The organism is Streptomyces sp. CNP082 (assembly GCF_059570535.1).
In genome coordinates this window covers 1-57671 of the sequence record NZ_JCANSZ010000046.1, presented here as the reverse complement: position 1 = coordinate 57671, position 57671 = coordinate 1, and the positions used below count along the sequence as shown (strand labels likewise).

Here is a 57671-nt window from a genome sequence, read left to right as displayed (position 1 = left end):
CGCACGTACTACGCCGACGACGGCCGACCGGTCGAGACTGCCGACATCGTCATCCCCGCCGCCCGCGCGGAGATCGTGTACGAATTGGAGATAAACCCCGAGGGGTGAGGGGCGGGAGAGAGCGTATCCGCAAGAGCCGTCCGCGGTGCGGCGCCGGGGGCTGGCATCCGGGCTCGCCGTAGGTCATCCTGCGATGCCGGGCAGGTGGGCGTTCACCTCGCGAGCGTCCAGGGACAGTTGAGACAGCTCAACGACTGACACCCCGGCGCTGCGCAGGGTCTCGACTCCGTCGATGTCGGTGGCGAACAGGTCCGGTTCTCGCCAGGCGATGACGACTCGGGGAATGCCGGCAGCCAGAATCAGCTCGGTGCATGTCCGCGGTCGTGAGCGTCGTTTGGCGCAGGGTTCCAAGGTGCTGTAGATCGTCGCCGAGTGAAGGCGCGCGTCATCGGTCGCGAGCTTGGCGAGCGCCGACTCTTCGGCATGAATGTGCGGATCCGTCTCGCGGGAGTAGCCGTTCGCGATCTCGATGCCGTCCGCGTCCACAATGACCGCGCCGACCGAGAACGCTGTCTCGCTCGGCGGGCACAGGCGGGAGAGGTCGATGGCTCGGCGCATCCAGGTGTCGTCGGCAGCGGATGGCTCCGCGGTCATGTGCGGCTCTCCTGCTTGGGCAGGTAGCGCATGAGCACGACATCGCCGATCGTTCGGGCCTCGGCGAGTGCCATGCGCCGAGTGGACGCCCAGGGGTAGTCGGCGGGGTGCAGGAAGCGCGGAGCGCTGGACTGGCCGACGACGAGCGGGGCTACGGCCAAGTGGATCTCGTCAACGAGGTCTTGTGAGAGGAACGCGGTGTGGACGTGTCCACCGCCCTCGACCATGAGGCGCTGAATGCCGCGCTCGCCGAGGTCGTCCAGGAGGGCGCCGAAGTCCAGCTCTTCGCCGGTCGAGACGACATCGGCGAGGCCCTTCAAGCGCTCGCGTAGCTTGTTCTCGGCCGCGTCCGTTGTGTACGCGACCTTCTCTCCGCCGTGGTGCCAGAACTTCAGCTCGCGCTCAAGGTCGCCGGTCTTCGTCACGGTGACCTTGAGCGGGTAGGCGGGCTTGCCGGCTGATTCGCGTGCTGCGCGCCGCTCCTCGCTGTTCACCAGCAGCCGCGGGTTGTCGGCCCGCATCGTCCCGGCCCCGATCAGGATGGCGTCGGAGTCGGCCCGGACCTGATCGACGCGGTCGAAGTCGTCCGCGTTGCTCAGCAGCAGGCGTGACGGGCTGGTGTCGTCGATGTACCCGTCTATCGAGGTCGCAACGCTGAGAGTGACGTACGGGCGGGGCACGGAATCTCCTCGGTGGCTGAGCTGGCTGGGACAGACTGCGGCAGATGGTACGAGGGTCAGGCTTGCTTGAGTACGGCGTCCCTCATAGCGTCCTTGAACTCGTTCACGGTGATGACGCTATGCCATTTGCCCAGGTCTTCGTCCAGGCGGGCCAGCTCTCGCGTGATGCGCCCGGAACCGGTCTCCACACCGATACGGAGCGCTTGTATGCCGATGCGCCCGGCTTCCTCTGCTTCTCCCGCGCCTGCGAGGGCGACAGCCTGGCGTGCCAGGTAGACGCCTCGGTCGCGGTGGAACTCGGCCGGAAGGTGGATGATGGCGTGGCCGAAGCTCTCGGCGGCTGCCTGGTGGTCGCCGAGGACGTTGAGGCTCTGTGCGCGGTGCACCTCGATGTAAGCGGAGTCGAGCCAGACGCCCCATGGAGACGCTGGGTCGGGGTCCATGGCCTCACGCAGCTCGTGCGCGTGGTCATAGGCGCGCTTGCAGGCATCCGTGTCGCCCTGGAGCGCGTACCCGTGGGCGCCGAACGTCGCAGCTACGGCGGCGAGGCGGCTGCCTGGCTCCGTGCGGTCCTCGGCTGCCTCGGCGAGGTCCAGGACCTCGATGGGGTCACGCATGTCGCCGGCGAGTTGGCTGCGGCGCGCGAGAATGTAGGTGGTGAGTTCAGGGTCCCCGGCCAGATGGGACAGCTCCAGCGCTTCGCGTGTCCAGTGCTGGGCTGCGCGGAAGTTGCCCGCGTCCTGGTGGAACCAACTGGCCAGCTCGGCGTACTGCGTCTGTAGCTGGAGGAGCTGTCGTCGGTCCTCGCCCTTAAGCTCTCGCCGTAGTGATCGCATGGCTGCTAGCTGACGTTCAACGATCGGGATGCTCTGGTACGGCCCGAACATGTTGTCGTTGTCGATCAGTACGTGACGAGTGGCCGTTAGGTGCTCAATCGGATTCATCGCGGAGAACGTCCCTGGTGTCGGTGGCTTGGCGACAGCCGGAGCATCCGAGAGCGCGGCGAATGCCGCCGCGGTTCCGAGGGTGCCGAGCAGCGCACGACGCGATATCGACACGAAGATGATCCTTCCGTCATCGGTACGAGCGGGGATGGAGATCCCTGCCGATGACGTTGCCTCATCCTCTGCGTTGTCCTCCAGAAGCACAGAGCCGTTGGACACATCGGGGTGTTGATTGGACACATGGACACGTGGCTGCTCACGTGTCTGGGGGCTTGCCGATGCCGCGGCCTGGATGCGCCTGTACTTGCGGACCAGCGCCCCCTCCGCGCGTAACTCGTGGTCGTAGGCCGTCACCAGGTCGGCGGACGCGGGCTGGTCCCCGCGCTCAACTCGGGCCATGTAGCTGGGGCTGTAGTTGATGCGCGCGCTCAACTTGCCCAGCGAGCGGCCCCGGCGGGTACGCCACTCCCGCATCTCTGCGCCCAGCTCGTGGTGAGGCCCCGCCTCCGGCGTGAGCAACTTGGGCTTCTGTCCCACGCGACCTCCACCGCTGTGTCCTTTGTGGCCGGTCCATCGAGGCCACATGGACAGTCTTTTGACGGCCTGCCCGCGGCCGTACAACAGATGCACAGGCCGAAACACAGCCTATCGACGCTGAGTCGGCATCGCAGCGAGGAGAGAGGAGGAGAGGGGGTGAAAATGCTACGAGTCGGTGCGGTCTGGAAGCTTCTCCTCGATGAGCCGCAAGCGGTCGGCCAACGCGGCGATCTGGGCCTGAAGTTCTGCGAACTCAGCCGCGGTTACGGGTGCGGCCGACGGCCCACGCGGCGAGTCGGGGTCACGGACGAAGCTCCCGCGACTGGTGGTGAAGATCCAACCTTCGTTTCGCAGGGCAGTGAGCGACTTCTGGACCGTCGCCGACACGAAGCCGTACTGCTCGATGAGCTGCCGCACAGAAGGCAGCTTCTGGCCGGGTTCAAGGGCACCGCTCTTGATCCCTTCGCGCAAGTCATCAGCTAGCTGTTCAAAGGCGGGCCGGGGGTCGTTATCAGCTCTGCTCACGCCTCCGAGCGTACCCACGCCTGACACGTCCTAGCACGCTCGCAGCTCCAAGGGGCTTGCGTGATGATACGTACTGCTACATAGTGCTACGTAGTCCGTCTGGAGGGTCCCGCGAAACGGGCCCGAATGAAGCGGCTGTTCTTTGACAACTCCACAGAGCGCCAAGCCGAGTGATTTTGGTCCGCGATGCCGCCTGAGCTGCGGCGTCGCGGGTCATGACCACTCGTCTGAGACGAGCGGTCCGTGGCCAGGAGGCTCCTGGCTCCCCGACTCGGAAGGAGAACGATCATGTTGCTCGCCCTTGGTGACGTCGTCCGAGACTGCCGGGACGACGCCGTGGGCACGGTCGCCGGCATGGCCTCGGGGGTGGTGCTGTTACAGCTCGCCTACGCGGTTCGCCCGGTGCCCACGGCGGACATCGAGATGGTGGCGCGTGCGGTCAAGCCGCGGACTCCGTCCACGGATGTCGCACACCTCTGCTTCATCGCGCTCGGGCTGATCACCGGCATCGTCATGGGCACCGCTGTCGCTCAGCTCGGCGGGGGAGCGGTCCTTGTCTTCTCGGTCACCTTCACCTTCACCGTGGCCGTGACCTCCGGTCTGAAGGGGGTCTTTCTGCGCCCTCGGCGTATCCGCGTCTGATCGCCAGGCATCCAGCAGCCGACGACGGCACTCCCGACCAAGAAACGCCCGTCGTCGCTGCCTTCCCTATCCCAACCAGGAAGCAGGAGTTCGGATCGTGACTATGAAGTCCTTCATCGCCGGCCATGAGGTCGTCACCGAGAACGACGCCTTGGAGCTGGCGCTTGGCACCCCGCTGGAACTGTGGCTCGGCGTGGACGGGGAGAGCGCCGAGGAGCGCGCGGCTCGCCGGGATGCGGCACGGGACATCCTCGCCGAAGAGCCCGAGCTGTACGACCGGGTCGCCGCTCTCCTGACCGAGGCACTGCCCAGCCCACTCACCTCACTGATCTCGGGTTCCTCGGTCGTCCTTGCCGCCCGCCCGCTGCTGGGCGGTGAGGCGGCTTGAGCCCGGCCCCGGGGCCGCATCGGGTCGGCACGGGCGGGCGGCTCTCCGCCCTGGACGCGAGGCAGATCCGTTCCGCCGAGCGAACGCTCTCGGTCGGAACATGGAGCGTCATCTTCGGCGCCATCCTCTTCTCCGTTCTGACCGTCACCCCGCTCGTCCGCAGTGTGACGCCGGAGGGGTGGGAACTGACGGCGCCAGTACTGCCGTTGGTGGTCGACGCGGCCGTCGTGATCGTCGTGCGTCTCGACTCGACCATCGCTCGTCTCGGCGGCTCGGCGGGACCATGGCCGGCAGTGCTGCGCTGGTTGACCGGCGCCATGACCCTCGCCCTCAACATCGGTGACTCGGCGCTCCAGGGCGACCTGGTCGGCGTCGCTGTTCACGCCGTCGCACCCATCCTGTTGATCGTCACAGCAGAGGCGGGACTGGCCTACCGGCGCGCAATCGCCGCGGCGCTTGAACACATCGAGCGTGAACGGCGTGAACAGGCCGAGCACGAACAGGCCAAGCGCGACGAACGGGCGCGTCTGGCTCGCGTGGAGCGTGAACAGGAACGCGAAGTTGCTGAGCGCCGTGAGCGGGAAGCGCGCGAGCACGCCGCCCAACTGGAACAGCAGCGTGCCGAACGAGAAGCAGCCGAGCGCCGGGAGCAGCGTGAGCACGAAGAGCGGCTGCGCCGCTTGGACGCGGAGGCCAAGGAGCGCGAGCGGCGTGAACAGCGAGAGTTCGAGCTGGCTCGTGAGGCGCGCGAACGGGCCGACCGCGAGCGCCGTGAACAGCAGCGTGAACAGCCCGAGCAGCAACGCTCCGTTCATGAACACTCAGCGCACGTCGCTCCCCACCGCCGGCCGCAGCCCAGCACAACGGGCCAGGAGCCGTCGCCGAGGGCAAGCGCCGCGTCCGCGAAGCTGAGCGAAGAGGAGGCCCTGGAGGCCATCCGTACCGCTGATCCCGATCGCACCGTGCGACAGCTCGCCGAGCGAACCGGCTGGTCGGTCGGCTGGGTCAGCGCGCGCATGCGCGAACTCCAAAGCGTGGCCCGAGAGCCGGCCACAGCACCTCACTAGGCCGCGGGGCCCGGTCTCAACCGACCAAAGCAGTGGCCGGACCCCGCTCGTTCCTCCCAGAGGAAGGACAGTTGGAAGTGAACCACGAGAACAATGAGCGCGAGCTGTTCAACAGGCTCGAAGCCGAAGTATTCGGCGCCCCACCGGCCGATCACAGCGGCGACGTAGTCGACTTCGACAAGGCCGGGCCGACCCGATCGGGCACGAGCGGATCGCCCGATCGGAGGGCTGCCGACTCGGCGGGCGGATCGGACGACGACGATGAGGGCGATCGGCCGCGGCCGGTCGACGGCCCGCAGCCGAAGAACCCGGGGCTGATGGGGCAGGCACGGGAGGCCGGGCGGCGGGAGTTGGTCCCGTCCTGGCTAAAGTCGCGTGTCGAACTGGCGACGGCGGCGCGCTGGCTGGCCGCTTACCTGGGGCACATCGCGGCCTTTCACGCGCTGCGCTCGCCGGTCTACGCCGGCCGACTGCTCAGGCACACCCCGCGCGGTATCGGCCGCAGCATGCGCGGCTGGCGCCGGTGGGCCTCGGATGCCGAGGGGGCGGGGCTGCGGTCCGCGGAGGCGTTCAAGGAGCACACCGGCGAGTATCTGAAGCTGTGCCGGCAGCGGGATCGTCGGGTGCGCTGGCGCGGTGCGGTGACGGTGGTCATGGTGCCGATCCTGATCACGGTCGCGCTGCTGCTGGCCTTCGTTGCGCCGTGGTGGATGCAGGCGCTCGCCGTCGCCGCGGCGATCGGGGCCTTCGGCGTGGTCGGGGCACCGGCCGATTCGCCGATCTCGCAGCATGCGGTGGTCAAGACCGAGGCGCCGAAGCTCACCGCCTCGATGGTGACCACCGCGCTGGGAGCGCTGGGCATTGCAGAGCTGAACGCGGCCATCAAGAAGGGCGTGGGGCTGCGCTTCACCTCGGAGATCCACCGCGACGGACCGGGCTGGCGGGCGGACATCGAACTGCCGCCGGGGGTGACGCCGGATGACGTCATCGACAAGCGCAAGGAACTCGCCTCAGGGCTGCGCCGGAAGCTGGGGTGCGTGTGGCCGATGCCCAACCCGGACGACCACGAGGGCACGCTGATTCTGTGGGTGGGGGACCGGCCGATGCATGAGGCGAAGGCGCCGGCCTGGCCGCTGGCGAAGTCGGGCACGGTGGATCTGTTCAAGCCGGTGCCGTTCGCGAACAACCAGCAGATGCGCTGGGTGAACGTCACGCTGATGTTCGTCGCGTGCGTCATCGGGTCCATCCCGCGCATGGGCAAGACGTTCCTGATGCGCCTGTTGCTGCTGATCGCCGCGCTGGATCCGCGCGCTGAGCTGCACGCCTACGACTTCAAGGGCACCGGCGACTTCCGCCCGCTCAAGCCGGTATGCCACCGCTATCGCTCCGGCGAGGAAGACGAGGACATCAAGTACTGCCTCGATGACCTGCGCGAACTCAAGGCCGAGCTGCGCAGGCGTGCGAAGGTCATCAGCTCGCTGCCGCTGTCGCGCTGTCCGGAGTCCAAGGTCACGTCCGAGCTGGCCTCGGACAAGCGGCTTCGGCTGCACCCGGTGATGGTGGCGATGGATGAGTGTCAGAAGGCGTTCGAGCACGAGAAGTACGGCAAGGAGATTCAGGAGATCGTCACGGACTTCGTCAAGCGCGGTCCGGCGCTGGGCTTCATCACCGTGCTGGCCACACAGCGGGTTGACAAGAACTCCATCCCCACGCCCATCAGCGCGAACGCGGTGCTGCGGTTCTGCCTGAAGGTCACCGGCCAGACCGAGAATGACATGATCCTGGGCACGTCGATGTACAAGGCCGGCTACCGCGCCACGATCTTCTCGTTCAAGCGGGACAAGGGCATGGCCTGGATGTCTGGCGAGGAAGACGAACCGATCATCATCCGCGGCACCGAGGTCGACGCCCTCATGGCGGATCCGATCGTGGCCCGCGCCCGCCAACTGCGCGAGGACTACGGCAACATCACCGGCATCGCCGCCGATGAGGACCTGACCACCGACCCGGCCGCCGGCTACGACCTGCTTGCCGATATCCGCACCGTGACCACTGCGGATGAAGAGCGCGTCTGGAACGAGCGGATCGCCGCCCGCCTGGCCGAGCTGCGCCCGGAGGTCTACGGCGGGTGGAAGACCGAGAACGTCACCACCGCGCTCAAGCCGTACGGGATCAAGACCACCGGTGTCGCCGGCACGACGGACGCCGGGGAGCGCACCACCCGCCGCGGTATCGTCCGCGCCCACATCCTCAAAGCGATTGCGGAGCGTGACGACGAGCGGGACGCGGCCTGACGGCCGGACGGTGCTACCGGTAGCACCACAACCTGCTACCGGTAGCACCCCCGCTAGCACTTCAAAGCCGCTCTCAGCAGCAACGTAGCGCATAGCGCCCTACCTGCGGCAACCCTACACAACCTCGCGAAACAAGACCTGGAGACCCCCATGCTCATTACTACCGCCATCCCATTCGCTGCTACTCTCTGTTACGTCTTGCTGTGTGTAGCCAGCCCGTATGGCACCTGCCGCAGGTGCCGCGGCTTCGGCTTCAAGACCAAGACCACCCGCCGCGGACGCATCAAGCGCGGCCGTGACTGCCGCCGCTGCCGCGGCTACGGCCGCCGCATCCGCATAGGCCGCTGGATCTACAACCGCGCCGCCCACCTCTACCGCGACGCCCACACCACCACCCCCGGCAACCACGCACGCGCCCGGAACACCGAGAGGACACCCCGCTGATGAACCTGACCATCTCTGTCGTGCTGCTCGCCGGCATCGCCCTGGCGGTGGTGCTGCGCCTGAAGTCGGCCACCCTCACCGGCGCCGTCATCGCCGCGCTGTTCGGCTTCTACCTCGCCGACACCGACGCCGCCCCCACCGTCAACGAACTCGTCATCGCCGTCGCCGACGCCGTCCGCGGCATCGGCAACTGATCAGAACCGGAGAACTCATTGAACGCCACCTCACCCCCTCCCCAACACATCTCGCTCATGGCCGCCGGTGAGCTACGTGAAGCCTTCAACGCTCTCGAACGCGGTGATCGGGCCACCGCCGTCGCCGGCCTCATGGCCATCGACGCCGAGTCATGGCAGGCCATCGAGCGGCGGCTGACCCTCATCGGCGGCAGCATCGCCGACCTTCTCAGCGCCCTCGAAATCGAGCAGTGAGCCCCATCCGAGCAAGCCAGGGAGAAGAAGTGACCCCCGACCCCAACGCCACACGATGCCCGTCACCCGAGGTCGCCTACGCGAACGCGCCCCGCATCATCCCGGAAATCTCGTGGGTGGCCGGCGCGGCAGCCGACAAGGAATTCGGCGTACCGATGGGGCGCGAATTCTGGCTCCGCAAGGCCGCCTTGCTCGACCGCATCGCACTCGCCGAAGTCCAGACATACGCCCCTGAAGTCGCTGCCGCAGCGGTCGAGAGGGCAGAAGACGCGGCCGGCCGACTCGCCGACTTCGACCACACCCACTACACGACGCGCGGCCCCTTCAAGCCGCTGCTGAACCCGCCCGGCCGGTCCTACCGGCCCTACGTCCGCCAGGAATACCTGACCTGGCTCACGGCTCGCACCGACTCCTAGCTGCGCCCGGAGGCGGCGGCACTCCCGACCAAGGTCGCCCGCCGCCTCCGGTCTCCCTATCCCAACCAGGAATCAGGAGGGCACCAGCATGCCATCCGAGTCCACGGACGCGCCGTACAGCAATGTGCGCACGCTGTTCGATCAGTCCGGAAGCAGCGCTCCGCCGAACGACCTGGGAGCCGAACAGGCCGTACTCGGCGCCATGATGCTCCGCGCCGAGGCCATCGCCGAGGTGACCGAGGCCCTGAGCCCGGAGGACTACTACCGGCCCGCCCACGAGACGATTCACCGCGCCATCCTCGCGCTGCGCGAAGAGGGTCAACCGGTCGACCCGATCACCCTCACACACCACCTGGACCGTCTCGGCGACCTGCGCCGCGTCGGTGGCCACAGCTACGTCCACACTCTCGTTCAGGCCGTGCCCACCGCCGCGAACGCCGGGTACTACGCCGAGATCGTTCACGAACTGTCCGAGCGTCGCCGCCTCATCGAAGCGGGAACACGTCTCGTACAGGCCGCATCGACTCCGGAGGCTTCTGCGGCCGAGGTGCGTGAAGCGCTCGCCCTCAGCGACGAGAAGCTTCCGGACACCTGGCAGGAGCCCGTCCCCCTCAACACCCGTCCAACGCTCCCGCCCTTCCCTCTGCACACCTTCCCCGGCTGGCTACGTGAGTTCGCTGCCGGCATCGCCGAGGAGACGCAGACACCCGTCGACCTGGCAGGCTCGCTGGCCATGGCTGTCCTGGCGACGGCTGCCGGCGGTCGCTGCGTCGTGCAGGTACGCGGCCGGTGGCGTGAGCCGACCAACCTGTACGTGGTGGTCGCCCTTCCGCCCGCCAACCGCAAGAGCGCCGTCTTCACTGCGATGACCGGCCCGCTCTACGAAGCGGAAAAGTCGCTCGCGGAAGAAATGGCCGGGCGCATTGTGGAAGCCGACCTGACGTGCAAGATGGCGCAGGAAGCAGCCGACAAGACCGCCGCACGCGCGGCAGCGGCTGAGGGCCCTGAGCGTGACTCGCTCGTCGCCGAGGCGATTGGCCTGGCACAGCAAGCCGAAGGGCTCACCGTGCCCGCGCGCCCCCGGCTGCTGGCCGATGACTCCACACCGGAGACCGTCACCTCCCTCATGGCCGAACAGGGTGGGCGCCTGGCGGTCATGTCCGCTGAGGGCGGCATCTTCGACATCATCGCCGGGCGCTACTCCGGAGCCCCCAACATGGAAGTCTTCCTCAAAGGACACTCCGGAGACCGCCTGCGCATCGACCGCCGCTCCCGAGAAGAGTCCATCGAGGCCCCCGCTCTCACCATGGGGCTGGCCGTGCAGCCGACCGTTCTGGAGGACATCGGCAAGCACCGCGGATTCGACGGGCGCGGCCTGCTGGCCCGGATCCTCTACTCCATGCCGGAGTCCCTGGTGGGATACCGGAACAGCGCCCCCGACCCGGTGACGGATGCTGTCGCTGCTCGCTACGAGCGCAATGTCATCGCGCTCACTCTCTCCCTGGCGGACTGGACGGATCCGGCCGTACTCCAGCTCACGCCAGCCGCCGACAACACGCTGATGAGCTACCAGGAGGAGTTGGAAATCCAGCTCCGTCCCAAAGGCGGCAAGCTGGGCCACCTTCAGAAGTGGGCGGGCAAGCTGGTGGGCGCCGTCGCGCGCATCGCCGGGCTGCTGCACCTTGCCGCCCACCTGCATGACGGCTACGGCAAGGCCATCGACGACAGCACCATGCTGGGCGCCATCGAACTCGGCGAGTACTTCGCCGGCCACGCTCTGAACGTCTTCGACCTCATGGGCGCCGACGCCGTCCAGTCCCGGGCCAGGACGCTGCTGGAGGTGCTGGCCGCGAACGGCTGGGAGACGGTCAGCCGACGCGACCTGTTCACCAAGCTGTCCCGCGCCGAGTTCCCCACGGTCGCCGACATGGAGCCGGCCGTCTCCCTCCTTGAGGAACACGGCTACCTCCGCACCCACACACCACCCCGGAACGGCAAGCGCGGCCGTCCGCCAGCCCCGCGCTACCTCATCCACCCGCAGGTACGGGAGGGGCTGGCATGACCGCACGCACCCCCCTGCGCGGCACCGTCCGGCCGCACAAACCGCAGAAGCCGCAGAAACCCCACGCCCCACATGCTGACCAGCAGCGCGGCACCCTCGGCCACGTGCCGCCCCAACCACCGCAGAAATCGACAGAAGCGCCGCACAAATCCCCGCACTCCACCGCCCACAGCCAGGAGGGGCTGGCCGACCGTATTTCTGCGGCACATCCTGTGCTTTCTGCGGCAGCCACCCCGTGGGCCGCAAAACCCCAGGTCAGGGTCCAAGCTCGCAGGTTTCTGCGGTTTCTGCGGTTTGTGCGGTGACCTTTCCCCGCTACCCCTCCCCGCTACCTCCATCACGCCCCTGACCGGTGTGGTGGCGGGGGCGGCGGACTTCAGCGCATCCCCCGGACACCTTGCCCGAGAAGGAGTCATCACCTTGGCCAGCACCAAGATGCTCAAGCTCCCCGAAGTCCTCGAAGAGATCGGTATGAGTCGCGCTGCCTTCTACCGCATGCGCGCCCGCGGCAGGGCTCCGCAGCTCGTCAAGCTCCCGAACGGTCAACTGCGCTGCCGGCGTAGCGACCTTGACGACTGGTGGAACGGGCTCGACACGCCCGCGTACTGACCGCCCCGGGGCCCGGCGAACAGCCGGGTCCCTTCTGCAAGAAAGGTTCCCCATGGGGATGACGTACGACGTGCGCGTTTGGGGGGTCCGGCAGCGCAAGGACCGGGGCCAGACCTCAGCAGAGGTGCGCTGGAAGACCGGCGACACTGCGCACTCTCAGACGTTCAGAACCAAGACGCTCGCCGACGGCCGCCGGGCAGAACTGCTCAGGGCGCTTCACGCAGGTGAGCCCTTCGACGTGACGACCGGGCTGCCGGCCAGTGAGCTGCGGCGGCAGAAGGACGTGAGTTGGTATCAGCACTCTCGCGACTACATCGCCATGAAATGGCCTCACGCGCCCGGGTCGACCAGGCGCACACTCGCTGAGGCCATGGCCACGGTCATGCCCGCGCTCGTGAAGGACACCAAGGGCATGGCTGACACCAGAGTCGTACGCGCGGCCCTGTACGGCTGGGCCTTCAACAAGAACCGGTGGCGGGAGGAGCCTCCATCCGACGTGGCGAAGGTTCTCGACTGGTTCGAGCGCCATTCGCTGCCTGTCTCGGCGCTGGCTGATCGGATGCACGCCCGTGACGCGCTCGATGCGCTGACGAAGAAGCTCGACGGAACGACGGCGGCTGGAAGCACCATCCGGCGGAAGCGGGCCATCTTCTACAACGCACTCGGCTATGCGGTCGACGCTGAGCGGTTGGTGAGCAATCCGCTTGACCTGATTCAGTGGACCCCTCCGGAGCAGGTCACGGAAGAAGTCGATCCGGCGTGCGTACCGAATCCGCGGCTCGCCGTAACTCTGCTGGATGCGGTGCGGGCGCAGAGTCCGCGGGGCCGGCGGCTGGTGGCCTTCTTCGGCTGCATGTACTACGCGGCGGCTCGCCCGGCTGAGGTCATCGGGCTGCGCCGTGAGGACTGTGACCTTCCCCGGCGCGGCTGGGGTGTCCTGCGGCTGCGGGAGACACGCCCGCGCTCCGGGTCGGCCTGGACCGACACCGGGCGCCCGCACGACGAACGCGGACTCAAGCACCGGCCCCGGAAGGCGGTACGGCTCGTGCCCATCCCGCCCGAGCTGGTCGCGCTCCTGCGCTGGCACATCACCGCCTACGGCATCGCGTCGGACGGTCGGCTGTTCCGTACGCAGCGCGGTGGACTCATCCAGGACACCGGATACGGCGAGGTGTGGGCGGAAGCCCGCAGTCGTGCACTCACGCCCGCACAGTGCGCGTCTCTGCTGGCCAAGCGTCCGTACGACCTCCGGCACGCCGCCGTGTCGACGTGGCTCAGCTCCGGCGTGGAGCCGCAGGAGGTGGCGCAGCGTGCCGGCCACAGCGTCGCCGTGCTGTTCCGCGTCTATGCGAAGTGCCTGGAAGGAGCGGCAGCCACGGCGAACGCCAGGATCGAAGCCACGCTGCGAGCCGCGCGGTAGGTCTGTGGGGCTGCCCCACAGATGCCCCACAACTGCTGGTCAGGATGCGAAACAGGGTGAGACACACTGGGGCAATCCGGGTGAATCAACGCCACCCGGGGGAGTGGATACGCGAAAGGGCCCGTGGCAGCGTTCATGCTGGTCACGGGCCCTTTTCGTGGTGGTGGCGGCGCCAGGATTCGAACCTGGGAAGGCTGAGCCGGCAGATTTACAGTCTGCTCCCTTTGGCCACTCGGGCACACCGCCTGGGGATGTCGCCCGGACCGGCCGCTGGGGCCGCCCGGCAACGTCGTAAACCATACCCGATGGCCGGGGGTGGTCCGCCACCCGGTTGTGGGGCTCGTGGGGCGGGTGGGGTGGCTAGGCTGGGCGGCGGCCCCGGGGATCGGGGTGCGGTATCAGGGAACCAGTGCACGAGGAGCGCACCGAAGATGGCCGACTCCAGTTTCGACATCGTTTCGAAGGTCGATCGGCAGGAGGTCGACAACGCTCTCAACCAGGCCGCCAAGGAGATCTCGCAGCGCTACGATTTCAAGGGCGTCGGCGCCGCCATCGCCTGGTCCGGGGAGCGGATCGAGATCCGGGCCAACGCCGAGGAGCGGGCTAAGGCCGTGCTGGACATCTTCCAGTCCAAGCTGGTCAAGCGGGGGATCTCGCTGAAGGCCCTGGAGTCGGGGGAGCCGCAGTCGTCCGGGAAGGAGTACAAGCTGTACTCCACCATCAAGGAGGGCATCTCCCAGGAGGACGCCAAGAAGCTCGCGAAGATCGTCCGCGACGAGGGGCCCAAGGGGGTCAAGGCGCAGGTGCAGGGGGACGAGTTGCGGGTGACCTCCAAGAGCCGGGACTCGTTGCAGGAGGTCATCTCCCTCCTCAAGGGCAAGGACCTCGACTTCGCCGTCCAGTTCGTGAACTACCGCTAGGTTGCCTGGCTGGCCTGCGGCGATTCCGTTTCGTGCGGCTCGTGGCCGGCCGGTTCAGCCGTCCGCTGCCGGCAGGCCCAGTTCGTGTGCGGAGATGAAGTGTGAGCCCGTGGCGTCCAGCCCGGTGGCGGAGCCTGGGAGCAGCCACAGGCCGCGGAGGTCGCGCCCGCGCTGGGTCTGCGCGATGACGTCCAGGTGGCCGTCGCCGTTGGCGTCGAGCAGCGGCGGGCGGGACTGGAAGCGGACGCGGGAGTAGTAGCGGGGGGACTCGCCCTGGATGCCGGGGGTGTCCAGGCCGACGGACTGGGGGCGGGTCGCGGAGGTGGCGTGGGCGATGTCGGGGACGAGGTGGACCAGGCCCTGCTGTACGTCGGCGTAGGGGGAGGAGACGACGAGGTCGGGCCTGCCGTCGCCGGTGACGTCGCCGACCGCGCGCCCTTCCGCGTCGCCGCCCTCGACGCCCGTGAGCACCTCGGCCGGCTGTGCCCGGTGGCCGGGGTGCTGGTTCACGGACACGGTCAGCGTTCGCTCGGCCCCGTCCATGGCGACGCTGACGAGCTCGTCGTCGCCGTCCCCGTCGGCGTCACCGGGTATGCCTTCGTACCCCTCCTCGCTCCCCGTACGCCGCGCCAGGGAGAGACCCCCGGGCCCGCCGCGGAAGTGGTGTACGGCCATGAGGGACGTGAGGCCGTCGCCCTCTCCCTCGGGGTCGGTCCACCGGAACCGGACCGTCAACTCGTCGCGCCCGTCACCGTTGTAGTCGCCCGCGACCGCCTTGTACGGGGCGGAGTCCGCGGGCCGGCTCTCGTCCAGCCGCTGCGTGCGGGCGGGCTTCCCGTCGCGGCCGAAGGGCCCGTACCAGACGGTGCCTCCCGACGGTGTCCCGGTGCCGTCGTACGCGGCAAGGCGGTACACGTCCGTCGTGCCGTCGCCGTCGAAGTCGCCGGCGTGGCCCGCTTCCCAGTCGGAGGTCTCCCTGCCCTGTACGACGGCTGTGCCGGTGGGGAGCCGGGCCGGCCCGGTCACGCCGTGCGGGCCGCCCCACAGCGCGTGCTGCTGCCCGGTCGCCAGCGTGACCAGCAGGTCGGTGAAGCCGTCCCCGTCGAGGTCGCCGCGCGCGAGCTGCGCCCACGGCACGCCGGGGACACGTGGCCCGGACAGCGCGGCCCGCAACGTGCTCCGGGTGCGCGGGTCGAGCCCGTGCGCGGAGCCGTACACGACGGCGATGCGGTCCTCGCCGACAGTGACCGCGGCGTCGTCGTAGCCGTCGCCGTTGAGGTCGCCGGGACGCGGCTGCCGCGCGGGCTTCCCGGCGGCCGGCCGTGCGCCCTGCGCGGCCATGCCCAGCTCCCCGGCTGCCGCCTTCGGCGAAGGGTCTGCAGTCGCACGGGAGCTGCCGCTCCCGCCGCCGCTGCTGCAGGAGGTCAGTAACGAGGCCAGTAACAACGTGACCGCGATGGCCGCTCGTGTCCCGGGTCTGCGTGAGCGCATCAACCGATAGTAGGGAATCGGCGGTCACGTTCCGGCTTGGCATACCAGACCGCACCGGCCCGGTACGGGCCGCGGTCGGGTAGGGCAACACGCCGCCCCGCCCCCGACGGCGTCAGTCGTGGGCTTCCGGCCGGTGCGTCGCGGCCCGGGTCAGTGCCTCCTCGGCCTGGGCGGCCAGGGTGGCGACGAGGTCGGCCGCGGGCGGCAGATCGGTGATGAGATCGACCGCCTCGCCGGCCCAGACGGGCAGCGGCGGAATCGCCCCTCGCGCGACGTCCGCCTGGTAAGCCCGACGGGCCTGCGCGTCGCCGGCGAGTTCGGTCTCCCGGCCGCGCCATCGGTCGAGATAGGGGTGGCCGAGGGTACGGGCCGTGTACTTCTGTGCCGGCCAGCCCGAGCCGCGGGCGATGTCCAGCACGCTGCTGCGCTCGGTGTCCTCCCCGCGCCCCTCGACGATCGCCTTGGCCGTCTCAGCGTCGACCAGGGCCTCGGCGGTGGCCTGGAAGCGGGTGCCGATGACTGCTCCGGCCGCGCCCAGGGCCAGCGCCGCGGCCACGCCGCGGCCGTCGGCGATCCCGCCGGCCGCCAGCACCGGCACCGTACCCGCGAGGTCCACGACGAGCGGGACGAACGGCAACGTGGACCGCCCGCGCCGCGCCCCGTGCCCACCGGCCTCGGTCCCCTGCGCCACGATGACGTCGGCGCCCACCTCCAGGGCCCGTCTGGCCTCGTCCAGATCCGTGACCTGGATGATCAGCGCCGCGTCCGACCGGCGAATCCGGGCGGCGAACGGGCCGGGGTCGCCGAAGGACAGCATCACCGCCGCGGGGTGGAAGTCCAGCGCCTGCTCCACCGCACCGGCATCGACCCCCCAGGTCAGAAATCCGACCCCCCACGGTTCCCCGGTGCCCTCCGCGGCGATCGCCAACTCGCGCTCCAGCCACGCCCGCTCCCCGTGCCCGCCCCCCACAAGGCCGAGGCCGCCCGCCCCGGAGACGGCCGCGGCCAGGGTGCCCCCGGCCGATCCGCCCATCGGTGCCTGCACGATCGGATGCCGTACGCCCAGCAGCCGGGTCAACTCCGTCGCCAACGCCATGGAGCCATCATCGCCTCACGGGCGCCCCGCCTCACGGGCGCCCCGCCTCAGGGGCCCCCGCCTCACCCCGCCGGAGGGGTGCCCCCGCGAGAGCGCCTCACGGCTCCAGGTAGCGCAGGATGGCCAGCACCCTGCGGCTGTAGCCCTCCGTCTGGCCCAGGTCGAGCTTGTCGAAGATCGCGTTGACGTGCTTCTCCACCGCGCTCTGCGACACGTGCAGCCGGGCGGCAATGGCCGCGTTGGTGTGGCCCTGGGCCATGCGGTCCAGGACCTCGCGTTCGCGCGGGGTGAGACGGTCCAGCGGGTCCGAGCGGGTGCTGTGCGCCAGGAGGCGGCGTACGACCTCGGGGTCGAGGGCCGTGCCGCCCGCGGCCACCCGGTCCAGGGCGTCGAGGAACTCGTCGACCTCGACCACGCGGTCCTTCAGCAGGTACCCGACGCCGCCCGTGCTGCCGGTGACCAACTCCGCCGCGTAGCGCCGCTCCACGTACTGCGACAGCACCAGCACCCCCGTCCGCGGCCACCGTTCGCGGATCTCCAGCGCCGCGCGCAGCCCGTCGTCGGAGTGGCCCGGGGGCATGCGCACGTCGACGACCGCGACGTCCGGGGGGTCGGCGGCGACCGCCGCGAGCAGGGCCGGGGCGTCGCCGACGGCGGCGGTGACGTCGTGGCCCTCGTCGGCCAGGAGGCGGGCGAGGCCCTCGCGCAGCAGCGTCGAGTCGTCGGCCAGGACTACGCGCACGGCAGCTCCGCGGTGACGGTCGTGGGCCCGCCGGGCGGGCTGGTGACGGTGAGGCGGCCGTCGAGGGCGGCGACGCGGCGGGCGAGGCCGAGCAGGCCGCCGCCGGAGGGGTTCGCGCCGCCTTTGCCGTCGTCCTCGATGCTCACGCGCGCCATCGTCGCATCCCGCGTCAGCCGTACGGTCACCAGCGTGGCGGACGAGTGTTTGATCGCGTTCGTGACGGCCTCGGAGACCGTGAAGTACGCGACCGTGCGCACCGCTTCCGGCAGCGGCTCGGCGAGCGTGTAGTCGATGCGTACGGGCAGCTCCGAGCGCTCCGCCAGCGCCTCCAGCGCCGCGCGCAGGCCGGCGTCGTCCAGTGCCGCCGGGTAGACGTGCCAGGCGACCTCCCGCAGGTCGGTGAGCGCCAGTTGGGCCTGTTCGTGGGCCTGGCGGAGCAGTTCCCCCGACTTGTCCGGGTCGGCGGTCGCGGTGCGCCGGGCGCGGCCGAGGAGCAGGCCGAGGACGACGAGGCGCTGCTGTACGCCGTCGTGGAGGTCGCGTTCGATGCGGCGGCGCTCGTCGTGTACGGCGGCCACGATGCCGGCGCGGGTGGCGGCGAGTTCGCCGATGCGGCGCTGGAGGAGGTCGGCGGGGCTGGGGCCGAGGAAGCGGTGGGCGAGGTGGTTGTCGAGCGCGGCGACGCCGTCCACGCCCTGGATGGACAGGAACAGCAGGAACAGGCCGGCCAGGGCCGCGCTGACGATCGGGACCGCGTCCGCCTCCGTGGCGACGAACCAGATCCACAGCAGCGTCGAGCCGTACGCCGCGCCGATCAGCGCGGTCACGAGCACCGCGCCCCCGAGCGCGCCGACGCCCCAGCGGAGCGCGAGGTACGAGAGCGCGCGCGGGGTGGCGCGGGGCGGGGCGGGTTCGCTGCCGTAGAAGTACGTCATGCGCCTGCGCTCGGCGGCGGCGAGGCGGGCGGCGGCCTCGTACGGGAAGCGGGCGGCGCGCGGCCCGCGGGCGGTGCCGCCGGCGGCTGCCTGCCACGGCCAGGTGGCGAGGAGCCACAGGCCGCACAGGACGACCAGCGGGAGTTCGGCGAGGGCGGTGAGGCCACCGGTGAGGACCCCGGCCGCGGTGCGCAGGCGGCGGAGCAGTATCGGACGCATGATGCGGCCACGCTAGCCGCGGCCGGGAGCGCGGCGCACTGCGGGTTTCCGCAGAACAGGGGGCCTGCCGCGGTGCGGTTCCGCGCAGCTTGGGGGGTGCGGTTTTCCGTACGGGCTTGGGTGGGACCCCGGATTCCGGTTGCCGGCCCCGCCCCGTAACGTCGTCGCCATGATCGAAATCGCTGCCGGAGAGGCACCCAGCGGTGGCGTCGCGGGGTGGGCCGCCGGGCTCATGGAGGATCTCGGGGCGCCGGGGGCCGGGCTGGCCATCGCGCTGGAGAACCTGTTCCCGCCGCTGCCCAGCGAGGTCATCCTCCCGCTCGCCGGCTTCTCGGCTAACCAGGGCGGGCTGAACCTGGCGGCGGTGCTCGTCTGGACCACCGTCGGCTCCGTCGTCGGCGCCCTCGCGCTGTACTGGGTCGGCGCGCTCCTCGGCCGCGACCGGACCGTGGCGCTGGCGGCGCGGCTGCCGCTGCTCAAGGTGCGGGATATCGAGCGTACGGAGGCGTGGTTCGCCCGGCACGGCACGAAGGCGGTGTTCTTCGGCCGGATGATCCCGATCTTCCGCAGCCTCATATCCGTGCCCGCGGGCATCGAACGGATGCGGGTGCCGGTCTTCCTCGGCCTGACGGCCGCGGGCAGCGCCCTGTGGAACACGGTGTTCGTGCTCGCCGGCTACTGGCTCGGCTCCCGCTGGCACGAGATCAGCGACCTGGTCGGCGTGTACTCCAAGGCGGTCCTCGGGGTCGTGGCCCTGGCGGTGGTGGCGTTCTTCGCCGTACGGGCGGTGGCCGCCGGCCGCGGACGGCACCGGGCGCCGCGCCGGGGCGCGTAGCCGCCGCTACGCGGGGGTGCCCTCCCCGCCTACGGCGGGCCGCCTCCCCGCGGTACGCCGGGCCGCCTCCCCGCCTACGCCGGGCCGCGTCCCTGCCTACGCCGGGCCGCCTCCCCGCCTACGCCCCGCCGCCCAGGTGCCGCTCGTACGCCGCCAGCGTCTCCACGAACGTCCGCCGCTCGCCCGCCGTCAGCGGCTCCAGCGCCGCCCGCCACGCCTGCGCACCCTGCCCCAGCCAGGCGTCGATCGCCGGCCGGCGGGCCGCCGTGATGCTGACCAGCTTCCGCCGCCGGTCCGCCGGGTCCTCGCGCCGCTCCAGCACGCCCTTGCGGCTCAGCTCGCCGACCATGAGGCTCACGGTCGTCGGGGCCACGTCCAGCCGCCCGGCCAGTTCGTTGACGCTCAGCTCGCCGTCGAAGAGCAGGTAGGCGAGGAGGGAGAGGTGCCGCGGGGCGAGCGCGAGGGAGCGCAGCTCCTCCGGGACGGGCAGCCGCTTCGCGCGCCCCACCATGCGCGGCATGAGCAGCAGCAGCGTACGGATGGCGTCGTCGACGCCCGGCCCGGCGGTTGACATCGCGGCGCTCCCTTCCTTAGCTTTGCAGTCAAAGATTCTTTGCTTGCAAAGCAAATCTTCCGCGGCGCGAGCGCGATGCTACGCGCCCACGCGGACCCGTGAGCACGCGAGAGGCGGCCCCCGTGACGACCGAGCAGCAGCAGCCCAGCCCGCACGACTTCAACCGGGCGGTCATCGAGGAGTTCCGGGCGAACGGCGGCCGGGTCGGCGGCATGTTCGAGGGCGCCCCGCTCGCGCTGCTCACCACCACCGGCGCCCGCAGCGGCACCCGCCGCACCACCCCCGTCGTCTACCACCGCGACGGCGCCCGCCTGCTCGTCTTCGGCTCCAACGGCGGCGCCGACCACCACCCCGCCTGGTACCGCAACCTCCTCGCCCACCCCCGCGTCACCGTCGAGATCCGCGACCCGGACGCCCCCGACGGGATCGCGGCGTACGAGGCCGACGCCATCCCCCTCCCCGCCGCCGAACGCGACCGGGCGTACGCCCAGCAGGCCGAGCGCGACCCCGCCTTCGCCGCGTACGAGCGCAGAACCGCCCGCACCATCCCCGTCATCGCCCTGCACCGCAACCTCTTCGCCGACCCGCGGCGCAGCCGGGCCGCCGGGAAGCAACTGCTCAGCGCACACGACGAACTGCGCCGCGAGCTGGCCGCGGTGCTTGCCGCCGCCGAGGGCCGCCCCGCGGAACCCGGCCCGGCCCCGGCCCCCGCGCTCCGCGACCTGCGCGCCCACTGCCTCGCCTACTGCGCCTCCGTCGCCGAGCACCACGGCGCCGAGGACGGCGCGCTGGGCGCCATGGAGCGGCAGTTCCCCCACCTCGCCCCCGCCGTCGCCCGGATCCGCGAGGAGCACCACGCCGTCACCGCGATGCTGGCGCGCGTACGCGAGCTGGCCGCGGCCCCGCCACCCGAAGCCCCGCCCCACGCCACCCTGGAACCGGCCCCGGAACCGGCCCCGGAGCCGGCCCCGGAACCCGCCCCCGCCCCCGCCCCCGTCCGCGCCGAGCTGCGCGCCCTCGCCGCCCGCCTCGACGCCCACTTCGCCTACGAAGAGCGCGAGCTGCTCCCCGCCCTCGGCGTCCCGGCACCGGCTACGCGCGCTGTCACCCCCGGCCCGTAACCTTGGCGTCGTGCAGGTACGCCACGACGCCCCCCTCGCCCCGCTGACCACCCTCCGCCTCGGCGGCCCCGCCGCCCGGCTCGTCACCGCCACGACCGACGCCGAGGTGGCCGACGCCGTGCGCGCGGCCGACACCGCCGGGACCCCGCTGCTCATCGTCGGCGGCGGCAGCAACCTCGTCGTCGCCGACGCCGGCTTCCCCGGCACCGTCCTGCGCATCGCCACCACCGGCTTCGCCCTCGACGGCACCGCGCTCGAACTGGCCGCCGGCGAGGACTGGTCGGCCGCCGTCGCCCGCACCGTCGAGGCCGGCCTGGCCGGCGTCGAGTGCCTGGCCGGCATCCCCGGCTCGGCCGGCGCGACGCCGATCCAGAACGTCGGCGCGTACGGCCAGGAGGTCGCGGAGACGATCACCGAGGTCGTCGCGTACGACCGCACCACCGGCGAGACCGTCACCATCCCCGCCGCCGACTGTTCCTTCGCGTACCGGCACAGCCGCTTCAAAGCCGACCCGGACCGCTTCGTCGTCCTGCGCGTCCGCTTCCGCCTCGCCGACGAAGGCGGCCTGTCCGCGCCCGTGCGGTACGGGGAGACGGCGCGCCTGCTCGGCGTCGCCGTCGGCGAGCGGGTGCCGGCCGCCCGGGCGCGCGAGGTCGTGCTGAAGCTGCGCGCCGGCAAGGGCATGGTGCTCGACCCGGAGGACCACGACACGTGGTCGGCCGGCTCCTTCTTCACCAACCCGATCCTCGACGAGCAGGCCCACGCCGCCTTCCTCGACCGCGTCGCCCGCCGCCTCGGCCCCGACGCCCGCCCGCCGGCGTTCCCGGCGGGCCAGGGGCTGACGAAGACGTCCGCGGCGTGGCTCATCGACCGCGCCGGCTTCACCCGCGGGTACGGCACCGGACCGGCCCGCATCTCCACCAAGCACACCCTGGCCCTCACCAACCGCGGCTCGGCGACCACCGAGGACCTGCTCGCGCTCGCCCGCGAGGTGCGCGACGGGGTGCGGGACGCCTTCGGCGTCACCCTGGTCAACGAGCCGGTGACGGTCGGCGTGCACCTGTGACAGGCGGGCGCCGGTAAGCAGCGGTACGCGCCCCACGGCGGCGTACACGCCCGGAGGCACACAGCGCTACGCCCCCCAAGGCACCTCACCCCCGCGCCGGCCCCAGCCCCACCGTCCGCCCCCGCACCGCCGGGTCGTCCACCAGATCGAGCACCGCCCGCGCCAGGTCCGCCCGCGCCAGCGTCCCCGTGCCGGGGACGTTGCCGCCGACCCGGCGCCGGTAGCGCCCCTTGCCCCGCCGGTTCGTCAGCTTGCCCGGCCGCAGCACCGTCCAGTCGAGCCCGCTGTGCGCCAGCTCCGACTCCATCGCGGCGGCCTCCGCGTACACGTCCTTGAACACCGTCCGCAGCACCGGCGACACCGCCCGGCCTAACACCCCCTCGTCCGGCGGCACCGGCCCGACCGGCGCCGTGCTGACGACCAGCAGCCGCCGCACGCCCGCCGCCCGCGCGGCCCGTACCAGCGCGTGCGCCGCCGCGCCGAGACGGCCCGGGGGCCGGCCGACGTACTCAAGACCGGGGCAGAACAGCAGCGCGTCGCGGCCCCCGACGACGCCGCCCAGGGCGGCGGGGTCCGTCGCGTCCCCGACCGTCGTGACCGCCAGCCGCCCGCGTCCGCCGAAGTACCCGGCCCAGCCCGAGCCGCCCGCCGAGCCGCCGCGCCCCCTCCCGGCCCACGCCGCCCCGGCCCCGGCCACCGCACCCGGCCCTGCGGCCCCGCTCCGCGCCTCCTTGCGCACCACCGCGGTCACCTCGTGCCCGGCGGCCAGCGCCTGCCGGACCACCTCCCGGCCGGTGCCGCCGCACGCGCCGAAGACCGTGAGCCTCATCGTCCCTCCCGTAAGTGGGTACTCACCCACCCCTGTTAGGGTGAGTGTATGCCCACCTCGCCGTCAAGACCGGCCCCGGAGCGCATCATCGACGCCGCGGAGCGGCTCGTGCGCACCTCCGGTTTCGTGCACGCCACCACCAAGGAGATCGCGCGCGCCGCGGGCTGCTCGGAGGCCCTGCTCTACAAGCACTTCGTCAACAAGGAGGAGATCTTCCTCCGCGTCCTCTACGAGCGCCTGCCGTACCTCGGCGCGCTGCTCACCGAGCTGGCCGACGACCCGGGCGCCCGCGGCGTCGAGGAGTGCCTGCGGTCCGTCGCCCTGAAGGCCACGGACTTCTACGAGGACATCCTGCCCATGGTGGGCGCGCTGATCGTCGAGCCGGCGCTGCTCGCGCGGTTCGCCGAGGGGCTCGCCGCGGTCGGCAGCAAGGGGCCGTACGAGGCTGGGGACGCGCTCACGAAGTACCTGGCACGGGAGCGCGGGCGCGGCACCATCCGCGCCGACGCGGACCCCCGGGCCGCGGCGGTGATGCTGCTCGGCCCCTGCTTCCAGCGGGCGTTCTTCGTGGCCTTCGGCGGTCCCGCGGCGGCTCAGCCGGTGGAGGACTTCGCCGCGGCACTGGCCCGTACGGTCTGGGCCGCGCTCGACCCCTCGCCCGCCGAGCCGCCCGCCGGGCCGCCCGCCCCGCCACCCGCGGCGCCCCCGCGCGCCCCCTGAGGACCGCCCGCCGGCCCTCCCGACAGCCAGTCGTCCACCTGCGCCAGCAGGTCCCGCCGGACCTCCTCCGGCGCCACCGAGCCCCGTACCGACTGCCGCGCCAGCTCCGCCAGCTCCTCGTCCGTGAACCCGTGGTACGTACGCGCCAGCTCGTACTGCGCCGCCAGCCGCGACCCGAACAGCAGCGGGTCGTCCGCCCCCAGCGCCATCGGCACCCCCGCGTCCCACAGCGCCCGCAGCGGCACGTCCTCCGGCCGCTCGTACACCCCCAGGGCGACGTTCGACGACGGGCACACCTCGCAGGTCACCCCCGCCGCCGCCAGCCGCGACAGCAGCCGCGGGTCCTCGGCGGCGCGGATGCCGTGCCCGATGCGGCGCGCGTCCAGGTCGTCCAGGCAGTCGCGGATGCTCGCGGGCCCGGCCAGCTCGCCGCCGTGCGGGGCGGCCAGCAGGCCGCCCTCGCGGGCGATGGCGAAGGCGCGGTCGAAGTCGCGGGCGAAGCCGCGGCGCTCGTCGTTGGACAGCCCGAAGCCGACGACGCCGCGGTCGGCGTAGCGCACGGCGAGCCGGGCGAGGGTACGGGCGTCGAGCGGGTGCTTCATGCGGTTCGCGGCGACGAGCACCCGCATCCCGAGGCCCGTGTCCCGGGCCGTGGTCTCGACCGCGTCGAGGATGATCTCCAGCGCCGGGATGAGACCGCCGAGGCGCGGCGCGTACGAGGTGGGGTCGACCTGGATCTCCAGCCACCGCGAGCCGTCCGCGAGGTCCTCCTCGGCGGCCTCGCGCACGAGCCGCTGGATGTCGTCGGCCGAGCGCAGACAGGAGCGGGCGAGGTCGTACAGCCGCTGGAAGCGGAACCAGCCGCGCTCGTCGGTCGCGCGCAGCTTGGGGGGCTCGCCGCTGCTCAGCGCCTCGGGCAGGTGGACGCCGTACTTCGCGGCCAGCTCGATCAGCGTGCCGGAGCGCATGGAGCCGGTGAAGTGCAGGTGCAGATGCGCCTTGGGCAGGCGGCGGACGTCTCGGCGGTGCTCCGTGGTCACCTTGCGCCCCCTTCCGGTGGTATTGTCGCACCGTCCCGTAAGGGGCCGGTTCGGGCTGGACCGCAGCCCTCGGGCTGGAAGCTCCCTCGGAGCGGAATCACGGACCGATCTTGCCGTATCGTGCGTGACGGCACGTGCGCCGTGCGGTAGCGAAGATCTGAAAGGGTGCGTGCGCGAAGAAATATTCGCACGCCCGACGCGAGCGGGCCCCGACTGCGCAGTCGGGGCCCGCTCGCGTCGCCGCTCAGTCCGCGGCCTCCGCCAGGAGCTTCTGCATCCGCGAGACGCCCTCGGCCAGGTCCTCGTCCCCCAGCGCGTACGACAGCCGCAGATACCCCGGCGTCCCGAACGCCTCGCCCGGCACCACCGCCACCTCGGCCTCCTCCAGGATCACCTCGGCCAGCGCCACGGAATCCGCCGGCCGCCGGCCGCGGATCTCCTTGCCGAGCAGCCCCTTCACCGAGGGGTACGCGTAGAACGCGCCCTCGGGCTCGGGGCACTCCACGCCTTCGATCTCGTTCAGCATCCGCACGATCGTCTTGCGCCGCCGGTCGAACGCCTCGCGCATCTTCGCCACCGCGTCCAGGTCGCCGGAGACGGCCGCCAGCGCGGCGGCCTGCGCGACGTTGGAGACGTTGGACGTGGCGTGCGACTGCAGGTTCGCCGCGGCCTTGATCACGTCCTTCGGGCCGATGGCCCAGCCGACCCGCCAGCCGGTCATCGCGTAGGTCTTGGCCACGCCGTTGACCACGACGCACTTGTCGCGAAGCTCCGGCACGACCACCGGCAGCGAGTGGAACTCGGCGGTCCCGTACACCAGGTGCTCGTAGATCTCGTCGGTCAGCACCCACAGCCCGTGCTCCGCGGCCCAGCGGCCGATCGCCTCGACCTGTTCGCGGGTGTAGACCGCGCCGGTCGGGTTGGACGGGGAGACGAAGAGCAGCACCTTCGTGCGCGGGGTGCGCGCGGCTTCGAGCTGCTCGACGGAGACCCGGTAGCCGGTGGTCTCGTCGGCGACGACGTCGACGGGCACGCCGCCGGCCAGCCGGATCGACTCGGGGTAGGTGGTCCAGTAGGGCGTCGGGACGATGACCTCGTCGCCCGGGTCGAGCAGGGCGGCGAACGACTCGTAGATCGCCTGCTTCCCGCCGTTGGTGACGAGCACCTGGGCCGGCTCCACCTCGTAGCCCGAGTCGCGCGCGGTCTTCGCGGCGATGGCGGCCTTCAGCTCGGGCAGCCCGCCGGCGGGCGTGTAGCGGTGGTACGCCGGGTTGGTGCACGCTGCGATCGCGGCCTCGACGATGTAGTCGGGCGTCGGGAAGTCGGGCTCGCCGGCGCCGAAGCCGATCACCGGCCGGCCGGCCGCCTTGAGGGCCTTGGCCTTGGCGTCCACGGCGAGGGTCGCGGACTCGGAGATGGCGCCGACGCGGGCCGACACCCGTCGTTCGGCCGGGGACTGGGACGGGGTGTGTGCAGCGGTCATGACGCCCATCGTTCCAGACGGGCGGGGGGCCGGGCACATGGGTTGCACGGCTCGTAAGCGGGGCGCGCGGCGTACTCGTTCGACGGCAGGGCGTGAAGCACGTACACTCAACCACCGTGCCAGCCCCGGTGCAGATCTTGCACGCGCTCGTGAAGCCCCTGCAGGAATGCGTTAGGTTGGGATGACACAAAGGGTCGTAGCTCAATTGGTAGAGCACTGGTCTCCAAAACCAGCGGTTGGGGGTTCAAGTCCCTCCGGCCCTGCTACGCGCATCTCCTCAGGGGGTGCGTACGCAGTTCACAGCAGCCCCGCCGTGCGGTTCCACCGGGCGCGGCAGGCCAACGAACCGGGATCCAGGTGAGGACGAGTGACGGAAGCCTCCACCGCGACGCCTGACCGCCCCGAAGGCGACGCGCGACCCGCTCGCCGCGGCGGCAAGCGCGGCCGGAAGGGCCCGTTCGCCCGCCTGGCGCTCTTCTACCGCCAGATCGTCGCGGAGCTGCGCAAGGTCGTCTGGCCGACGCGGAATCAGCTCACGACGTACACGACCGTGGTGATCATCTTCGTGGTGGTCATGATCGGCATCGTGACGGTGATCGACTTCGGGTTCACCGAACTCATGCAGTACGTCTTCGGCTGATTCGGCTGACCGATTCGCGTACGCCGCCCGTAAGGTACGTAAGGTAGGCGACTGCATGTGTACATCCCCTTTTGAGCCAGGAAGAAGCAGCTACCGTGTCTGACCCGAACCTGAACGACGCAGTCGCGACCGACGAGGTTGCCGGCGCTGCGCAGGCAGAGCCTGCCGAGCAGGTGGGGGCGGCCGGACCCGAAGACGCCGAGGCGGTCGGGGCCGAGGAGACCGCGGACGCCGCTGACTCCGGGGAACCCGCGGACGCCGAGGACGCCGAGAACTCCGAAGACTCCGAGGACGGCGCCGGGAGCGCCGCCGGCGAGACGGCCGAGGACACCGGGGACGAGGACGAGGAGCCCGGCGAGGCGGACGCCGCCGCTGAGGCCGCCGAGGAAGCCGAGCCGGCTGAACCGGCTGAACCGGCAGAGGAGGCCGTCGACCCCGTCGAGGCGCTCCGCCAGGAGCTGCGCGGCCTGCCCGGCGAGTGGTACGTGATCCACACCTACGCGGGCTACGAGAAGCGGGTCAAGGCCAACCTCGAACAGCGCGCCGTCTCCCTGAACGTCGAGGACTTCATCTACCAGGCCGAGGTGCCCGAGGAAGAGGTCGTCCAGATCAAGAACGGCGAGCGCAGGAACGTCCGGCAGAACAAGCTCCCGGGCTACGTCCTGGTGCGGATGGACCTGACGAACGAGTCGTGGGGCGTCGTGCGCAACACCCCGGGCGTCACCGGCTTCGTCGGCAACGCCTACGACCCGTACCCGCTGACGCTCGACGAGATCGTCCGCATGCTCGCCCCGGAGGCCGAGGAGAAGGCCGCCCGCGAGGCCGCGGAGGCCGAGGGCAAGCCGGTGCCGTCCCGCAAGGTCGAGGTGCAGGTGCTCGACTTCGCCGTGGGCGACTCGGTCACCGTCACCGACGGCCCGTTCGCGACGCTGCAGGCGACGATCAACGAGATCAACGCCGACTCGAAGAAGGTCAAGGGCCTGGTGGAGATCTTCGGCCGGGAGACCCCGGTCGAGCTGAGCTTCGACCAGATCCAGAAGAACGACTGAGGGCCCCCGGCCCGCCCCGCTTCCGACCAGGTCAGACGGCTTTGCAGCCGCTCTGACCTGCTCGGTTTCAGGACTCGTACCCGATACGGCTATCGTGGTGCGGTATGCCTCCATCCGGATGATCGGCCGGATCGAGGCGCAAACCTCTCATTCAAGGACCCGGAGAGACATGCCTCCCAAGAAGAAGAAGGTCACGGGGCTGATCAAGCTCCAGATCCAGGCCGGTGCCGCAAACCCGGCCCCGCCGGTCGGCCCCGCGCTGGGCCAGCACGGCGTGAACATCATGGAGTTCTGCAAGGCGTACAACGCCGCGACCGAGTCGCAGCGCGGCTGGGTCATCCCGGTGGAGATCACGGTCTACGAGGACCGCTCGTTCACCTTCATCACCAAGACCCCGCCGGCCGCGAAGATGATCCTCAAGGCCGCGGGTGTGGAGAAGGGCTCCGGCGAGCCGCACAAGACCAAGGTCGCGAAGATCACCCGTGACCAGGTCCGCGAGATCGCCACCACCAAGATGGCCGACCTCAACGCCAACGACCTGGACGCCGCCGAGAAGATCATCGCCGGCACTGCCCGCTCCATGGGCGTCACGGTCGAGGGCTGAGCGCCCCCCGGGGCACCAGCCCCAGCAGCACCCTGTGGCAGGGCCGTGCGCCGGCCCGGACCACGACTCCGTACCGAACACCTCAGGAGCAGCAGTGAAGCGCAGCAAGGCACTCCGCAGCGGCGACGCCAAGGTCGACCGCACGCGGCAGTACGCACCTCTGGAGGCCGTCCGCCTCGCCAAGGAGACGTCCACGACGAAGTTCGACGGCACCGTCGAGGTCGCCATGCGCCTGGGCATCGACCCGCGCAAGGCCGACCAGATGGTCCGCGGCACCGTGAACCTCCCGCACGGCACCGGCAAGACCGCCCGGGTCCTGGTCTTCGCGACCGGTGACCGTGCAGCGGCGGCGGAGGCCGCCGGAGCCGACATCGTCGGCTCCGGCGAGCTGATCGAGGAGGTGCAGAAGGGCCGCCTCGACTTCGACGCGGTCGTCGCCACCCCGGACCTCATGGGCAAGGTCGGCCGGCTCGGGCGGGTCCTCGGCCCGCGCGGTCTGATGCCGAACCCGAAGACCGGCACGGTCACGCCCGACGTGGCCAAGGCCGTCACCGAGATCAAGGGCGGCAAGATCGAGTTCCGCACCGACAAGCACTCCAACCTGCACTTCATCATCGGCAAGACCTCGTTCGACGAGCGTCAGCTGGTGGAGAACTACAGCGCGGCGCTGGAGGAGGTGCTGCGGCTCAAGCCGTCGGCCGCCAAGGGCCGCTACATCAAGAAGGCCACGATCACCACGACGATGGGCCCCGGCATCCCGGTGGACCCCGCGCGGGTGCGCGACCTGATGACGGAGGACGCCGCGGTCTGACGGGCAACGCCCGTTCGACAGCCGCGCATCGACTGTCACGGCCCTGCAACGGGTCGGACCCGGAACGCCCATGGGGCTCCGGGTCCGACCCGTTTCTGGTGTTCACTGACCGTACGGGCAGAACTCCTGCCCGAGTAGAACGACCACCACGAGGGGGCGGGGATTCCCATGCACACGACCGTGAAGCGCGCAGGTGTCTCTCTGGGGGCGGCGCTGCTGCTCGCATTCGCGGCGGCCTGCGGGTCCGACTCCGGCGGCGGTGACGGCGGTTCCGGTGGCGGCGGCAGCGACGGTGGCGGCAACGGGGGCAGCGGGACCGTACGGGGCGCGCAGGCCGCGCTGCAGGCGATCGACGAGAAGACCTCGGGCGCGCAGTCGTCGAAGTTCGAGAGCACCGTGGTCATGGGCGACGCGATGACCACCGAGAACGAGGGCGAACTCGACTGGGCCGACGGCGCGATCGGCACCGCCACCGTGAAGTACACCGAGGGCCAGATGGCTTCCTCGATCCAGATGATGGACGACGACGGCACGCTGGACGCCCGTTACCTGCCGGACGCCTACTACGCGGGCGTCGAGGGCGCGTTCCAGACCCAGTACCCGGGCAAGAACTGGATCCGCTACGACTACGACGACCTGTCGGAGTTCATGGGCCCGTCCGGGGACTACATGAAGGACCAGATGCAGAACAGCACCCCGGGGCAGGCCGTGAAGCTGCTGCTGGCCTCCGAGGACGTCGAGGAGGTCGGCCAGGAGGAGGTGCGCGGCGTGCAGACCACGCACTACTCCGGCACCGTGGACGTCTCCGACCTGGCGCGCGCGTCGTCCAAGACGCTGAGCGAGGAGCAGCTCTCCGACCTGGAGGACCAGCTTGAGGCGTCCGGTATCACCACGCAGACCGTCGACATCTGGGTGGACGACGAGGACCTGATGATCAAGCGCGAGGAGTCCGGGGAGATGACGGGCGGCGAGTTCAGCACCACCGTCTACTACTCGGACTACGGCGTGGACGTGAACGTCGAAGAGCCGTCCGCGGCCGAGAGCATCGACTTCACCGAGATCTCCTAGCGGCCGGCGGACTTGCCGGATCCGCTAGCGTGTTCCCTTCCATGTCCCGGGACATGTGTGCCCGGAGGGAGAGGATGACGATGCGCTCGACGTTCGTACGGGGCGGGGCCGCGCTCGGCGCGGCTGCCCTGGCCCTGACCGCCTTCACCGCCTGCGGCGACGACGACGGAAGCGGGAAGGCAGACGGCAGCAAGGGCGGGAACGCCGGTCAGCCGGTGGACGTCACCCCCGCAGCCGCCGTCCGCAAGGCCACGGAGAAGGCGGAGGACTTCACCTCGGTCGAGTACCGGATGGTCGGCGAGGTGCCCGGCGAGGGCTCCATGGAGGGCACCGGGGCGATCAGCATGGACCCGCCCGCCATGCAGATGAAGATGACGGTGGACGGGGCCACCCCGGACGAGAGCGGCGAGATGGAGATACGTCTCGTCGGTGACGCCATGTACATGAACACCGGCGCCGAGGCCGCCGCCCAGATGGACGGCAAGACCTGGCTCAAGATGAGCATGTCCGAGGACGAGGGCGAGAACCCGCTGCTGGAGCTGGACCAGGCGGAGGAGAACCCCGCCGAGGAAGCCCAGATGATGAACGCGGCCGACGATCTGGAGAGGGTCGGCGAGGAGGAGATCGAGGGCGTGCAGACCACCCGCTACAGCGGCACGGTCACCCTCGACGCCCTCCGCGCGGAGGCGGAGAACGCGGACGGGAAAACGCAGAAGGAGCGCCAGGAGAGGATCGACGACCTGGCGGAGACGGGCATCGACGAGTTCACCATGGACATGTGGATCGACGGCGAGGACCACACCAAGCAGTTCCGCATGCAGGCCGAGACGAAGGAGGGCCCGCTGGACACCACCATGACCTTCCTGAGCTACAACGAGCCCGTCACGGTGGAGGCTCCGCCGGCGTCCGAGACCGCGGACATGAGCGCGGGGATGCAGGAGATCGAGCCCGGCGCGTAGCACCGGACCCGACGTCGCGTACGGCCGGCCGTCCCGGGGCGATTTGCCCGTGGGACGGCCTAGGCCGTACGATTTCCCCTCGTAGCCAAAGACCGCTGGCCGTCGCCGTACACCCGCAGGGGAGTGCGGTGGCCGAAGGCTCCGCGTACACCGCGGACGGCCCGCGCAGGTGAATGAGGAAGACCCTCCCGCCGGGCCCCGTGCCCGTACGGTCGAGTCACGCCCCGTGCGCCTGCGCCGGGGCGTTTGTCGTGTGTGCCGGTCCTCGTGCATCCGAAGGGCGGTCCCATCACCCGGAAGGAGGCTGAGGCTCATGGCGACGCCGGACAAGGTCGAGGCCGTCAAGGAGATCACGGACAAGCTCCGTGGCTCCAACGCGGCCGTCGTGACCGCGTACACCGGACTGAGCGTGGCGCAGCTTAAGGATCTGCGCCGTTCTCTCGGCGAGAACGCACAGTACCGAGTGGTGAAGAACACGCTGACCAAGATCGCGGCGAAGGAGGCCGGGCTCGACCAGCTCGACGAGCACCTCCAGGGTTCGACCGCTGTCGCCTTCGTGACCGGTGACCCGGTCGAGGCGGCCAAGGGGCTGCGTGACTTCGCCAAGGACAACCCCGCGCTGGTCATCAAGGGCGGTGTCCTCGACGGCAAGGCCCTGACCGCCGCGGAGATCAACAAGCTTGCGGACCTCGAGTCCCGTGAGGTGCTGCTCGCCAAGCTGGCCGGTGGCATGAAGGCGTCCATGGCGAAGGCCGCGGCGACCTTCCAGGCCCCGCTGTCGAAGTTCGTCCGCACCGCGGACGCGCTGCGCGACAAGGTCGAGCAGGGCGGTGCCGGTACGCCGGCTCCCGCCGACGCCGCGGAGTAGCAGAAGCGCTCTCCGTGGCTCAGCGGCGCCGCGAACGCCCGCCGCACTGATGCATCAGTACAACCGGCACCAGCCGACTTAGTGGAAGGACCGCCATCATGGCGAAGCTCAGCACCGACGACCTGCTCGCGCAGTTCGAAGAGATGACCCTCATGGAGCTCTCCGACTTCGTCAAGAAGTTCGAGGAGAAGTTCGACGTCGAGGCCGCGGCCCCGGTCGCCGTCGCCGCCGCCGGCCCGGGCGGCGGCGCCGCCGGTGCCGAGGCGGAGCCGGAGAAGGACGAGTTCGACGTCGTCCTCACCGGCGCCGGCGAGAAGAAGATCCAGGTCATCAAGGTCGTGCGCGAGCTGACCTCGCTCGGCCTGAAGGAGGCCAAGGAGCTGGTCGACGGCACGCCGAAGCCGGTTCTGGAGAAGGTCAACAAGGAGGCCGCGGACAAGGCCAAGGAGTCCCTTGAGGGCGCCGGCGCCTCCGTCGAGGTCAAGTGACCTCGTCCCGGCCGGTCGGGGCGCTGTGAGCCGGGACCGCCGGGGCTGACGGCCCGTGAGCCGCAACCGAGGGCGATCACCCATCCGGGTGGTCGCCCTCGCTGCGTTGCCGGGCCGCCCGGCCGGAGCGCTTGCCCCGCGCGCACCTGCGAGTATGGTGATCTTCACCGGCCGGAGCGCGCCGGCATGATCTCCCTGGGGCAGGGGGGCCTTGACGAACGGCCAGCGGCGCGCGATTCTCAGGTCGTCACATCGGTCCGTACTCCGAGGCATGGATCGGTGGCGGAGTGGGAATGGCTTCAAGCGCGAAGGCATCCGGTATTCGGCATAACTTCAGGGGAGGCCCCACGCGAGGGGGGTGCTCCCCAGGCAGGGAGAGATCGACGATTTGCTGGTCTCCAGCCTCCGCTGGACATCAGTGTGGCGAGTCGCTACACTGACCCTTTGCGCTGCCTGTTAACTGCCCCTGCCCGTCACCAGGGGTCTGTCCAGAGCTCGTACGATCTTGAGAGACACGCTTTGACCTGGGCGTTCTCCTCCCCGTGTGGGTTTTGGGACCGGTACGCGCGTAGTGAGTCCGAGCCCTCGGAAGGACCCCTCTTGGCCGCCTCGCGCACCGCCTCGACCGCAAGTACGAACAACGGCGCCAGCACCGCCCCGCTGCGCATCTCTTTCGCGAAGATCAAGGAGCCCCTCGAGGTTCCGAACCTTCTTGCGCTCCAGACCGAGAGCTTCGACTGGCTTCTCGGCAACGACGCCTGGAAGGCTCGTGTCGAGGATGCCCTGGATCACGGACAGGACGTCCCCACGAAGTCCGGCCTCGAGGAGATCTTCGAGGAGATCTCCCCGATCGAGGACTTCTCCGGGTCGATGTCGCTGACCTTCCGCGACCACCGCTTCGAGCCTCCGAAGAACTCCATCGACGAGTGCAAGGAGCGCGACTTCACGTACGCCGCGCCGCTCTTCGTCACCGCCGAGTTCACCAACAACGAGACCGGCGAGATCAAGTCCCAGACGGTCTTCATGGGCGACTTCCCGCTCATGACCGACAAGGGCACCTTCGTGATCAACGGCACCGAGCGTGTCGTGGTCTCGCAGCTCGTCCGGTCCCCGGGTGTCTACTTCGACTCCTCCATCGACAAGACCTCCGACAAGGACATCTTCTCCGTCAAGGTCATCCCCTCCCGGGGTGCCTGGCTGGAGATGGAGATCGACAAGCGCGACATGGTCGGTGTCCGCATCGACCGCAAGCGCAAGCAGTCGGTCACCGTGCTGCTCAAGGCGCTCGGCTGGACGAACGAGCAGATCCTCGAGGAGTTCGGCGAGTACGAGTCCATGCGCGCCACCCTGGAGAAGGACCACACCCAGGGCCAGGACGACGCGCTGCTCGACATCTACCGCAAGCTGCGTCCGGGCGAGCCGCCGACCAAGGAGGCCGCGCAGACGCTGCTGGAGAACCTGTACTTCAACCCCAAGCGCTACGACCTCGCCAAGGTCGGCCGCTACAAGATCAACAAGAAGCTGGGCGCCGCCGCGCCGCTCGACGCCGGCACGCTGACGGTCGAGGACATCATCGCCTCGATCAAGTACCTGGTGAAGCTGCACGCCGGTGAGGTCGAGACCGTCGGGGACAACGGCCAGTCCGTGGTCGTCGAGACCGACGACATCGACCACTTCGGCAACCGCCGCATCCGCAATGTCGGCGAGCTGATCCAGAACCAGGTGCGCACGGGCCTCGCCCGCATGGAGCGCGTCGTGCGCGAGCGCATGACGACCCAGGACGTCGAGGCGATCACGCCGCAGACGCTGATCAACATCCGGCCGGTCGTCGCCTCCATCAAGGAGTTCTTCGGCACCAGCCAGCTGTCGCAGTTCATGGACCAGACGAACCCGCTGTCCGGGCTGACCCACAAGCGCCGGCTCAACGCGCTCGGCCCCGGTGGTCTGTCCCGTGAGCGGGCCGGCTTCGAGGTCCGCGACGTGCACCCGTCGCACTACGGCCGCATGTGTCCGATCGAGACCCCGGAAGGCCCGAACATCGGCCTCATCGGCTCGCTCGCCTCGTACGGCCGGGTCAACGCGTTCGGCTTCATCGAGACCCCGTACCGCAAGGTCGTCGAGGGCATCGTCACCGACGAGGTGCACTACCTGACGGCCGACGAAGAAGACCGCTTCGTCATCGCGCAGGCCAACGCGCCGCTGACGAACGACCTGCACTTCGCCGAGAACCGCGTCCTGGTCCGCCGCCGCGGCGGCGAGATCGACTACATCCCCGGCGACGACGTCGACTACATGGACGTCTCGCCGCGCCAGATGGTGTCGGTCGCCACCGCGATGATCCCGTTCCTGGAGCACGACGACGCCAACCGCGCGCTCATGGGCTCGAACATGATGCGCCAGGCCGTGCCGCTGATCCGGGCCGAGGCCCCGCTGGTGGGCACCGGCATGGAGTACCGCTGCGCGGTCGACGCCGGCGACGTCATCAAGGCCGAGAAGGACGGCGTGGTCCAGGAGGTCTCCGCGGACTACGTCACCGTCGCCAACGACGACGGCACCTACACCACGTACCGCGTCAACAAGTTCCACCGCTCCAACCAGGGCACCTCCTTCAACCAGAAGGTGCTCGTGGACGAGGGCGCCCGCGTCGTCGAGGGCCAGGTGCTCGCCGACGGTCCCTCGACCGACGAGGGCGAGATGGCGCTCGGCAAGAACCTCCTGGTGGCGTTCATGCCGTGGGAGGGCCACAACTACGAGGACGCCATCATCCTCAGCCAGCGCCTCGTGCAGGACGACGTCCTGTCCTCGATCCACATCGAGGAGCACGAGGTCGACGCCCGCGACACCAAGCTGGGCCCCGAGGAGATCACCCGGGACATCCCGAACGTCTCCGAGGAGGTCCTCGCCGACCTCGACGAGCGCGGCATCATCCGCATCGGCGCCGAGGTCGTCGCCGGCGACATCCTGGTCGGCAAGGTCACGCCCAAGGGTGAGACCGAGCTGACCCCGGAGGAGCGGCTGCTGCGCGCGATCTTCGGCGAGAAGGCCCGCGAGGTCCGCGACACGTCCCTGAAGGTGCCGCACGGCGAGACCGGCCGCGTCATCGGCGTCCGCGTCTTCGACCGCGAGGAGGGCGACGAGCTGCCGCCCGGCGTCAACCAGCTCGTCCGCGTCTACGTGGCTCAGAAGCGCAAGATCACCGACGGCGACAAGCTCGCCGGCCGGCACGGCAACAAGGGCGTCATCGCCAAGATCCTGCCGATCGAGGACATGCCGTTCATGGAGGACGGCCACCCGGTCGACATCATCCTCAACCCGCTCGGCGTGCCCTCCCGGATGAACCCGGGCCAGGTGCTGGAGATCCATCTGGGCTGGCTCGCCGCCCAGGGCTGGGACGTCTCCGGCATCAAGGAGGAGTGGGCCGAGCGCCTGCAGGGCATCGGCGCCGACCAGGTCGCCTCCGGTACGAACGTCGCGACGCCGGTCTTCGACGGCGCCCGCGAGGACGAGCTGGCCGGCCTGATCAAGAACACCCTGCCCAACCGCGACGGCGACCGCATGGTGCAGCCGTCCGGCAAGGCACAGCTCTTCGACGGCCGCTCCGGCGAGCCGTTCCCGGAGCCGATCTCCGTCGGCTACATGTACATCCTCAAGCTGCACCACCTCGTGGACGACAAGCTCCACGCCCGGTCCACCGGCCCGTACTCGATGATCACCCAGCAGCCGCTGGGCGGTAAGGCGCAGTTCGGCGGCCAGCGGTTCGGCGAGATGGAGGTGTGGGCCCTGGAGGCGTACGGCGCCGCCTACGCGCTGCAGGAGCTGCTCACCATCAAGTCGGACGACGTGACCGGCCGCGTGAAGGTCTACGAGGCCATCGTCAAGGGCGAGAACATCCCCGAGCCGGGCATCCCCGAGTCCTTCAAGGTGCTCATCAAGGAGATGCAGTCCCTGTGCCTGAACGTGGAGGTGCTCTCCTCCGACGGCATGTCCATCGAGATGCGCGACACGGACGAGGACGTCTTCCGTGCCGCCGAAGAGCTTGGCATCGACCTGTCCCGGCGCGAGCCGAGCAGCGTCGAAGAGGTCTGACGGGTCGGGGAGCGGCTTCCGTCGAAGCCGCTCCCTCCCCCTCGGCCCTGGCGGGCCTGGGTGGTACCCCCACCGCGACCCGCGATCAGACCCATTGACACACGACCCTGAGAGGGATTGACGAGAGTGCTCGACGTCAACTTCTTCGACGAGCTGCGGATCGGCCTGGCGACCGCGGACGACATCCGGACCTGGTCGCACGGCGAGGTCAAGAAGCCCGAGACCATCAACTACCGCACCCTCAAGCCCGAGAAGGACGGCCTCTTCTGCGAGAAGATCTTCGGCCCCACCCGGGACTGGGAGTGCTACTGCGGCAAGTACAAGCGCGTCCGCTTCAAGGGCATCATCTGTGAGCGCTGCGGCGTCGAGGTGACCCGCGCCAAGGTGCGCCGTGAGCGGATGGGCCACATCGAGCTGGCCGCGCCCGTCACGCACATCTGGTACTTCAAGGGCGTTCCGTCGCGCCTGGGCTACCTGCTCGACCTGGCTCCGAAGGACCTGGAGAAGGTCATCTACTTCGCCGCCTACATGATCACGTGGGTGGACGACGAGCGCCGCCAGCGCGACCTGTCGTCGCTGGAGGCCCAGATCTCCGTCGAGCGCCAGCAGATCGAGCAGCGCCGCGACGGCGACCTGGAGGCCCGGGCCAAGAAGCAGGAAGCCGACCTGGCCGAGCTGGAGGCCGAGGGCGCCAAGGCCGACGTGCGCCGCAAGGTGCGCGAGGGCGGCGAGCGCGAGATGAAGCAGCTCCGCGACCGGGCCCAGCGCGAGCTGGACCGCCTGGACGAGGTGTGGAACCGCTTCAAGAACCTCAAGGTCCAGGACCTGGAGGGCGACGAGCTGCTCTACCGCGAGCTGCGCGACCGCTTCGGCACGTACTTCCAGGGCGGCATGGGCGCCGCGGCGCTGCAGAAGCGCCTGGAGTCCTTCGACCTGGACGAGGAGGCGGAGAAGCTCCGCGAGATCATCCGTACCGGCAAGGGCCAGAAGAAGACCCGCGCCCTGAAGCGGCTGAAGGTCGTCTCCGCGTTCCAGCACACCCGCAACAGCCCCAACGGCATGGTGCTGGACTGCGTCCCGGTGATCCCGCCGGACCTGCGTCCGATGGTGCAGCTCGACGGTGGGCGCTTCGCGACCTCCGACCTGAACGACCTGTACCGCCGCGTCATCAACCGCAACAACCGGCTGAAGCGGCTGCTCGACCTCGGCGCGCCCGAGATCATCGTCAACAACGAGAAGCGCATGCTGCAGGAGGCCGTCGACGCGCTGTTCGACAACGGCCGCCGCGGCCGGCCGGTGACCGGTCCGGGCAACCGCCCGCTGAAGTCGCTGTCCGACATGCTCAAGGGCAAGCAGGGCCGCTTCCGGCAGAACCTGCTCGGCAAGCGCGTCGACTACTCGGCCCGTTCCGTCATCGTCGTCGGCCCGCAGCTCAAACTGCACCAGTGCGGCCTGCCCAAGGCCATGGCGCTGGAGCTCTTCAAGCCGTTCGTGATGAAGCGCCTGGTGGACCTGAACCACGCGCAGAACATCAAGAGCGCCAAGCGCATGGTCGAGCGCGGCCGTACGGTCGTGTACGACGTGCTGGAAGAGGTCATCGCCGAGCACCCGGTGCTGCTGAACCGGGCGCCGACGCTGCACCGCCTCGGCATCCAGGCGTTCGAGCCGCAGCTCGTCGAGGGCAAGGCCATCCAGATCCACCCGCTCGTCTGCACCGCGTTCAACGCGGACTTCGACGGCGACCAGATGGCCGTCCACCTGCCGCTGTCCGCGGAGGCGCAGGCCGAGGCCCGCATCCTCATGCTGTCCTCGAACAACATCCTCAAGCCGGCCGACGGCCGGCCGGTGACCATGCCCACCCAGGACATGGTGCTCGGGCTGTTCTTCCTCACCACCGACGAGATCGAGGGTGAGATGAAGGGCGAGGGCCGCTCGTTCGCGTCGGTCGCCGAGGCGATCATGGCCTTTGACTCCGGTGAGCTGTCGCTCCAGGCGAGCGTCGACATCCGCTTCCCCGTCGGCTCGGTGCCGCCGCGCGGCTGGACGCCGCCGGTGCCCGAAGCACAGGACGACGGCGTCGGGGCAGGTGCCGTCGGGGCCGGGGCGGCCGACTCGGACTGGCAGCCGGGCGACCCGTTCCGGCTGCGTACGACCCTGGGTCGCGCGCTCTTCAACGAGCTGCTGCCCGAGGACTACCCGTTCATCCACTACACGGTGGGCAAGAAGCAGCTCTCCGAGATCGTCAACGACCTCGCTGAGCGCTACCCGAAGGTCCTCGTCGCGCAGACCCTGGACAACCTGAAGTCCTCGGGCTTCTACTGGGCCACCCACTCCGGCGTCACCATCGCCATCTCGGACGTCGTCGTGCCGGAGGCGAAGAAGGAGATCATCGCCGGGTACGAGGCTCAGGACGAGAAGGTCCAGAAGCAGTACGAGCGCGGCCTGATCACCAAGGACGAGCGCACCCAGGAGCTCATCGCGATCTGGACCAAGGCGACCAACGAAGTCGCCGAGGCCATGAACGAGAACTTCCCGAAGACCAACCCGATCTTCATGATGGTCAACTCGGGTGCGCGCGGAAACATGATGCAGATGCGTCAGATCGCGGGCATGCGCGGTCTGGTGTCCAACGCCAAGAACGAGACCATCCCGCGGCCGATCAAGTCCTCGTTCCGCGAGGGCCTGTCCGTGCTGGAGTACTTCATCTCCACGCACGGCGCCCGCAAGGGTCTCGCCGACACCGCGCTGCGCACCGCCGACTCGGGTTACCTGACCCGGCGTCTGGTGGACGTCTCGCAGGACGTGATCATCCGCGAGGAGGACTGCGGCACCGACCGCGGCCTGAAGCTGGAGATCGCGTCGCCCGGCGCCGACGGCGCGCTGCGCAAGGCCGAGGACGCCGAGACCTCGGTGTACGCGCGCTGCCTCGCCGAGGACATCGTCGTCGACGGCAAGGTGCTGGCCCCGGCCGGCACCGACCTGGGCGACGTGCTCATCGACGAGCTGATCCGCCACGGCGTGGCGACGGTCAAGACCCGCTCGGTGCTCACCTGCGAGTCCGCCGTCGGCACCTGCGCCATGTGCTACGGCCGTTCGCTGGCCACCGGCAAGCTGGTGGACATCGGCGAGGCCGTGGGCATCATCGCCGCCCAGTCCATCGGCGAGCCCGGCACCCAGCTGACGATGCGCACCTTCCACACCGGCGGTGTGGCGGGTGAGGACATCACCCAGGGTCTGCCGCGTGTCGTCGAGCTCTTCGAGGCCCGTACGCCCAAGGGCGTGGCGCCGATCTCGGAGGCCGCGGGCCGGGTGCGGATCGAGGAGACGGAGAAGACCAAGAAGGTCGTCGTCACCCCCGACGACGGTTCCGACGAGGTCGCGTACGGCGTGTCCAAGCGCGCCCGTCTCACCGCCGGCGAGGGCGACCACGTCGAGGTCGGCCAGAAGCTGACCGTGGGTACCGAGAACCCGCACGACGTGCTGCGCATCCTCGGCCAGCGGGCCGTGCAGGTCCACCTGGTCGGCGAGGTGCAGAAGGTCTACAACAGCCAGGGCGTGTCCATCCACGACAAGCACATCGAGATCATCATCCGGCAGATGCTGCGCCGGGTGACGATCATCGAGTCCGGCGACGCGGAGCTGCTGCCGGGCGAGCTGGTCGAGCGCTCGAAGTTCGAGCAGGAGAACCGCCGCGTGGTGGCCGAGGGCGGCCAGCCGGCCTCCGGCCGTCCGCAGCTCATGGGCATCACGAAGGCGTCGCTGGCCACCGAGTCGTGGCTGTCGGCGGCGTCGTTCCAGGAGACGACCCGGGTGCTGACCGACGCGGCGATCAACGCCAAGTCGGACTCCCTGATCGGCCTCAAGGAGAACGTGATCATCGGCAAGCTGATCCCGGCCGGTACGGGCCTGTCCCGCTACCGCAACATCCGGGTGGAGCCCACCGAGGAGGCCAAGGCCGCGATGTACTCGACCGTCGGCTACGACGACATCGACTACTCGCCCTTCGGCACCGGCTCCGGCCAGGCGGTCCCGCTGGAGGACTACGACTACGGCCCGTACAACCAGTAACGGCGCCCGCGTCACCGCACGGCCCGCAGGGCGGCTCTCCCCCGGAGAGCCGCCCTGCGGCGTTTTTCGCCTCGGCGCGCTAGCGGCGGTGGCCTTCGGTGTACATCCGAAGGTGGTGGAGGCGGGTGTGGTAGTCGGGATGGGAGTCGAGGAGACGGCGCAGCAGGCCCTCCCTGGGCGCCATGTGCGGGCCGTGGGGTGCGGCCGCGGACTGGGGCGGGGGTGGGGGCGGAGGCGGCGGTGGGGGCGGGGGTGCCACGGGCGTGCCGTACGGAGGCGTGGGTGCGCCCGGCGGCATCCGCGGCACGCCCGTCGTGCCCGTCGTGCGCGGCGGGCCCGGCCAGGCGCCGTGCGCCGGGCGGGCCGCCTGCCGCGCCGCGGTCTCAGCCTCGTGCGTCTGCGTGAGGACGTCGGCCAGCACGGGCCCGAAGCCGAGCGCCGCCGCGTGCCGGTCGGCGCGCAGCTCGGCCCGCCGGCTGACCGCCGCGATCAGCCAGGGTATGGCGACGATCAGCAGCGGCAGCCCGTAGAAGTCGTCGATCGTCACGAACGCCATCCCGCCGAAGACGAGCACGGCGATCCCCACCACGACGCAGCCGCAGCCGGGCGCGAGGGAGAACACGCTGCCGACGACGGCGCGGAGCAGCCGCCAGGCCAGCCGGCCGGGCAGCGCGTACCAGTAGCCCAGCAGCGAGGACCAACTGTGGCCGCCCACGTGGTGCCCCAGCTCGTGGGCGAGGACGGCCGCGAGATGGCGGGGCGGCAGATGGTGCACGGCGTAGCCGGTGACGCCGACGATGTGCCCGGCCGCCGCGACGGCGTTCAGGTCCCGGGAGTCCTCGATCCACAGCCGGTAGCTCCTGCCCTCCACTCCGCCGCGCGCCGTCACCTCCCGCCAGACCGGGGCGAGTTTCGCGTCCTCGGCGGCGGTGGGGTAGCGCAGCCCGAGCAGCCGGCGGGCGAGCAGGTCCTCGGTGGGGCGGTGGAAGACGAGCAGGCCGCTGGCGAGCCAGGCGACGACCAGCAGCCAGGCCATGCCGCCGAAGAGGAGTGAGACAAGGCCCACGACGATGAGGCTGGCGAGGAAGTTGGGGATGTGGAGGGCGAGGTTGCCGAGCGCGGCGGCGTCTGCGCCACGCTGGCGCTGGGCGATGTGGACGCGGCGGCGGGTGAAGAGATCGTCGTCGGTCTGCGGGGTCGGACCGGGGCCGGGCACGGGGTCCGGCGGGGGCTCGGCACCGCCGGGAGGTGCGGCGGCGGGCGCCGGCTCGGGGCGTACGGGCTCCTGTTCGCTGCCGGGGTACGGAGGCGGCTGCTCGCCGGGGTAGGGCGGCGGCTGTTCGCCCGGGTAGGCCGGGGGCTGCTCGTCCGGGTGCGGGGGCGGCTGCCGGGTCGGGTCGGTCGGCTCGCTCATCGGTCGGCGCCCTCCTCCGCGGCCTCGTCCTCCGGCGCCGCGGGAGCCGCGTCCGACGGCTCGGGCGTCCGCTCCGGTGGCCGCGGGCCGAGGGGCGGCGCCGCAGGTGGTGCGGTCGGCGGCGCGGCCGGCGGGCCGGGGACCGGCGGCGGGGCGCCGGGCATCTGCGGCAGCGTTCCGTAGCCGGCGGGCGGCTGCCAGTCGGACGCCGGTACGGGGCTGGGGCCGGGCTGCCCGGCCGCCTCCGGGGCGTTCGTGCCGGGCTCGCCGGGGGCCCCGGGACGCCGCTGGGCGAGGATCTGCTTGACCGTCTCCAGCGCGAGCTTCTTGGGCCCCTCCAGCTCGTACTCCTCGACGTCCCCCTTCCCGCCGAGCAGTTGGACGACCAGGTCCTTCTGCGTCTCGATGAGCGCCAGCTCGTCCTGGCGCAGGTTCTCCATCACCAGCCGCGAGTCCTCGGGGTGGTGCGATAGGTGCATGGCCAGAGCGGTGGCGCCGCCCTTCTCCAGATGCCACCGGTAGAACTCGATCTTCTCCTTCTCCAGCCGCTGCAGCTCCACGGCCTGCCGCTGCGCCTGGACGTTCTGCGCGTGCTGCCAGCCGAGCTGCTTGGACGCCAGCTCGTGATGCTGCTCGCCGTAGGACATGGCGCGCTCCAGCTCCAGCGAGTCCCGCGCCCGGAGCCGGATGTTCTCCTCCCGGTCGGTCTCCGTGCCGCGCCGGGACCGCTGCACGCTCTCCGCTGCGTCGTGGTCGATGGACTGCAGCCGCTGCTGGTGGGCGATGTTCGCGCCGTCGCGCCGCACGCGGACGGTCCAGTCGACGCGCAGCCCCGCATCCTCGCCGAGCGGGCCGCGGTCGTAGAGCGCCCGCAGCACGGCCCGTTCGGCATCGGCGCTGTGGTCGATGGCGAAGCCGCGCGCCACCGGGCGGGCGGCCTCGCGCAGCCGGCCGAGGAGGAGGGCGGGGACGTCCCGGTGGCCGCTGGTGACGAACCGCGCCGGGTCGGTCACCTGCCAGAACAATTCGGCCTCGACACCGAACTCGAACGCGTCGTTGTCGCTCGGCAGGTTCAGCTCGGCGTTGACGGGATGCCGCCCCATGTCCACCTCGTACACGGCCGTGTAGCGGCGGGCCGCCGCCTCCGTGCGGCTCGGCCGGTTCGGCGGGACGAACACGTCGTAGCCGCCGTCGGCGGTGGCGAACACGAGCGCGTGGTCGATACGGGTCGGTGGCTTGCGGGCGACGAACTCCAGGCGGGAAAGCTGTCGTACGGTCAGGACGGGATCGATGAGGGCCGTGTGCCTGTCGGCCTGCTGGTCCCAGTCGGGTGGGCGGCGAAACTCGTGCATGGATGCCTTTCGGTGTGGCGGCCGTGCGGGCCGCGGGATCGTGCGGTTGTCACCGATGTCTGTTCAGCACGCTGAGGAGCCTGGCGGCCACGGGCGGCGGCAGCGTCCCGTCGTCGCCGGGCATGGTGCGCAGCAGGTGGCTGAGGCGGTCGTGCTCGCGCCCCGTGGTCACCAGGGCGGGCAGGAGGGCGGCGAGGGCCCACTCGGTGGGCTCGGCGCGGTCGGCGGCCAGCACCCAGTCGCGGAGGACGTCGAGCGCTTCGCGGCCGTACGGGCGCGAGTTCAGCGCGGAGCGCCACAGGTCGGCGATGCCGGCGGCGTCCCGGCTGCCGGCCGCCATGGCGTCCGCGTACCAGGTCAGGACCTGCGGCTGCGCGTCAGGCGCGGCGCTGTCGGAGTCGTCCCCGACGCGGCGGCAGGCGCCGACGAAGCCGCCCACGCCCATGTCCCGTACGGCCTGCTCGCCTTCCGGTGTCTGCCGCAACTCCGCCAGCACGACGCCCCGGGCGTCGGAGGTGAGCAGTAATTCCACGGCGTCGCATAGCTCGTCGCGCAGGAGAGCGAAGGGCGGCAGCTCGGCGAAGTCCTCCGGCTCGCCCAGGTCTTCCTGCTCGCTCAGCTCCACCAGCTCCCGGTGCAGCCGGCGGGCGGACTTCCGCAGGGCGCGCAGCGTCTCGCGGGGGCGGGCGGGGCCGATGAGGGCGTGGGCCCTGATGGCGACCCACCTCTTGTCCTCGCTGTCGTCCTCGCACCAGGCGTCCAGCACGCGGACCACGTTGGGCACGCCGATCCCGTACGCGTACAGGAGCGCGCCGGCGGCGGCGAGCTTGCGGCGGAAGTCGTCGGCGAGCGTCCACGGCTCGACGATCAGGGCCATGGCGGAGGGGAAGTCGCGGGCCGCGAAGACTGCCGCGACCGCCGCGGCGCGGCTGCGGACGAAGGGGCGGCCGTCGCGGGCGAGACGGGAGAGCCAGCCGACGAGCGCGGGGCGGGCGGAGGGGTGGGCGGTCCAGACCTGGCGGAGCACCACGGGGGCGGTGCGGTCGTCCCGGTAGCGGCCCTTGGTGAGGGTGACCGGGCCCCACTCGGTGTCCTCCTCCGCCTCGTACGGCTCGGCCCGCAGGACGCCCAGGCGCTCGGCCGCCGGCGGGCTGAACACCGGGATCCGCGGCGTCCGGTGGGGGTCCTCGACGGCCTGGAGCTGCTGGTAGAGCACGTCGGCCAGCTCTGCTGTCAGCGCGTACGGGCCGGCGTCGAAGGCGGCGAGCGCGACCAGGAGCGCTTTGTCGTGCAGGGACACGGTGGCCGCGTCGAACCACTCCCGCACCTGCGACTCGATCGCGGAGAGGGAGAACCCGGCCACCTCGGCCTCGCCGGCCCCGCCGCGGGCGTGCCGGTGCAGCGCCACGGCGAAGGCGGCGACCTCGCGCAACTGGTGGTCCCGGCCGAGGAAGTCGACGACGGGCGGCAGGCTCAGCAGCCCGTGCGCCTCGTCGTCTCCGACACGCAGGCACAGGTGCCTGGCGAGCACGTCGGCGCCGGCGGGCGGCTGCCACGGCACGGCGGGCACGTCCTCCAGCACGGCGGTGGGGCCCACGGTGGCGACCAGATACCCGTCGCCGAGCCGCTCCTGGGCGGCGAGCAGGTGAGACTCGCGCAGCGGCTGGTCCCGGCTGGTGACGGCGTCGCACCAGACGTAGCCGCACGGCTCGTCGGCACCGTCGCCGTCGGGGCGCTTCAACTGCTCGGCGAGCTTCGCGGGCGGGGTGTCCTTGTCGAGGAGGCGTACGGAGGTGAGGCCGAGCTGCCGCAGCAGCATGACGGCGGCCGTGCGGCGACCGGTGAACGGCTGGCCGGAGAGGATCAGCACCCGCTCGCCGCGCAACTGCTTCTCCAGCAGCGCGAAGTGCTCCTCGTCGGTCACGAACCGCTCGGCCATCCGCTCCAGCACGCGCGCCGAGACCTTGCCGGAGCCGTGCGCCGCGGTGGGCACACCGACGTGGTAGATCTCCGTCTTACCGCCCATGTAGATGTCGCGGGCCCGGCCGCCGCTCATCCCTATCTGGTCGCCCGCCACGAAGCTGCCGCCGAAGCGCGCGGAGTTACCGATGGCGGGGGGCCCGTGCTGGAGCAGATCGCGCCGGGCGCTCCAGGCGTCCTGCGGCCGTTCTTGTTCCTCCTCGGGCTGGTCGTCGGCCTCTTCGGCCTCGCCGGCGGTGCGCTGCTCGTCCTTTCCCGGCTTCGCCCCCTTCCCCGGCTTTGGCTGGCCGTCGCCCGGGGGCGCCGCGGGGCCGGGGCGGCGCGGGCGGCCGGCGGGCTCGCCGGCCGCGGCTTCTGGTGCGCTCACCGGGACTCCCGGCGCTCGGCACCGCCGAGGTGGACGTCGCGCGCGTGGCCGCCGCTGACACCTGTCTGGTTGCCGGCGACGAAGCTGCCGCCGAAGGCGGGGGAGCCGTCGATACGGATGGACTGGCCGGCGGGGGGCGGGGTGGCCGGCGGCGCAGCGCGGTCGGGGGAGACCGGCTCGGGGCCCGGAGGTGTGGCGGAGCCCTTTCCGCTGCCGTCCTCGCCGTCCTCGTCGCCGCCTGCCCCGCCGCTCTCTGCGCCGTCCTGTCCGTCATCGGCCCCACCGTCCGCCGCCGGGCCCGCCGCGGTGCCGGCGGGCAGTGGCCCGTAGAGCCAGGCCGCCAGCTGGCCGTTCTTGCTGTCCACGCCGACGCTGTGGAACTCCTCGGCCCTGATGCCAGGGTGGCCGTGCCGCACGATCCCGTCGCGGATCTCCGGCGACACGAGCAGCGCGAGGCCGCCCGGCCGTTCGCGGAGCGCGTGCCTGAGGATGTCCGCGTCGAGCAGCCGGCAGGCGTGGTTGAGGTCGGAGCCGACCCAGCCGCCGTGCTCGTCGATCCCCACGAACCCCGTGGCCAGCACGGCACGCAGCCGGATCTGCGCGCTGCGGGACGCCATCCGGTTGACTGCGTGCAGTTCAACCGGGGCATCGGAGATCAGAGCGCGCAGGAGGGCGGGCACCGAGGCGTTGGCGTCGATCAGCTCGATGACGCAGTCGCCGCGGTCCGCGCGGCGCCGCAACGTCGGATCCGTACCGGCGGTGTCGAGGATGCGGTCGGCGATGTCGTAGAGCATGCGCCGCAGGTAGGCCTGTTCCACATTGTCGCGGCGGCTGTAGTTCTCAATGTCGAGGAGGAGGATCGTGCGGCTGACTGGGTCGGTCATGAGCGCCTCTCTGCTGGTGCCGTCCCGGAGCACAGCAGCGTGGCGCGAGTCGGCGCCGGGTCGTGAGGTCGTATGACGCAGTCGAAGTGTGAACACGTACACACAGTAACCCTGAGGGCTGACATCGCTACTCTGTGCGACCATTTCGGGGGATGCTCGGCTCAGGTGCGGGCCATGCGGCGCAGGACGTCCGGCCGGAGCACGACGAGCGTCCGGCGCCCGGTCGTCACGACGCCGCGGTCACGCAGCTCCCGCAGCAGGCGCTGCACCATCTCCCGGGACGCGCCGATGGAGCCGGCCAACTCCTGTTTGCTCAGCGGCACACGCACCTCGATGCCGTCGGCGGTCCGGCGCCCGTGCGCGCGGATCAGATCGAGCAGAAGGACGGCGAGGCGCTCGCGTACGGGCAGGGCGGCGGCCTGGAGGCGGTGGCGGTCGCCGGAGCGCAGGCGGTCGCTCGTCAGGCTGAGTAACTGCATGGCCGCGGCGGGGCAGCCGCGCAGGAAGGCGGCGAAGCGATCCTGTTCGACGGCCACCGCCTCGACCGGCTCCAGCGTCGTCACCGTGGCCGAACGCGGACGGCTGCTCACCGCCGCAGCCTCCCCGACGATGTCGCCCGGGCCGCGCAGCGCGAGCAGCGCCTCGTATCCGTTCCCGGCCGCGGACGCGGTGACCTTCGTCCAGCCGCGCAGGATCAGCAGGATGTGGGTGGACGGCTCGTCCTGGCGTAGCACGTCGGTGCGGGTGGTGAACTGCAGGGCCCGTCCCGTGGCCAGGAGCGCGGTGCGGTCCTCCTCTTCGAGCCGGGCCAGGAACGGCACGCGGTCCTCAAGCCCTTCGAACTCCCAGCGGGGCCTCTCGGTGGCCATGCCCACGTATCTCCCAGTCACCCGGCGTCTCAAGGCGGATGAACGTACTGCACGGGGCTACCATGAGACAGCGCGCGAACTGGACAACGTGGTGCACAGGGGGCGCACGCGGCGACGCGAACTTCACGGCGCCGCACCGGAACTCCCTCGGCGCCCCGTGCGTCGAGCACAATAGAGAGCACGCGGTCCGCGGAGACCGCGGGTGGGGAGGTTCCTGAGTGTCCATGCAGCCGTGGGACCAAAGCCGGCCTCCGTCCATGCGTGCCTCGCATGCCGACCGGGAGCGGACCGTCGATGTGATCAAGGCCGGGTTCGCCGAGGGCAGGCTCACCCAGCCGGAGTACGAGCAGCGGATCTCGAAGGCGTACGACGCGCAGACCTACGGCGAGCTGCACCTGCTCATCTCCGACCTGCCGCAGGGCCCCGTCGGCATCCCGACGATGCCGGCCATGGTGCCGCGGACGTTCCAGCCCGTGCCCATCCTGCCGCCCCCGCCGAAAACGAACAGCACGGCGATCGGTGCGCTGGTGTGCGGTGCGCTGGTGCCGATGGTCGGTGTGACGTTCATCCCCGCGATCATCCTGGGGCACAAGGCGCGTGCGGAGATCCGCAGGACCGGCGAGGGTGGCGACGGCATGGCGATCGCGGGCCTGGTCATCGGCTATCTGGCGCTCAGTTTCGTGGCGTTCATCGCGCTGATCGTGGCGGCCGTGGCGAGTAGCTGAGCATCGCCCTTACCTCCAGCCGCCGTCCCTTATGTCTTTTTGTTTTGACCGGAGCGGGTGGCTGTAGGTACGCTCTGACCTTGTGCCTGGGGTGTCCCCGGGTCTTCGCGTGCGCGGGGGCGCTCCCGCGAAGGCGCCGAGGCTGTGACACCGAAGAGCTGCACTTCCCCGTGAGACTGGCGGGGTCGTACGGGGCTTGCGACACACCCGACCGCGTGGGTCGGGGCAGCGGCCGGTCTTCACGGACAGAACCCCAGGTTAGAAGTATCGAGATCGGCACACAGAAACCGGAGAAACGGTGCCTACGATCCAGCAGCTGGTCCGCAAGGGCCGGCAGGACAAGGTCGAGAAGAACAAGACGCCCGCGCTCGAGGGTTCGCCCCAGCGCCGCGGCGTGTGCACGCGTGTGTTCACCACCACCCCGAAGAAGCCGAACTCGGCCCTGCGTAAGGTCGCGCGTGTGCGTCTGACCAGCGGGATCGAGGTCACCGCTTACATCCCGGGTGAGGGGCACAACCTGCAGGAGCACTCGATCGTGCTCGTGCGCGGTGGCCGTGTGAAGGACCTGCCGGGCGTTCGCTACAAGATCATCCGCGGCTCGCTCGACACCCAGGGTGTCAAGAACCGCAAGCAGGCCCGCAGCCGCTACGGCGCCAAGAAGGAGAAGTAAGCATGCCTCGTAAGGGCCCCGCCCCGAAGCGGCCGGTGCACATCGACCCGGTCTACAACTCTCCTCTGGTGACGTCGCTGATCAACAAGGTGCTGCTGCACGGCAAGCGCTCCACCGCCGAGCGCATCGTGTACGGCGCCATGGAGGGCCTGCGCGAGAAGACCGGCAACGACCCGGTCATCACGCTGAAGCGCGCCCTGGAGAACGTCAAGCCGGCCATTGAGGTCAAGTCGCGCCGCGTCGGCGGTGCGACGTACCAGGTCCCGGTCGAGGTCAAGCCCGGCCGGTCCGCCACGCTCGCGCTGCGCTGGATCGTGGGCTACTCCCGCGCCCGCCGCGAGAAGACGATGACCGAGCGCCTCATGAACGAGCTGCTGGACGCCAGCAACGGCCTCGGCGCCTCCGTCAAGCGCCGCGAGGACACCCACAAGATGGCCGACGCCAACAAGGCGTTCGCGCACTACCGCTGGTAGTCGAAACCCGTAGTTACGAGAGAGAAGACTGAGCCAACATGGCCACCACCTCACTTGACCTGGCCAAGGTCCGCAATATCGGGATCATGGCGCACATCGACGCGGGCAAGACGACGACCACCGAGCGGATCCTGTACTACACCGGTGTCTCGTACAAGATCGGTGAGGTCCACGACGGCGCAGCCACGATGGACTGGATGGCGCAGGAGCAGGAGCGCGGCATCACGATCACGTCTGCCGCGACGACCTGTCACTGGCCGCTCGACGAGGTCGACCACACCATCAACATCATCGACACCCCGGGCCACGTCGACTTCACCGTCGAGGTGGAGCGCTCGCTGCGCGTCCTCGACGGTGCGGTGACGGTGTTCGACGGGGTGGCCGGCGTCGAGCCGCAGTCCGAGACCGTGTGGCGCCAGGCCGACCGGTACGGCGTCCCGCGTATCTGCTTCGTCAACAAGCTGGACCGCACGGGCGCCGAGTTCCACCGCTGCGTCGACATGATCACCGACCGGCTGGGTGCGACCCCGCTGGTCATGCAGCTCCCGATCGGCACCGAGGCCGACTTCAGGGGCGTCGTCGACCTGGTCCGGATGAAGGCGCTCGTCTGGTCGCCCGAGGCCAAGCTCGGCGAGGCGTACGACGTCGTCGACATCCCGGAGACCCACGTCGAGGCGGCCGACGAGTGGCGGGGCAAGCTGCTCGAAGCCGTCGCCGAGAACGACGAGGAGATGATGGAGCTGTACCTGGAGGGCGAGGAGCCCACCGCGGAGCAGCTCTACGCGGCCGTGCGCCGTATCACCATCAACTCCGGCAAGAGCGACACCACCACCGTCACCCCGGTGTTCTGCGGCACCGCGTTCAAGAACAAGGGCGTGCAGCCCCTGCTGGACGCGATCGTGCGGTACCTGCCGTCGCCGCTGGACGTCGAGGGCATCGAGGGGCACGCCGTCGGCAACCCGGACGAGGTCATCGTCCGCCGGCCGTCGGAGGAGGAGCCGCTCTCCGCGCTCGCCTTCAAGATCGCCAGCGACCCGCACCTGGGCAAGCTGACGTTCATCCGGGTCTACTCGGGCCGGCTGAACTCCGGCTCGCAGGTGCAGAACTCGGTCAAGGGCCGCAAGGAGCGCATCGGCAAGATCTACCGGATGCACGCCAACAAGCGTGAGGAGATCGAGTCGGTGGGTGCCGGCGACATCGTCGCCGTCATGGGTCTGAAGCAGACCACCACCGGTGAGACGCTGAGCGACCCGGCGAACCCGGTGATCCTGGAGTCCATGGACTTCCCGGCCCCGGTGATCGAGGTCGCCATCGAGCCGAAGTCGAAGGGCGACCAGGAGAAGCTGGGCGTCGCGATCCAGCGCCTCGCCGAGGAGGACCCGTCTTTCCGGGTCAAGACGGACGAGGAGACCGGCCAGACCATCATCTCGGGCATGGGCGAGCTGCACCTGGACGTGCTGGTCGACCGCATGAAGCGCGAGTTCAAGGTCGAGGCGAACGTCGGTAAGCCGCAGGTGGCGTACCGCGAGACGGTGCGCCGGCCGGTGGCGAAGCACGAGTACACGCACAAGAAGCAGACCGGCGGCTCCGGACAGTTCGCGCGCGTGATCATCGCGCTCGAACCGCTGGAGGGCGACGGCTACGAGTTCGTCAACGAGGTCACCGGCGGCCGCATCCCCAAGGAGTACATCCCCTCGGTGGACGCGGGCAGCCAGGAGGCCATGGAATTCGGCATCCTCGCCGGATACCCGCTGACGGGCGTGCGTGTGCGCCTGCTGGACGGTGCCTACCACGAGGTGGACTCGTCCGAGATGGCCTTCAAGATCGCCGGCTCGATGGCCTTCAAGGAGGCCGCCCGCAAGGCCGCCCCGGTCCTGCTGGAGCCGATGATGAAGGTCGAGGTCACGACGCCCGAGGACTACATGGGCGACGTGATCGGCGACATCAACTCGCGCCGTGGACAGATCCAGTCCATGGAGGACCGGAGCGGTGCCAAGCTGGTCACCGGTCTGGTCCCGCTGTCGGAGATGTTCGGCTACGTCGGCGACCTGCGCAGCAAGACGTCCGGCCGGGCGAGCTACTCCATGCAGTTCGACTCCTACGCCGAGGTTCCCAAGAACGTCGCCGAGGAGATCATCGCGAAGGCCAAGGGCGAGTGAAGCCGTAGGCTGTAGCAAACGGCATACGGGGTAAACCGCCGCAGATCCCCTCGGGAGCTGCGGCGGGTGCCCCGGCCGCCGACCACAGGCGAACAGGTCAAGGGCGTCCCCCTCGGGGTCCTGACCGGTTCGGAACGACCACCTGAACCCCTCCGTAGAAGGCGGGGGGCGTACAGCACCAGTCCACAGGAGGACCCCAGTGGCGAAGGCGAAGTTCGAGCGGACTAAGCCGCACGTCAACATCGGCACCATCGGTCACATCGACCACGGCAAGACCACTCTTACCGCGGCGATCACCAAGGTGCTGCACGACGCCTACCCGGACCTGAACGAGGCTTCGGCCTTCGACCAGATCGACAAGGCTCCGGAGGAGAAGCAGCGCGGTATCACGATCTCCATCGCGCACGTCGAATACCAGACCGAGTCGCGGCACTATGCGCACGTCGACTGCCCTGGTCACGCGGACTACATCAAGAACATGATCACCGGTGCCGCCCAGATGGACGGCGCGATCCTCGTGGTCGCCGCCACCGACGGCCCGATGCCGCAGACCAAGGAGCACGTGCTGCTCGCCCGCCAGGTCGGCGTGCCGTACATCGTTGTCGCGCTGAACAAGGCCGACATGGTGGACGACGAGGAGATCATGGAGCTCGTCGAGCTCGAGGTCCGTGAGCTGCTCTCCGAGTACGAGTTCCCGGGCGACGACGTCCCGGTCGTCAAGGTCTCCGCGCTGAAGGCGCTGGAGGGCGACGCCGAGTGGGGCAAGACCGTCCTCGACCTGATGAAGGCCGTCGACGAGTCCATCCCGGAGCCGGTCCGCGAGATCGACAAGCCGTTCCTGATGCCGATCGAGGACGTTTTCACGATCACCGGTCGTGGCACCGTCGTCACCGGCCGCATCGAGCGCGGCATCCTCAAGGTGAACGAGGAAGTCGAGATCATCGGCATCAAGGAAGAGAAGACCAAGACCACGGTCACGGGCATCGAGATGTTCCGCAAGCTGCTGGACGAGGGCCAGGCCGGTGAGAACGTCGGTCTCCTCCTCCGCGGCATCAAGCGCGAGGACGTCGAGCGCGGCCAGGTCATCATCAAGCCGGGCACCGTCACCCCGCACACCGAGTTCGAGGCGACGGCGTACATCCTGTCGAAGGACGAGGGCGGTCGGCACACCCCGTTCTTCAACAACTACCGCCCGCAGTTCTACTTCCGTACCACCGACGTGACCGGCGTCGTGCACCTCCCCGAGGGCACGGAGATGGTCATGCCGGGCGACAACACCGACATGAAGGTGGAGCTGATCCAGCCCATCGCCATGGAGGAGGGCCTGAAGTTCGCCATCCGCGAGGGTGGCCGGACGGTGGGCGCCGGCCAGGTCACCAAGATCATCAAGTGACCTGACGGTACGAAGTCCCCGGGGCCCCGGCCCGCCGATTCGTTCGGCGGGCCGGGGCCTTTGGCGTGCCGATGGGGTGCCGTTGGGGTGGGCGGGGCGTGGTTGGCGTATGCCTGTTCCGGCAACTCGTCGCTTGGGGGTGCGGAATGGAATTCCACTTTCCTGGTGAGTGGGGTAGCGGAATGAGCCTTCGCGTTCTCGTTATCCACAGGTGCAAAAGGTGGGGTGGTGAACGCGGCTAAGGTTCCGATAGCGTCGACTGCCTGACGTATCGTCACCATAACCGGGAGTTGATCGTGTCCCCCCGCGCCCATTCCGCTGCCGTGATGGCGGCTGCCGCTGCCACCCTGAGCCTGTTGCTGACCGCCTGCGGCGGCGACGAGGACGGCGACACCTCGTCGGACGACAAGATCCAGGGCGCTGAGAAGGCGGAGAAGTCGCCGTCGCCGAGCGCCTCGGAGGAGGCGGCGGGCAGACCGCAGATCAAGCTGCCGGACGACCTCAAGGTCACCTTCAGCCCGGAGGAGACAGGAGACCCCGCGAAGGACGCCGTGCTGCGTGACAACGCTGAGCGCATGAAGGCAGTCCAGTCCGCCATCGCCGGCCTGGACCCGGAGTATGAAGCCATCAACTACTACAACATCGATGGGGCACTCGGCGAAACAGCCGAGTGGGTCGAGCAGTTCAAGGAAGAGAAGCTCACCGTGACCGGTGTCGTCCGCTATGTCGACCGGCAGGTGACATTGAAGGACGACAGGACCGCGACGCTCACCTTCTGCGCTGACGAGAGCAAGGGCTACAGCAAGAGCCTGGAGACGGGGAAGGTAAACGTCACCCCGGTCACGGAGAACAGCTACGTCGTCTACAACACCGAATTGCAGAAGGACGATCAGGGTGTCTGGCGGACCACCAGCATCATCTCGGAAAGGGGGGCAGCGCAGTGCCAACCGTGAAGCGCGTTCTGAGGGGGATGCTGGCGAGCTTATTCCTGCTCGTCCTCGTCGCACCCATGGCCCGAGCCGACATCACGCCGGGCGATGGCGGATCCGAGGGTGACCCAGAAGCGCCCCCGCCCGCTGCCGACGGGGGCGCCGAAGGGCAGACGCTGCACGCCGAGGTCGGGGGGGTGGTGATCGACGAATCCGAAAACGGGGCCGGGGATGGTGGGAACGGGGGCGGTACCGGGGCGTTGGATCCGGTGGGGGACTGGTCGCCGCCGCCTTGCTGGTATGCGCCGCTGTATACGCCCAAGCAGTTGAAGAAGGAGATGGAGCACACCTGGTCGTTGGAGTCCACCGGCTATCAGTGGGACGCCGAGCAACGGGCCAAGTTCGCCGACGGGGGTGATGAGCCAGGAACGTACGACGACTTCAATATGGCGAAGTCCGGTGACGGCTACTGGTGGGACGGTTACGTCCCAGAAGGCGGCGCCGGCGTTCCGGGCGCGTTGGAGTGCGACGACGGACCCTTCTGGGTGGACAAGGGAGATCCGCCGCCGGCCGAGTTCGAGAACGCCGTGACGCCGGAGATCCTTGCGGGGCTCGCGTACGACCGTATCCGGGTGCCGGATACGGAGATCAGCCTCAAGCCCGATGCCGAGCGTGCGCAGAAGGTGAACCTCCCGACTTGGGCCTGGCTGGAGGACGCGACCTTCGAGCCCGTTTCGGTGACTGCCCGGGTGCCGGTGCTCGGCCTATGGGCCAGGACCACCGCGACTCCGGTCTCGCTCAGCCTCGATCCGGGCACCGATGACGCCGAGCTGCACCCTTCCTCGGGTACCTGCGCCATCAACGACGACGGTTCCATAGGCACCCCGTACACCCCGGGAGCCGCGGAAGAGACCCCGCCCTGCGGGCTGACCTACCTCCGTGCCACGCCGGACGGTGAGACCTATCCGTTCCGCGCGACGGTCACCTGGTCCATCGAGTGGGAGGGCTCCGGCGACACAGGCGGCGATCTGCCCGACGGTTCCTTCGGCACGACCACCGAACTGGAAGTCGACGAGATCCAGTCCGTCGTCCGCTGACGCGCGTCAGGAGGGGCACGTGAGCGATCTGTACGTGGATATGGAGACCCTCGACCGGGTCCGGCGCAACATCAAGCGCATATCGGAGTTGATGAAGCGGCCGGGGCGGGAGATGGAGGAGGTCGACGGCTGGTCCATGGGGGTGGATGTGCTGGGTCGTCGAATGGATGAGTTCGGGGACGAGTGGTCGTACGGCATCGGGCAGATCGAGAAGTTCTCCGATGCCGCGTCGGAAGCCCTGCTGAAGGTCAAGCAGGAGTTTCAGCGAGTGGACGGTGAGCTGGCCAACGCGCTCCCGCGATCTCGCACCCAGGCCGGCGGGGGGCGGACTTGAGTGCGTTACAGCCGGCCGACTTCTCCTCTCTCGGGTTCATGCCCTGTCCGGGCGACGTGCGGGGCGCGGAAGACGTCGCCAAAGTGGTGCGGCGGACCGCACGGGCACTGTCCGAGATCTGCCATGTGCTCCACGGCACCGGGCCCGGCGACTGGAAGGGGAAGGCGGCGGAGGCGTTCCGGGAGAAGTTCGAGGACGACTTCCGGCCCAAGATGGACGAGGCCCGTGACTCGTTCGGCATGGCTGCCACGGCCCTGGAGGGCTGGGCCGAGTACATGCGCACCCAGCAGGACGTGGCGCGCCGACTGGAACGTGAGGCGGAGGACGCCGAGAGCGAACTGAGCAAGGCTCAACGCAGGCTGGGCGCGGCCACCGAAGACGACACCAAGCCTCCGGCCGAGGGCTCCCCGGACCGGTACCGGCAAGCCAGCACGGCGGGGGAGAAGCCCGATCGGACCGACGAGGAGGAGCGCCGTGAGGCGCAGGCTTTGGTCGTCGTAGCTTCCGTGCGGCTGGAGCATATCCGCCGCAGCGCCCGTTCGCTGGCGGAGGATTACCGCGCGGAGGGGCACGCGGTCGCGAACCGTCTTCGCGGTGCGATGGAGATCGCCCCGGACGAGCCTGGGCTGTTTGACAAGATCGGCGACGCCATTACCGATCTGTCCGGCTCGTTCGGCGAGTACCTGGAGACGGTGTCAGACGGCATAGCCAAGCTCGCCGACGATGTCGCCCAGTGGGTGGAGGACCACGCTCACGCAATCGCGGCGATTGGTGACGTGTTCTCGGCGCTCAGCGCGATCACCGGTCTCGTCGGACTAGGCCTGCTGGCTGTCAGTCCGTTCTGTCCGCCACTGGCAGTTGTTGCTGCGGCATTCGAAACGGCGGCGGCTGGCACAGCGTTCGCGGCACTCCTGACGCACGGCACAGCGCGGTTGGCGGGCGGGGAAGATGTCGTGGCCAACCGTTCCCTGGCGCAGGACATGCTCGGGTCACTGCCGTTCGGAGCTTCTACGCGCGTGGGAGCAGACCTTGTCGGCGTGTTCAGGAGCACTGTGGATCACGGCGGGAACTTCGGGCTTGTGGACTCCTGGACGACGATCATGGGAGATCCGACAGCCTTGGGGTACTTCGTTCCCCAGGACAAACGCCAAGCGGCCGAGCTTGGAATTCCGGCAGGTGCCGGAGCAATGCTGGTCGCCTTCGAGAACGCATGGAGTGCGGGGAGCGAGAAGGACAGAGCTGCACGTAACCAGCAGGCGAGGAGCGGCTGATGAAAGAAGCTGAGATCAGAGCTCACTTCGACGGGCGTTCCCCGACTACTCTCAGGTTTAGGGGAATGGGTCTGGCGAATACGGGACGCGCACTTGTCCTCGCTCATCATTTCGGCTATGAACTGGTCAGTGCAGCGAATACCCACAGGGGCGAGTACACGATGGTCTTTCGCCTCGACAACTCGCCGCAGGGTCGGCAGCGTGCCGCACATGCAGCACAGACGCCGCCCCCCTTACCAGGGCAACCGCCGCAGCGAGGGTGGTCGCCGGTGCCTGTGCCTGCTGGAGGGACGTGGGTGAGTCCCGCCAAGGCTGCCGCTGCGCGACGGAACATCGCCGTGCGTGGTGACAGAAGCCCGGCACCACTTGTGATCTTCTTCTCAGTCGGCGCGGTTGTCATGCTCGCCGTGGCCTGGAATCTGCACGACAACTCCGTTGTCGGTGTGATTGCCGCACTCGTTCTGTCGGCACTGCTGGTGGCCGCCGCGAGCTTCGCGCCGCGGTGGCTCAGCGAAATGAAGCGCCGTGATGCCGAGTTGGTGGCGCGTTACGAGCGGCAGCAAGCTCAGGCTTCCGGTGTTCCCCCTCCCCAGCCGCCGCTGCCCGCTCCGTCGCCTCAGCCCGAGCAGCCGGATCCACGCGAGTACGGCTCGTGAACTTCAACGTGCCGGCAGGGCAATGCCACTCATTTAAGCTCCTCGGCATTTCGTCATCCACTTTTCCACAGCGACACTCCCGTGCGTTCTGTGGATAAAGCGGCAGGTCTTTCCTTCTGTTCCTCCTCTGCCTGCCTTCTGCTATCTTCTCGCCATGCTTCAGGGCGATCGTGGCACCGCGCTCGCGGGTGTACGTATGACGGATCGAATCGGTGTAGGGGTCCTGACTCGTATCGTCGATCGTGATCTTGTCGACGAGGTGCTTGCCGAGACAGG

Annotated in this window: 53 protein-coding genes, 2 tRNA genes and 1 pseudogene (1 of these 56 running past the window's edge); 38 read left to right on the top strand and 18 right to left on the bottom strand. The window is 70.0% G+C overall.

What is annotated here, in order from left to right; all coding sequences use genetic code 11:
- Nucleotides 1-108, top strand: the end of a protein-coding gene (locus B124_RS28530) for a GntR family transcriptional regulator (RefSeq protein ID WP_496505858.1). Its footprint begins 654 nt before the window's first position; only the last 108 of its 762 coding nucleotides appear in the window; its start codon lies beyond the left edge, outside the window; it ends in the stop codon at nt 106-108.
- 75 nt (nt 109-183) lie between these two features.
- Here B124_RS28530 and B124_RS28525 read toward each other — a convergent pair whose 3' ends face one another.
- The 4 genes from B124_RS28525 to B124_RS28510 form a co-directional block, all read right to left on the bottom strand.
- Nucleotides 184-654, bottom strand: coding sequence for a deaminase (locus B124_RS28525; RefSeq protein WP_496505857.1), 471 nt, complete (start codon nt 652-654; stop codon nt 184-186).
- On the bottom strand, nt 651-1334 hold the full coding sequence (locus tag B124_RS28520; RefSeq protein ID WP_496505856.1) for a RibD family protein: 684 nt from the start codon (nt 1332-1334) through the stop codon (nt 651-653). The genes B124_RS28525 and B124_RS28520 overlap by 4 nt, the downstream gene beginning before the upstream one ends.
- Nucleotides 1335-1390: 56 nt before the next feature.
- Entirely contained in the window at nt 1391-2815 is a 1425-nt protein-coding gene (locus B124_RS28515; RefSeq protein WP_496505855.1) for a helix-turn-helix domain-containing protein, read from the bottom strand.
- A gap of 165 nt (nt 2816-2980) precedes the next feature.
- Complete coding sequence (locus B124_RS28510) at nt 2981-3340, bottom strand: GntR family transcriptional regulator (protein WP_496505854.1); 360 nt, start codon at nt 3338-3340, stop codon at nt 2981-2983.
- 288 nt (nt 3341-3628) lie between these two features.
- Here B124_RS28510 and B124_RS28505 point away from each other — a divergent pair, with 288 nt between their 5' ends.
- The 11 genes from B124_RS28505 (at nt 3629) to B124_RS28455 (ending at nt 13110) form a co-directional block, all read left to right on the top strand.
- Nucleotides 3629-3982 carry a hypothetical protein gene (locus B124_RS28505; protein WP_496505853.1) on the top strand — a complete coding sequence of 118 codons (354 nt, stop codon included), beginning with the start codon at nt 3629-3631 and terminating at the stop codon, nt 3980-3982.
- 103 nt (nt 3983-4085) lie between these two features.
- On the top strand, nt 4086-4370 hold the full coding sequence (locus B124_RS28500; RefSeq protein WP_496505864.1) for a hypothetical protein: 285 nt from the start codon (nt 4086-4088) through the stop codon (nt 4368-4370).
- On the top strand, nt 4367-5437 hold the full coding sequence (locus B124_RS28495) for a DUF2637 domain-containing protein (protein WP_496505852.1): 1071 nt from the start codon (nt 4367-4369) through the stop codon (nt 5435-5437). The genes B124_RS28500 and B124_RS28495 overlap by 4 nt, the downstream gene beginning before the upstream one ends.
- Before the next feature lie 77 nt (nt 5438-5514).
- Nucleotides 5515-7731, top strand: a complete 2217-nt coding sequence (locus tag B124_RS28490; protein WP_496505851.1) for a cell division protein FtsK — start codon at nt 5515-5517, stop codon at nt 7729-7731.
- A gap of 198 nt (nt 7732-7929) precedes the next feature.
- Nucleotides 7930-8175: a hypothetical protein gene (locus tag B124_RS28485; protein ID WP_496505850.1), complete on the top strand. Its 246-nt coding sequence runs from the start codon at nt 7930-7932 to the stop codon at nt 8173-8175.
- A complete protein-coding gene (locus tag B124_RS28480) occupies nt 8175-8369 on the top strand; it encodes a hypothetical protein (RefSeq protein WP_496505849.1) in 195 nt (64 codons plus the stop codon). The genes B124_RS28485 and B124_RS28480 overlap by 1 nt, the downstream gene beginning before the upstream one ends.
- Nucleotides 8370-8426: 57 nt before the next feature.
- On the top strand, nt 8427-8603 hold the full coding sequence (locus tag B124_RS28475; protein WP_496505848.1) for a hypothetical protein: 177 nt from the start codon (nt 8427-8429) through the stop codon (nt 8601-8603).
- A 29-nt stretch (nt 8604-8632) separates the two neighbouring features.
- Nucleotides 8633-9019, top strand: coding sequence for a hypothetical protein (locus tag B124_RS28470; protein WP_496505847.1), 387 nt, complete (start codon nt 8633-8635; stop codon nt 9017-9019).
- 88 nt (nt 9020-9107) lie between these two features.
- Nucleotides 9108-11081, top strand: coding sequence for a DUF3987 domain-containing protein (locus B124_RS28465; RefSeq protein WP_496505846.1), 1974 nt, complete (start codon nt 9108-9110; stop codon nt 11079-11081).
- Between the two features lie 420 nt (nt 11082-11501).
- Nucleotides 11502-11690, top strand: a complete 189-nt coding sequence (locus B124_RS28460; RefSeq protein ID WP_496505845.1) for a helix-turn-helix transcriptional regulator — start codon at nt 11502-11504, stop codon at nt 11688-11690.
- A 52-nt stretch (nt 11691-11742) separates the two neighbouring features.
- Complete coding sequence (locus tag B124_RS28455; protein WP_496505844.1) at nt 11743-13110, top strand: tyrosine-type recombinase/integrase; 1368 nt, start codon at nt 11743-11745, stop codon at nt 13108-13110.
- Between the two features lie 161 nt (nt 13111-13271).
- Here the strand turns inward: B124_RS28455 and B124_RS28450 are convergent.
- Nucleotides 13272-13356 (bottom strand) — tRNA-Tyr (locus B124_RS28450).
- A 185-nt stretch (nt 13357-13541) separates the two neighbouring features.
- Here B124_RS28450 and B124_RS28445 point away from each other — a divergent pair.
- The gene (locus B124_RS28445) at nt 13542-14030 is read left to right on the top strand and encodes a YajQ family cyclic di-GMP-binding protein (protein ID WP_496505843.1); all 489 of its coding nucleotides are present in this window, start codon (nt 13542-13544) and stop codon (nt 14028-14030) included.
- A gap of 54 nt (nt 14031-14084) precedes the next feature.
- On the opposite strand, the gene B124_RS28440 is transcribed toward B124_RS28445, so the two are convergent.
- From B124_RS28440 to B124_RS28425, 4 genes are all read right to left on the bottom strand, one after another.
- Nucleotides 14085-15371, bottom strand: coding sequence for an FG-GAP and VCBS repeat-containing protein (locus tag B124_RS28440; RefSeq protein ID WP_496505842.1), 1287 nt, complete (start codon nt 15369-15371; stop codon nt 14085-14087).
- A gap of 262 nt (nt 15372-15633) precedes the next feature.
- Nucleotides 15634-16617 (bottom strand): NAD(P)H-dependent flavin oxidoreductase, encoded by a 984-nt coding sequence (locus B124_RS28435; RefSeq protein ID WP_496505841.1) that lies wholly within the window; start codon nt 16615-16617, stop codon nt 15634-15636.
- A gap of 97 nt (nt 16618-16714) precedes the next feature.
- The gene (locus B124_RS28430) at nt 16715-17359 is read right to left on the bottom strand and encodes a response regulator (protein WP_496505840.1); all 645 of its coding nucleotides are present in this window, start codon (nt 17357-17359) and stop codon (nt 16715-16717) included.
- Nucleotides 17350-18513, bottom strand: coding sequence for a sensor histidine kinase (locus tag B124_RS28425; protein ID WP_496505839.1), 1164 nt, complete (start codon nt 18511-18513; stop codon nt 17350-17352). Before B124_RS28425 ends, B124_RS28430 begins: the two co-directional genes overlap by 10 nt.
- A 232-nt stretch (nt 18514-18745) precedes the next feature.
- On the opposite strand from B124_RS28425, the gene B124_RS28420 reads away from it, so the two are divergent.
- Nucleotides 18746-19348, top strand: a complete 603-nt coding sequence (locus B124_RS28420) for a DedA family protein (RefSeq protein WP_496505863.1) — start codon at nt 18746-18748, stop codon at nt 19346-19348.
- A gap of 118 nt (nt 19349-19466) precedes the next feature.
- Here B124_RS28420 and B124_RS28415 read toward each other — a convergent pair whose 3' ends face one another.
- Nucleotides 19467-19922, bottom strand: coding sequence for a MarR family winged helix-turn-helix transcriptional regulator (locus B124_RS28415; RefSeq protein ID WP_496505838.1), 456 nt, complete (start codon nt 19920-19922; stop codon nt 19467-19469).
- A 122-nt stretch (nt 19923-20044) separates the two neighbouring features.
- On the opposite strand from B124_RS28415, the gene B124_RS28410 reads away from it, so the two are divergent.
- Together B124_RS28410 and B124_RS28405 are read left to right on the top strand one after the other, a co-directional pair.
- Nucleotides 20045-21043: a nitroreductase family deazaflavin-dependent oxidoreductase gene (locus tag B124_RS28410; protein ID WP_496505837.1), complete on the top strand. Its 999-nt coding sequence runs from the start codon at nt 20045-20047 to the stop codon at nt 21041-21043.
- A gap of 10 nt (nt 21044-21053) precedes the next feature.
- Nucleotides 21054-22109 carry a UDP-N-acetylmuramate dehydrogenase gene (locus B124_RS28405; protein ID WP_496505836.1) on the top strand — a complete coding sequence of 352 codons (1056 nt, stop codon included), beginning with the start codon at nt 21054-21056 and terminating at the stop codon, nt 22107-22109.
- A gap of 85 nt (nt 22110-22194) precedes the next feature.
- On the opposite strand, the gene B124_RS28400 is transcribed toward B124_RS28405, so the two are convergent.
- Nucleotides 22195-22938, bottom strand: coding sequence for an NAD(P)-dependent oxidoreductase (locus B124_RS28400; protein WP_496505835.1), 744 nt, complete (start codon nt 22936-22938; stop codon nt 22195-22197).
- Between the two features lie 48 nt (nt 22939-22986).
- On the opposite strand from B124_RS28400, the pseudogene B124_RS28395 reads away from it, so the two are divergent.
- Nucleotides 22987-23151 (top strand): annotated as a pseudogene (locus B124_RS28395) (TetR/AcrR family transcriptional regulator); the annotation flags it as partial.
- A gap of 380 nt (nt 23152-23531) precedes the next feature.
- Here the strand turns inward: B124_RS28395 and B124_RS28390 are convergent.
- Nucleotides 23532-24698, bottom strand: coding sequence for an adenosine deaminase (locus B124_RS28390; protein WP_496505834.1), 1167 nt, complete (start codon nt 24696-24698; stop codon nt 23532-23534).
- A gap of 244 nt (nt 24699-24942) precedes the next feature.
- Nucleotides 24943-26181 carry a pyridoxal phosphate-dependent aminotransferase gene (locus B124_RS28385; protein WP_496505833.1) on the bottom strand — a complete coding sequence of 413 codons (1239 nt, stop codon included), beginning with the start codon at nt 26179-26181 and terminating at the stop codon, nt 24943-24945.
- A 190-nt stretch (nt 26182-26371) separates the two neighbouring features.
- On the opposite strand from B124_RS28385, the gene B124_RS28380 reads away from it, so the two are divergent.
- From B124_RS28380 to B124_RS28330, 11 genes are all read left to right on the top strand, one after another.
- Nucleotides 26372-26444, top strand: a tRNA-Trp gene (locus tag B124_RS28380).
- A gap of 104 nt (nt 26445-26548) precedes the next feature.
- On the top strand, nt 26549-26821 hold the full coding sequence (gene secE / locus B124_RS28375) for a preprotein translocase subunit SecE (RefSeq protein WP_027771083.1): 273 nt from the start codon (nt 26549-26551) through the stop codon (nt 26819-26821).
- 95 nt (nt 26822-26916) lie between these two features.
- Nucleotides 26917-27870: a transcription termination/antitermination protein NusG gene (nusG, locus tag B124_RS28370; RefSeq protein WP_496505832.1), complete on the top strand. Its 954-nt coding sequence runs from the start codon at nt 26917-26919 to the stop codon at nt 27868-27870.
- A 169-nt stretch (nt 27871-28039) separates the two neighbouring features.
- Entirely contained in the window at nt 28040-28474 is a 435-nt protein-coding gene (rplK, locus tag B124_RS28365) for a 50S ribosomal protein L11 (protein WP_018834878.1), read from the top strand.
- Between the two features lie 94 nt (nt 28475-28568).
- A complete protein-coding gene (gene rplA, locus B124_RS28360) occupies nt 28569-29285 on the top strand; it encodes a 50S ribosomal protein L1 (protein ID WP_496505831.1) in 717 nt (238 codons plus the stop codon).
- A gap of 168 nt (nt 29286-29453) precedes the next feature.
- Entirely contained in the window at nt 29454-30353 is a 900-nt protein-coding gene (locus B124_RS28355; protein ID WP_496505830.1) for an SCO4651 family lipoprotein, read from the top strand.
- Nucleotides 30354-30427: 74 nt separating this feature from the next.
- Nucleotides 30428-31312: an SCO4651 family lipoprotein gene (locus tag B124_RS28350; RefSeq protein ID WP_496505829.1), complete on the top strand. Its 885-nt coding sequence runs from the start codon at nt 30428-30430 to the stop codon at nt 31310-31312.
- 313 nt (nt 31313-31625) lie between these two features.
- Nucleotides 31626-32180 (top strand): 50S ribosomal protein L10, encoded by a 555-nt coding sequence (rplJ, locus tag B124_RS28345; RefSeq protein WP_496505828.1) that lies wholly within the window; start codon nt 31626-31628, stop codon nt 32178-32180.
- Nucleotides 32181-32278: 98 nt separating this feature from the next.
- Nucleotides 32279-32668 carry a 50S ribosomal protein L7/L12 gene (rplL, locus tag B124_RS28340; RefSeq protein ID WP_496505827.1) on the top strand — a complete coding sequence of 130 codons (390 nt, stop codon included), beginning with the start codon at nt 32279-32281 and terminating at the stop codon, nt 32666-32668.
- Nucleotides 32669-33268: 600 nt separating this feature from the next.
- Complete coding sequence (gene rpoB / locus B124_RS28335; protein ID WP_496505826.1) at nt 33269-36754, top strand: DNA-directed RNA polymerase subunit beta; 3486 nt, start codon at nt 33269-33271, stop codon at nt 36752-36754.
- 126 nt (nt 36755-36880) lie between these two features.
- The gene (locus B124_RS28330) at nt 36881-40822 is read left to right on the top strand and encodes a DNA-directed RNA polymerase subunit beta' (protein WP_496505825.1); all 3942 of its coding nucleotides are present in this window, start codon (nt 36881-36883) and stop codon (nt 40820-40822) included.
- 79 nt (nt 40823-40901) lie between these two features.
- Here the strand turns inward: B124_RS28330 and B124_RS28325 are convergent, their stop codons facing one another.
- From B124_RS28325 to B124_RS28305, 5 genes are all read right to left on the bottom strand, one after another.
- Entirely contained in the window at nt 40902-42236 is a 1335-nt protein-coding gene (locus B124_RS28325) for a M48 family metalloprotease (RefSeq protein ID WP_496505824.1), read from the bottom strand.
- On the bottom strand, nt 42233-43588 hold the full coding sequence (locus tag B124_RS28320; protein ID WP_496505823.1) for a hypothetical protein: 1356 nt from the start codon (nt 43586-43588) through the stop codon (nt 42233-42235). The genes B124_RS28325 and B124_RS28320 overlap by 4 nt, the downstream gene beginning before the upstream one ends.
- A 49-nt stretch (nt 43589-43637) precedes the next feature.
- Nucleotides 43638-45935: a hypothetical protein gene (locus B124_RS28315; protein ID WP_496505822.1), complete on the bottom strand. Its 2298-nt coding sequence runs from the start codon at nt 45933-45935 to the stop codon at nt 43638-43640.
- A complete protein-coding gene (locus tag B124_RS28310) occupies nt 45932-46819 on the bottom strand; it encodes a hypothetical protein (protein ID WP_496505821.1) in 888 nt (295 codons plus the stop codon). The genes B124_RS28315 and B124_RS28310 overlap by 4 nt, the downstream gene beginning before the upstream one ends.
- Nucleotides 46820-46980: 161 nt before the next feature.
- Nucleotides 46981-47688 (bottom strand): Crp/Fnr family transcriptional regulator, encoded by a 708-nt coding sequence (locus B124_RS28305; RefSeq protein ID WP_496505820.1) that lies wholly within the window; start codon nt 47686-47688, stop codon nt 46981-46983.
- A gap of 257 nt (nt 47689-47945) precedes the next feature.
- Between B124_RS28305 and B124_RS28300 the strand changes: the two genes are divergently transcribed.
- The 10 genes from B124_RS28300 (at nt 47946) to B124_RS28255 (ending at nt 57395) form a co-directional block, all read left to right on the top strand.
- A complete protein-coding gene (locus B124_RS28300; RefSeq protein ID WP_496505819.1) occupies nt 47946-48413 on the top strand; it encodes a DUF1707 and DUF4190 domain-containing protein in 468 nt (155 codons plus the stop codon).
- A gap of 298 nt (nt 48414-48711) precedes the next feature.
- Nucleotides 48712-49083 carry a 30S ribosomal protein S12 gene (rpsL, locus tag B124_RS28295; protein ID WP_003948652.1) on the top strand — a complete coding sequence of 124 codons (372 nt, stop codon included), beginning with the start codon at nt 48712-48714 and terminating at the stop codon, nt 49081-49083.
- A 2-nt stretch (nt 49084-49085) separates the two neighbouring features.
- On the top strand, nt 49086-49556 hold the full coding sequence (rpsG, locus tag B124_RS28290) for a 30S ribosomal protein S7 (protein ID WP_496505818.1): 471 nt from the start codon (nt 49086-49088) through the stop codon (nt 49554-49556).
- Between the two features lie 38 nt (nt 49557-49594).
- Complete coding sequence (fusA, locus tag B124_RS28285) at nt 49595-51715, top strand: elongation factor G (protein WP_496505817.1); 2121 nt, start codon at nt 49595-49597, stop codon at nt 51713-51715.
- A 199-nt stretch (nt 51716-51914) separates the two neighbouring features.
- On the top strand, nt 51915-53108 hold the full coding sequence (gene tuf, locus B124_RS28280; RefSeq protein WP_496505816.1) for an elongation factor Tu: 1194 nt from the start codon (nt 51915-51917) through the stop codon (nt 53106-53108).
- A gap of 296 nt (nt 53109-53404) precedes the next feature.
- On the top strand, nt 53405-54061 hold the full coding sequence (locus B124_RS28275; RefSeq protein ID WP_496505815.1) for a hypothetical protein: 657 nt from the start codon (nt 53405-53407) through the stop codon (nt 54059-54061).
- A 56-nt stretch (nt 54062-54117) separates the two neighbouring features.
- Nucleotides 54118-55134, top strand: coding sequence for a hypothetical protein (locus B124_RS28270; protein ID WP_496505862.1), 1017 nt, complete (start codon nt 54118-54120; stop codon nt 55132-55134).
- A 19-nt stretch (nt 55135-55153) separates the two neighbouring features.
- On the top strand, nt 55154-55468 hold the full coding sequence (locus B124_RS28265) for a hypothetical protein (protein WP_496505814.1): 315 nt from the start codon (nt 55154-55156) through the stop codon (nt 55466-55468).
- Nucleotides 55465-56739 carry a putative T7SS-secreted protein gene (locus B124_RS28260; protein WP_496505813.1) on the top strand — a complete coding sequence of 425 codons (1275 nt, stop codon included), beginning with the start codon at nt 55465-55467 and terminating at the stop codon, nt 56737-56739. Before B124_RS28265 ends, B124_RS28260 begins: the two co-directional genes overlap by 4 nt.
- Nucleotides 56740-57035: 296 nt before the next feature.
- Nucleotides 57036-57395: a hypothetical protein gene (locus B124_RS28255; protein ID WP_496505812.1), complete on the top strand. Its 360-nt coding sequence runs from the start codon at nt 57036-57038 to the stop codon at nt 57393-57395.
- Nucleotides 57396-57671: the final 276 nt, after the last annotated feature.

Coding starts and splice junctions, on each gene's coding strand:
- B124_RS28300 (WP_496505819.1), top strand. CDS start 47,946: ATGCGTGCCTCGCATGCCGACCGGGAGCGGACCGTCGATGTGATCAAG.
- B124_RS28355 (WP_496505830.1), top strand. CDS start 29,454: ATGCACACGACCGTGAAGCGCGCAGGTGTCTCTCTGGGGGCGGCGCTG.
- B124_RS28305 (WP_496505820.1), bottom strand. CDS start 47,688: ATGGCCACCGAGAGGCCCCGCTGGGAGTTCGAAGGGCTTGAGGACCGC.
- B124_RS28320 (WP_496505823.1), bottom strand. CDS start 43,588: ATGCACGAGTTTCGCCGCCCACCCGACTGGGACCAGCAGGCCGACAGG.
- B124_RS28525 (WP_496505857.1), bottom strand. CDS start 654: ATGACCGCGGAGCCATCCGCTGCCGACGACACCTGGATGCGCCGAGCC.
- B124_RS28500 (WP_496505864.1), top strand. CDS start 4,086: ATGAAGTCCTTCATCGCCGGCCATGAGGTCGTCACCGAGAACGACGCC.
- fusA (WP_496505817.1), top strand. CDS start 49,595: ATGGCCACCACCTCACTTGACCTGGCCAAGGTCCGCAATATCGGGATC.
- B124_RS28505 (WP_496505853.1), top strand. CDS start 3,629: ATGTTGCTCGCCCTTGGTGACGTCGTCCGAGACTGCCGGGACGACGCC.
- B124_RS28400 (WP_496505835.1), bottom strand. CDS start 22,938: ATGAGGCTCACGGTCTTCGGCGCGTGCGGCGGCACCGGCCGGGAGGTG.
- B124_RS28385 (WP_496505833.1), bottom strand. CDS start 26,181: ATGACCGCTGCACACACCCCGTCCCAGTCCCCGGCCGAACGACGGGTG.
- B124_RS28350 (WP_496505829.1), top strand. CDS start 30,428: ATGACGATGCGCTCGACGTTCGTACGGGGCGGGGCCGCGCTCGGCGCG.
- rplL (WP_496505827.1), top strand. CDS start 32,279: ATGGCGAAGCTCAGCACCGACGACCTGCTCGCGCAGTTCGAAGAGATG.
- B124_RS28465 (WP_496505846.1), top strand. CDS start 9,108: ATGCCATCCGAGTCCACGGACGCGCCGTACAGCAATGTGCGCACGCTG.
- B124_RS28420 (WP_496505863.1), top strand. CDS start 18,746: ATGGAGGATCTCGGGGCGCCGGGGGCCGGGCTGGCCATCGCGCTGGAG.
- B124_RS28440 (WP_496505842.1), bottom strand. CDS start 15,371: ATGGCCGCGCAGGGCGCACGGCCGGCCGCCGGGAAGCCCGCGCGGCAG.
- B124_RS28270 (WP_496505862.1), top strand. CDS start 54,118: ATGGCCCGAGCCGACATCACGCCGGGCGATGGCGGATCCGAGGGTGAC.
- B124_RS28415 (WP_496505838.1), bottom strand. CDS start 19,922: ATGTCAACCGCCGGGCCGGGCGTCGACGACGCCATCCGTACGCTGCTG.
- rpsG (WP_496505818.1), top strand. CDS start 49,086: ATGCCTCGTAAGGGCCCCGCCCCGAAGCGGCCGGTGCACATCGACCCG.
- rplK (WP_018834878.1), top strand. CDS start 28,040: ATGCCTCCCAAGAAGAAGAAGGTCACGGGGCTGATCAAGCTCCAGATC.
- B124_RS28325 (WP_496505824.1), bottom strand. CDS start 42,236: ATGAGCGAGCCGACCGACCCGACCCGGCAGCCGCCCCCGCACCCGGAC.
- B124_RS28475 (WP_496505848.1), top strand. CDS start 8,427: ATGGCCGCCGGTGAGCTACGTGAAGCCTTCAACGCTCTCGAACGCGGT.
- B124_RS28425 (WP_496505839.1), bottom strand. CDS start 18,513: ATGCGTCCGATACTGCTCCGCCGCCTGCGCACCGCGGCCGGGGTCCTC.
- B124_RS28445 (WP_496505843.1), top strand. CDS start 13,542: ATGGCCGACTCCAGTTTCGACATCGTTTCGAAGGTCGATCGGCAGGAG.
- B124_RS28310 (WP_496505821.1), bottom strand. CDS start 46,819: ATGACCGACCCAGTCAGCCGCACGATCCTCCTCCTCGACATTGAGAAC.
- B124_RS28455 (WP_496505844.1), top strand. CDS start 11,743: ATGGGGATGACGTACGACGTGCGCGTTTGGGGGGTCCGGCAGCGCAAG.
- rplJ (WP_496505828.1), top strand. CDS start 31,626: ATGGCGACGCCGGACAAGGTCGAGGCCGTCAAGGAGATCACGGACAAG.
- B124_RS28435 (WP_496505841.1), bottom strand. CDS start 16,617: ATGGCGTTGGCGACGGAGTTGACCCGGCTGCTGGGCGTACGGCATCCG.
- B124_RS28480 (WP_496505849.1), top strand. CDS start 8,175: ATGAACCTGACCATCTCTGTCGTGCTGCTCGCCGGCATCGCCCTGGCG.